Source organism: Streptomyces sp. NPDC055243 (genome assembly GCF_044544025.1).
Lineage (GTDB): Bacteria > Actinomycetota > Actinomycetes > Streptomycetales > Streptomycetaceae > Streptomyces.
On record NZ_JBITWR010000024.1, the window covers coordinates 55796 to 111486 of the forward strand.

Genomic DNA, 55691 nt, shown 5'->3' on the forward strand with positions numbered 1-55691 from the left:
AGCGCGAGGTTGTGCTCCAGGCGCTCGGCGGAGAGAGCGAGGACGGGGGTGGTGAAACCGTCCGTGAAGAGGTTGCGGCGCTGGGCCGCCAGCTCGCCGACCGTCAGTCCCTCCGCGTCCGGCGGGAGGCCCTTGAAGCGGTGGTCGATCCGCTCTTCCGCGAGCCGGTCGAGCTCCTGGGCCCTGCGTCGGGCGGAGCGGTCGACTGCGTTGTCGGCGGCCATGGCGCCTCCTCGAAAAGGTGCGTTGCATGATATGCAACGGTCATTGCGTATGTCGCTTACTGCTGTCTAACATCCGAGCCAACGCCGGGTCAACGGATCCGGACAGTCGGTTGAGGGGCAGGAAGATCGTGACCGCAGAGGCCGCAAACGCCGCGGAGCCCGCGCAGGCAGCAGAGGCCGCGCAGGCAGCAGTGGACGTCGTGGCGCTCGGCGAGTCCATGGTCACGTTCCTGCCCTCCCGCGCGGGCCGCCTCGCCGACGTGCCCTCCTTCGATCGCGGGATCGGCGGCGCCGAGTCGAACGTCGCCTGCGCGCTCGCCGCGGCCGGGCACCGCACCCGCTGGGTCAGCCGCGTCGGCGCCGACGGCTTCGGGGACCACCTCGTCGAGGCGATCGCCCGCTACGGCGTGGACACCCGCTGCGTCGGCCGCGACCCGCACCGCCCCACCGGCATCTACTTCCGCACCGCCGACGACCGCGACACCGACGCCCACGAGGTCCTCTACTACCGCGCGGGCTCCGCCGCGTCGGCGATGGCACCCCGCAGCGTGGACCGCGATGCCCTGGACGCCGGCCGCATCCTGCACCTCTCCGGCATCACGGCCGCCCTCTCCGCGGACTGCCTCGCCCTCCTGCGCGAGCTGACCGCCCCCCGGCCAGGACGCCCCCTGGTGTCGTTCGACGTCAACTACCGCCCCGGCCTGTGGAGCGGGGCTGCGGGCGAAGGCCCCCGCGTCCTGCTCGACCTGGCCCGAGGCGCCGACCTCGTCTTCGTCGGCGAGGACGAGGCCGCCGACGCGTGGGGCGTCACCGGCGGCCCCGACGCCATCCGCGCCGCGCTCCCCGAGCCCGCGACCCTGGTCGTCAAGCAGGGCAGCCGCGGCGCCACCATCCATACCCACGGGGAGCCCGCCGTCTTCCAGGCCGCGCTCAAGGTCGACGTCGTCGCCCCCGTCGGCGCCGGCGACGCCTTCGCCGCCGGATTCCTCTCCGCCACCCTGCGCGGCCTGACCGCCGAGCAGCGCCTGCGCCACGGGCACCTCATGGCCGCCGCCGCGCTCACCGTCCCCGGCGACCTCGCCACGCCGCCCGCCCGGGCGCACACCGATCGTCTTGCCGCACTGGACGCCGACGCCTGGGGGACACTTCGTCTCGGCCCCGGCTGGACGGACGGCGTCCCCAGGAACACTGAGGCCAAGGAGGAGGCACGTACATGAGCCAGACCGTCGACCGCGCCCTGTCCATCCTGCCGCTGCTCGCCGAAGGCCCCGCCGACCTCGGCCAGGTCGCCGAGCGCCTCGAAGTGCACAAGTCCACCGCCCTGCGGCTCCTGCGCACGCTCCACGAACACGGCCTGGTCTACCGCCAGTCCGACCAGCGCTACCGCCTGGGCGCCCGCCTCTTCGCGCTCGCCCAGGAAGCCGTCGAGAACCTCGACGTGCGCGAGATCGCGCACCCCCACCTCCTCGCGCTCAACGAGAAGTGCGGCCACACGGTCCACCTCGCGGTCTACGAGGAGCAGGAAGTCCTCTACATCGACAAGGTCGAGAGCCGCTACCCGGTGCGGATGTACTCGCGCATCGGCAAGCCGGTGGCGATCACGGTCGCCGCCGTCGCCAAGCTGCTGCTCTCCGACCTTCCCGAGGCCGAGCGCCGCGCCATCGCGGAGAAGCTCGACTACCCCACGTACACGTCCCGTTCGACGCCCAACGCCGCCGCGTTCCTCAAGGAGCTCGGCGCCGTGCGCGAACAGGGATGGGCCACCGACCTCGGTGGCCACGAGGAGTCCATCAACTGCATCGGGGCCCCCATCCGCGGTGCGGACGGCCGGGTCGTCGCCGCCATGTCGGTCTCAGCGCCGAATGTCGTCGTCACCGCCGACGAACTCCTCACGCTGCTCCCGCTGGTGCGCCGTACGGCGGACGCCATCAGCCGGGAGTACTCCGGCAAGTCACCCCTCAAGGAAGCCTGAACGACCGATGACCGAGAACACCGTAAAAACAGCGCTCACCCCGGCCACCCACACCACCCCGCCCGCGAAGTTCTCCCACGGCGTCAAGAAGGGCAACATCCTTCAGGTCGCCGGTCAGGTCGGCTTCCTGCCCGCCGAGGAGGGCAAGGCCCCCACCCCCGCGGGCCCCACCCTGCGCGAGCAGACCCTCCAGACCTTCGCCAACGTCAAGGCGATCCTCGAAGAGGGCGGCGCGACCTGGGACGACGTGATGATGATGCGCGTCTACCTCACGGACGTGGACCACTTCGCCGAGATGAACGAGATCTACAACGCCTACTTCGAGGAGCAGGGTCTCAAGGCCCCCGCCTCGGCCCGCACCACGGTCTACGTGGGCCTGCCCAAGGGGCTGCTCATCGAGATCGACGCGCTCGCCGTCCTGAGCTGACGCAGCCCGTCCCCTGAACCACCCCCCGCAAGCCGCAAGTCGTCACGGCGCGGTGCCCAACTCCCCCCTTCGGGCGCCGCGCCGTGATCCCCCCTGCCCCGAAAGCCCCATGCACTTACGAGGTCAAAGATGTCCCCGTCCCCCTTCGCCGCGCTCGCGGCCGCCGCCCCCGCCGAGGCACCACCTCACACGGGCGGAATCCTCACCCTGATCGACGGCACCGCCGGTCTGCTGACCGTCGCCGCGCTCGGCATCGTGCTTCTCCTCTTCCTGATCATCAAGATCAGGCTGCAGCCCTTCGTGGCGCTGCTCGCGGTCTCCATAGTCGTCGGCCTCTCGGCCGGCCTCTCCGTCACCGAACTCTTCGGCACGGTGCAGAAGTCCGACGCGGTCTCCGTCATCGAGTCCGGCATGGGCGGCATCCTCGGCCATGTGGCGATCATCATCGGCCTCGGCACGATGCTCGGCGCGATCCTCGAGGTCTCGGGCGGCGCGGAGGTGCTGGCATCGCGCCTCCTCGGTCTCTTCGGTGAGAAGCGGGCGCCCCTCGCGATGGGCCTCACGGGCCTGATCTTCGGCATCCCGGTCTTCTTCGACGTCGGCATCTTCGTGCTCGCGCCGATCGTGTACGCCGCCGCCAAGCGCAGCGGCAAGTCGATCCTCCTCTACTGCCTGCCCCTGCTCGCGGGCCTGTCGATGACCCATGCGTTCCTGCCCCCGCACCCGGGCCCGGTGGCCGCGGCCGGTCTGCTGAAGGTGGACCTCGGCTGGGTCATCCTGATGGGCATCGTCTGCGGCATCCCGGCCGTCATCGCCGCCTGGGTCTACTCGGCCTGGATCGGCAAGCGCATCTTCGTGCCCGTCCCGCAGGACATGGTCGAGGCCGCCGAAGAGGCGAAGGCGGCGGTCGTCGCCGAGCAGCGCGCGGCAGGCGTCGAGCCGCGCGAGAAGCCGGTGCCGCTTGGCATGGTGTTCGCGATCATCGGAACGCCGCTGTTCCTGATCCTCCTCGCGACCTTCTCGTCGATCGCCTTCGACCCCTCGACCCTCCGCTCGGTGATCGAGTTCTTCGGCAGCCCCTTCGTCGCCCTGACGATCGCCCTGCTGATGGCGTACTACCTGCTCGGCATCCGCCGCGGCTGGTCGCGCAAGTCCCTCGAAACGGTGTCGACCTCCTCCCTGAAGCCGGTCGGCAACATCCTCCTGGTGGTCGGCGCCGGCGGCATCTTCGGCGCGGTCCTCAAGGCGAGCGGCGTGGCCAAGGCCCTCTCGGACACCTTCCAGGACGTCGGCCTGCCGATCATCGTCCTCGCCTACCTGCTCTCCCTGGTCCTGCGCGTCGCCCAGGGCTCGGCGACGGTGGCGATCGTGACGACGGCGGGCATCGTGGCCCCCCTCCTCGCCGAGGGCGACCACTCGCAGGCGTTCGTCGCCCTGGTCATCATGGCGATCTCGGCTGGCTCGATCTTCGCCTCGCACGTCAACGACGGCGGCTTCTGGATGGTGGCGAAGTACTTCGGCATCTCGGAGCGGGACACGCTCAAGACGTGGACGGTCCTGGAGTCGGTGCTCTCCCTGGCCGGCTTCGCGGTCGCGGCCGTGGTGAGCCTGTTCGTCTAGCGGGCTTGTACGTTCATGGGGGCGCCCGGCGGATCGCCGGGCGCCCCTTGTCCGTCGTGCGGGCTCAACCCGTGCAGTACTGCTGCTCCTTGCCGATGGACCGGTACATGCAGTCCGAGTTCTCCATGAGCTGGAGCACCGCGTCCCTGTTGCGGTTCGTCTCCCGCTCGATCACCTCGTCGGGCGGGTAGAAGCCGCCGCCGCCCGCGGACGACGGGTACATCTCGAAGGTGTAGCTGAAGATCTTCTGGTTGCCCCACAGCCAGTCGTTGATCGACCCGTCCGTGATGTAGAGGTCACTGGACTGCTGCGGCGTGTAGCCGTTGCTCGCGGCCATCTTCCGGCCGATGGCGGCGTGCGCGTCGCGGTCGTCCTGGGTGAGGCCGGGGCCCGTGTCGCTGTACGTGTAGCCGTAGGGCCACAGGACCAGTTCGCTGTACGTGTGGAAGTCGATGGAGGCCTTGATCTGCTGCTTGCCGCCGACGATGCGGCTGCGCACGAAGTTGGAGACGACCTTCACCTCGGGCGCCGACTCGGCGCTCGGACCGCGGTAGGTCTCGGAGCCCGTGGAGCCGGACGAGCCGCCGCAGCAGCCCCACCGGTAGGCCCAGTTGCGGTTCATGTCGGTGCCGACGTTCGACGAACCGCTGTTGGGCTGGCGGTTCTTGCGCCAGCTGCGGTAGGAGCCGGTCGCGATGTCGTACTCGCCGCCGTCCGGGTTCAGGTCCGGCACGATCCAGATCTCGCGCTCGTCGACCATCTTCTTGATGCGCGCGTCCGTGCCGTAGTCGTCGCCGAGTTCGCGCAGCAGGTAGAGCGCCATCTCGACGGTCAAGTGCTCGCGGGCGTGCTGGTGGTGGGTGAAGAGGACCTCGGGCTCGGCCTCGTCGGTGCCCACGTTGTCGCTGATCTTGATGGCGACGATGTCCCGGCCCGAGTAGGACTTGCCGATGACCCTCTTGCTCATCAGGGTCGGATGGGCCGCGATGCGCTGGTCGATCTCCGCGTTCATCTCCGCGTAGTTGTGGTACCTCGCGTCGGCGGGCGGGAAGTCCTTGGCCTCCACCGGTTCGCCGTTCGTACGCTTCGGGGGTCCGGCCAGGGCCTTGAGCTCGTAGCCCGCCGCCCGGAGCTTCGCCGCCTCGCGGCCGTCGGCCGAGACGACCACCGCGCGGGCGTCGACCTCGTCGATGGCGACGCCGGTGCGGGCGAGCGCGGTGCGCGCCCCCTTGTCGTCGCCGAGGGGGATCTCGTACTGGCGCGTTTCCTCGTCGGCCGCGGCCGCGGCTGCGGCGCGCGCGGTCCGGTCGGTGCTGTCCGGTGAGGCATTGGCGGTGATGGGCGCCGCCACGGCGAGGGCGAGAAGGACCGCGAGGGCAGCGGATCTTCTGCCGCGTATGCGAAGTCGCATGAAGTCTCCTGGGGGTGGGGGGGTGGTTCAGTGCGACGCGTGCGGTGCGGGTTGCGCGGCCCCATCGTCGGGGCATGGCATGCTCCGGTCAACGCTGTCTTCGGCCAACCCCTTGTGCCACGAGCCGCCATGCGGTTTCTTGATCGGCATGGCTGAAACGACAGGCAGCGACGCTGCCACGGGAGATGCGGCTCCCCAGCCCCGCAAGTCCAGCTGGAAATACATCGGCCCCGGCATCGTCGTCGCCGCGACCGGCGTCGGCGCGGGTGACCTCGTCGCGACGCTCATCGCGGGCAGCAACTTCGGCTACACCCTGCTCTGGGCCGCCGTGATCGGCTGCGTCGTCAAGATCTCGCTCGCCGAGGCGGCCGGGCGCTGGCACCTGGCGACCGGACGCACCCTCTTCGACGGCTGGGCCAGCCTCGGCCGCTGGACGACGTGGTTCTTCGTCGTCTACGTGGTGATCTGGGGGTACGTCTACGGGGCCGCGGCCATGTCGTCGTCGGGACTCCCGCTCCAGGCCCTCTTCCCGGACGTCATGGAGCTCAAGTGGTGGGGGATGCTCACCGGCATCGTCGGCCTGGTCTTCGTCTGGTTCAACAAGTACGCCGTCTTCGAGAAGGTCATGACGGTGCTCGTCGGCATCATGTTCGTCGTCACCGTCTATCTCGCCATCCGCGTCACCCCGCACCTCGGCGACGCCTTCGCGGGCCTGCTGCCGGTGCTGCCCGACGAGAAGGACTCCATCCTCAACACGCTCGGCCTGATCGGCGGTGTCGGCGGCACCATCACCCTGGCCGCCTACGGCTACTGGGTCAACGCGAAGGGCTGGACGAACACGAGCTGGATGAAGGTGATGCGGCTCGACAACCGCGTCGCGTACATCACCACCGGCATCTTCGTCGTCTCCATGCTCTTCGTCGGCGCCGAGCTGCTGCACTCCGCGAACGTCGCGATCGCCAGCGGTGACCAGGGCCTGGTGCAGCTCTCCGGCATCCTGGAGAAGGAGTACGGCGACGCCACCGCCAAGCTGTTCCTGATCGGCTTCTTCGCCACGTCCTTCACCTCGCTGATCGGCGTCTGGCACGGCGTGAGCCTGATGTTCGCCGACTTCGTGGAGCGCTATCGCAAGCAGCGGGCGGGCGCCGACTCGAAGGCACTGACCGGCGAGGAGGTGGCCTCGGGGGCGCGCGAGAAGTCGGTGCCCTTCCGCGCGTACCTGCTGTGGCTGACCTTCCCGCCGATGATCCTGCTCTTCCAGGGGCAGCCGTTCCGCCTCATCATCCTCTACGGCGTGCTCGGCGCCGCCTTCATGCCGTTCCTGGCGCTGACCCTGGTCTGGCTGCTCAACTCCGCCCGTACGCCCAGTGAATGGCGCAACGGCTGGCTCAGCAACGGCATGCTGGCGATCGCCGGCCTGCTGTTCCTGGTCCTGTGCGTCAAGCAGATCACGGACCAGGACTGGAGCAGCTTCTTCTAGCGGACCGGACACGCAGGCCGCAGCGCCGCCGGGGGAGCGGCGGCGCTGCAGGTGTGAGGGGTGGCTACCCGGCCGGTGTGAGCCGGGTGCCGCCGGTTACGGCAGGCCGTGCACGTGCGCGCCCACCGCCTTGGACCAGGAACTGCCGTCCGCAGCGTCCCAGTTCGTCGACCAGGTCATCGCGCCCCGGATGTCGGGGTACGTCTTGGCCGGCTTGAAGGAGCCGCAGCCGGTGCCCTTCGCCAGGCAGTCCAGGGCCTGGTTCACGACGGACGGCGAGACGTAGCCGCCGCCCGCGGCCTTCGCCGACGCCGGGACGCCTATGCCGACCTGCGACGGGGCGAGGCCGCCCTCCAGCTGGATGCAGGCGAGCGCGGTGAGGAAGTCGACCGAGCCCTGGCTGTAGACCTTGCCGTCACAGCCCAGCATCGAACCGCTGTTGTAGTACTGCATGTTGACGACCGTGAGGATGTCCTTCACGGCGAGCGCCGTCTTGAAGTACTCGTTCGACGTTGACTGCATGTCGATCGTCTGCGGCGCCATGGTCAGCACGAACCCCGAACCGGCCTTCCCGGCAAGGGACTTCAACGCCTGGGACATATACGTCGAGTCGAGCCCGTTCTCCAGGTCGATGTCGACGCCGTCGAAGCCGTACTCCTGCATGAGCTTGTACGCCGAGTCCGCGAAGGCGGTCGCGGACGCGGAGTCGTTCACCGACACCGCGCCCTTCTCGCCGCCGACCGAGAGGATCACGGACTTCCCCGCCGTCTGCTTCGCCTTGATGTCGGCCTTGAACTGGTCGACGGTGTACCCGCCGAGCCCGGCCGAGTCGAGGTTGAACGCCAGCTCGCCCGGCGTGCCGGTCGCGTCCGCGAACGAGACCGCGATGATGTCGTACTCGTCCTGTACGTCGCCCAGCTTCTGGACCGTGGCGCCGTTGTCGAAGTTCTGCCAGTAGCCGGTGACCGCGTGCTCGGGCACCGCGCGGGTGTCGGCGTCGGCGCTGTCGGCGCCGCCGGTGAGCAGGCCGGTGAGCGCCAGGGCGAGTGCCGTTGTCAGACCGATGACGGGCCCTGCCTTCCTGCGTGTCCTGCCACGTGCGTGATCCACTTCTGCCTCCGGTGGGGGGAGTTGGGGCATGCGGAGAGCTCTCGCTTGGGGGGTGCGACCTGGTCCAGTGGTCGTACAAGTTGGTCCAGACCAATTCAGTTGTCAAGACCTCTGACATCCCCCGGACCCCGGCAGTCCGGCCAACCTCAATGTGAACAGTGGGAAGTTGGGTGTTGAGGTGGCGCTGACCTGGATATGGTGCTGAGGCAGAAGTGCACGAAGACCGGGGGGTGTACGCATGCCGACCGCCATAGCCGTCACCGGACCCGACCTGGTGCTGCCGTCGCCCGACCGGCACACCCCGTCGGCGGCCGTCCTCCAGAGCGCCGTCCAGTCACCGCGGACGTACTCCCTGGACCAGGCGCTCACCGAGATGCACACCCTCATCGAGCACCACGGCTATGTGATCGTCCTCTGCCCGGCGTCGGCGCCGCCCGCCGTCGTCCAGCGCATGTACGCGATCCGCTCCATCCTGGAGAGCGACCGCATCGCGATCCTCCGCCCCGACCTGCCGCCGCTCGGCCTCGCCGTCCTGGCGCTCCAGCTCCGCCAGCTGTCGATCTGCGACTTCAGCCCCGGCGTGCTCGCGTCGGCGGCCCGCCTCCTCTCCCACTACATCTACGCGGGCGCGCTGCTCGGCTCGGTGGCCAAGCTCGATCGGGTCCCTGTCACCCTCCAGTCGCACGCCAAGTCATGGGTGCCGGGCGCGCAGTTCGCCGTCCTCGCGACGCCGCGACCCGAGCTGATCAAGGTGACGGGGGAGGCGACGCTCCCCGGCCCTGGATTCGGCACGAAGCTGCTGTACGCCACCGGGCAGCTGACGTCCGACTGGGTCACCGAGACGCTCGCTCCCGCGTGGCGCACCCAGGGGGTGGCTCAGGCGCGCCTGCCGGGGGAGTCCGCGCGGTGGTGGGCGACGGGCAAGCTGGTCGAGTTCGCCGCGGCGATCCCCGACATCTCCGTGCTCTACCAACTGGTGGCGTCCGTCCGGCGGGACGACTGCCACTGGTGCGGCCTCGAACTCATCGGCGACCGCTGCGGCTTCTGCGCCGCGCCGCTGCCGCCGCCCCCCGATCGCCCGGCGCCGGCCTCCACCGGCCGTGCTCCCGCCGGTCGCGCCTCCGCCGTACGCGCGCTGCCGCGAGGCGCGACGTAGGACCGGGCCCCACCGCGTACGACCCGTATGACCCCGAACCGAACGCGCACGACACCGCTCACTGTCCGTAGCCATCCGCACTCGATCGAGGTACTCCGGTCCATGAACTCACGCCAGCGCCGCGGCGTCATCCTGCTGGTCCTGTCGGTCCTGGCCGCGTTCGGCGCGTTCGCGGGAGTGCTCTCGGTGATCCGGGACGTGAACTCGAAGGTGGGGCCCGAGGTGGCCGCGTACAAGCTCAAGGGGGACATCGCCCCCTACAAGGAGCTGAGCGCCGACCAGTTCGAGAAGGTGGAGATGCCGGAGCGGTGGCTCTCGAAGAACGCGGTCACCGATCTGCGCCAGGTCCGCGGGAAGATCGCGGTGACGGAGCTGCGGAAGGGCTCGCTGCTCCAGACGGACATGATCGTGAACCGGCCCGAACTGGAGCCGGGGCAGCAGGAGATCGCCATCATGATCGACGCGGCGACGGGCGTCGCGGGCAAGATCACGCCGGGCTCGACGGTGAACATCTACGCCACCTTCAAGGGCGAGACCGACAACGCCAAGGACCAGTCGAAGGTCATCGTCGAGTCCGCGAAGGTGATCGACGTCGGCAAGCTGACCGCCCTCGACCCGGACCAGGACGACCGCGCGGGCAGCAGCCGGCGTACGGCGACGGAGGCGGTGCCGATCACGTTCGCCCTGGACACGGCGGACGCGCAGCGCGTGGCGTACGCGGAGTCGTTCGCCACGCACGTCCGCCTGGCCCTGGTGGGCCAGGGCGGGGAGAGCGCCATCCCGCGGGGCGACCGGACGTACACACTCGACGAGGACAAGTAGGGGGCCTGCGGATGTGCTGCACGTCTGAACCGCCGCTTCTCGCTCCCGCTGCGGGCAGCTGTAGTAGGCCGCCGCTGCGCGGCGGATCGCTCGATCCGGTGGGTGCATGTTCTGAGCCGCCGCTGCGGGGCGGATCTCTCCCGCCCACCCACCCGTTCGCCCCGCGGTGCGGGGTGGGGCGGGAGGTGCTCTTGGGCTGGTCGCCGACGCGGGGCAATCGGGCGGGTGGGCGGGAATTGCCTGTTCGCCGACGCCCGCTGCGGGCTGCCGACGCACGGAACGCCCACTCCGCCGCAGGCGCGCCGCGCCCGCTGCGGGCTGCCGACGCATGGAACGTCCACTCCGCCGCAGGCGCGCCGCGCCCGCTGCGGGACGCCGACGCACGGAACGTCCACTCCGCCGCAGGCGCGCCGCGCCCCCTGCGGGCTGCCGATGCACGGAGCGCCCACTCCGCCGCAGGCGCGCCGCGCCCCCTGCGGGCTGCCGATGCACGGAACGCCCACCCCGCCGCCCGCGGCACCGCCCCCCTGCCGGGAGGCGATCGCGCATGACGACCCGCATCCTGCCCGCCGTAGGGGACATGGACGCAGCCCGCGCGCTCTCGACGCTCGTCGGGCAGTTGCCGGACGCCGAACCCGCCCTTCCCGTCGCCGACTCCACCGCGCTGCTCGACACCCTGGCGCGCCTCGCCGCCGAGTCCATCGACGAGCTGCCCGAAGTCGTCCTCATCCATGAGCGCATCGGGCCCGTCCCCGCCCTCGACCTGATCCGCGACCTCGTCCTGCGCTTCCCGGCGGTCGGCGTCGTCCTCATCACCGCCGACACCAGCCCCGCCCTCCTCACCGCCGCGATGGACTCCGGCGCGCGCGGCATCGTCGGCTTCCCGCTCGCCTACGACGCCCTCGCCGAGCGCGTGCACGCGGCGGCGGCATGGTCCGCCGGGATGCGCAGGCACCTGGGCAGCGCGGGCATCGAGCTCTACGCCGGGACGGGGGAGACCCCCGGCGGCGGGCACGTCGTCGCGGTGAGCGGGGCCAAGGGAGGCGTGGGGACCACCCTCGCCACCGTCCAACTCGCCCTCGCCGCCCGCGCCTCCGGCCGCAGCGTCGCCCTCCTCGACCTGGACCTGCAGTCCGGGGACGTCTCCTCCTACCTGGACGTCCAGTTCCGCCGCTCCATCGCCGACCTCGCGGCGATCACCGACATCACGCCCCGCGTACTCCAGGACGCCGTCTACACCCACGAGACCGGCATCGGCCTCCTCCTCGCCCCCGGCGAGGGCGAGCGCGGCGAGGAGATCACCGACCGGGTGGCCCGCCAGACGCTCGGCGCCCTGCGCAGCCGCTACGACATCGTGCTCGTCGACTGCGGGACGTACGTCACAGGGGCGAGCGCCGCAGCCATCGAACTCGCCGACCAGGCGCTCCTCCTCGTCACCCCGGACGTCGTCTCCGTACGCGCCGCCAAGCGCATGGTGCGCCTGTGGGACCGCCTCCAGATCCGCAAGGCCGAGGAGACGCTGACGGTCGTCAACCGCAACGGCAAGGGCGCGGAGATCCAGCCCTCCCTGGTGGAGAGGGTGACGGGGACCCGGGTGGCCCGCACCACCGTGCCCGCCAACTTCAAGGAGCTTCAGGGCGCCGTCGACGCGGGCCGCATGCAGGACCTGGACAGCAAGTCGACGGTGAAGCAGGCCCTGTGGGCGCTCGCGGGCGAGCTGGGCCTGGTCGACCCGGAGGCGGCCGGGGCGAGCAAGCGGGGCGGCGCGCTGACGCTCCGGAAGCGGGTCGGCGGCGACCGGGGCGCGGTCACCCTGGAGTTCGCCGGGATGTTCCCGCTGCTGCTCGCCGTGATGGGCCTCCTGTGGCAGTGCGCGCTGTACGGCTACACGTTCTCCCTCGCGGGAAACGCCGCCGACGAGGCGGCGCGGGCCGCGACGGCCGCGTACGCGGTGGGCGAGGGCGGCGCGGCGGCGTGCGAGGCCGCGGCCAAAGAGCATCTGCCATCGGCGTGGCAGGGCGCGGAGGTGTCCTGCACGGACGACGGGGCGGTGTGGAAGGCCCACGTGGACGCGGACGTCCCGCTCTTCTTCCCCGGGATCGACGCGGGGTGGAGCGTGAGCGGGGAGGCGGGCGCGGCGAAGGAGGGTGAGGACCAGTGACAGGGCTGACGGTCCAGCCCGCGACGGACGGCGCGCGTCGGTTCCGGCGAAGGAACCCTCGCCGGAGCGACCGCCGGAGCGACCGCTGGAGCGACCGCTGGAGCGTCCGCTGGAACCGCCGCCGGGACGACCGCGGCGTATCCATGCTCGAATTCGCCGGCTTCCTCCCCGTCCTGCTCCTCATCGGTCTCGCCGCCATCCAGCTCGGCCTCGTCGGCTACGCCGTCAACCAAGCCGGTTCCGGCGCCCGCGCGGCAGCGCGCGTCGCATCCCAGGGGGAGGGCGGCGAAGCCGCGGGCCTGGCGGCGATGGACGGCAGCCTCGACGCCCAGGTCGCCCTCAGCGGGGGCGGCGACACGACGACGGCGGAGGTCACCGTCCAAGTCCCCACGCTCCTGCCGTTCGTGGACGCCGGCTGGTCCGTCACGAAGTCGGCCACCATGCCCAACGACGAAGACGAAGACGGGAGCTGAGAGAGAAAAGATGAGCCTCCGCGACCGCATAGCGACCCCGCACGACCACGGCGAGGGCAGCGGACCCAGCCGCGACGACAGCCTCGTGGCCGTCTACCGCGCCAAGCTCCTGGAAGAGATCGACCTCGCCGAGATGTCGTCCCTCACGACGGCGGACCGCCGCGTGCGCCTCGAACGCGTCATGGGCCACATCATCAGCCGCGAGGGCCCCGTCCTGTCGACCTCGGAGCGCTCCCAGCTCATCCGCCGCGTGGTGGACGAGGCCCTGGGACTCGGCGTACTCGAACCGCTCCTCGCCGACGCCTCCATCACGGAGATCATGGTCAACGGCCCCGACTCGATCTTCGTCGAGCGCGCGGGCCGCGTCGAACAGCTCCCCCTGCGCTTCGCGTCGAACGACCAGCTCATGCAGACGATCGAGCGCATCGTCTCCACGGTCAACCGCCGCGTGGACGAGTCGAACCCGATGGTCGACGCGCGCCTGCCCACCGGCGAGCGCGTGAACGTGATCATTCCACCCCTGGCCCTCACCGGCGCGACCCTCACGATCCGCCGCTTCCCCCGCGCGTACACGCTGCACGAGCTCATCGGCCTGGGCTCGCTCGACGAGCACATGCTGCTCCTGCTCTCCGCCTTCGTGCGCGCCCGCTTCAACATCATCGTCTCCGGCGGCACGGGCTCCGGAAAGACGACCCTGCTCAACGCCCTCTCCGGCCTGCTCCCCTCCCACGAACGCATCATCACCATCGAGGACTCGGCCGAGCTCCAGCTCCAGCAGGACCACGTGATCCGCCTCGAATCCCGCCCCGCGAACGTCGAGGGCAAGGGACAGATCACCATCCGCGACCTGGTCCGCAACAGCCTCCGCATGCGCCCGGACCGCATCATCGTCGGTGAGGTCCGAGGCGGCGAGACGCTCGACATGCTCCAGGCGATGTCGACGGGCCACGACGGCTCCCTCGCCACGGTCCACGCGAACACGGCGGAGGACGCCCTGATGCGCCTGCAGACCCTGGGCTCGATGTCCGAGGTCCAGATCCCCTTCGAGGCGCTGAAGGACCAGATCAACTCGGCGGTGGACGTGGTCGTCCAGCTGGCCCGGCACGCGGACGGCTCCCGAAAGATCGCCGAGATCGTCCTGCTCGTCTCGCACGGCCGCGAACAGTTCCGCATCGCCCCGGTGACCCGCTTCGTCCCGCGCCAGCCGGGCGGCAACGGCCTGGACCGCCGCGTGCACGGCTACTTCGAGCACCTGCCGCTGCCGCGCTCCGTCGCCGAACGGCTGTACGTCGCGGGCGAGCCGGTGCCGCCCGGCTTCGGCGTGGCCCAGGCCATAGACGTACTGAACACACGAGAGGCGATCGGATGAGCACGAGGGCGCGTACGAGAGAGGCCACGGGCTGATGGAGAACCAGGCCGCGCTGCTGGCCCTCGGCGCCACCATCCTGACCGGCACGCTCGCCGTCGCCGGAGTCCACGCGTACGCGTCGGGGCGCGCCCAGCGCCAGGCACTGGTCGACCGCCTGTCGATCGGCCCCGGCACGGCCGACACCGGCGGCAGGGGCCGCCGCTTCTCGGCCGTGGACCGCCGCCTGCGCCGCACGCGCCTGGGCCGCTCCATCCACCTGCGCCTCTCGGCGACGGGCCTGGACCTGACGGCGGGCGAGTTCTTCGTCTACGTCGTGGCGGTCGTCGCCGCGCTCTGGCTGATGGCGGCGGCGACGCTGGCCCCGTTCTTCGGCCCGATCGCGGGCATCGTGGCGGTCTGGAGCGCGGTCGTCTTCCTCAACTGGCAACGCCAGAAGCGCATCGAGGCCTTCATCAACCAACTCCCGGACGTGGCACGCATCCTGGCGAACGCGACGGCAGCAGGCCTGGCCCTACGAACATCACTGGCAATGGCGGCGGAAGAACTGGAAGCCCCAGCTGGCGAGGAACTCTCCATGGTGGCGGACCAGTTGTCCCTGGGCCGCTCGATCGACGACACCCTGGGCGAGCTCGCGGAGCGCCTCCCGTCCCGAGAGCTGATAGTGCTGGTCACCACCCTGATCCTCTCCAACAAGGCGGGCGGCTCGGTGGTGAATTCGCTCCGGAACCTCACCCAGACCCTGGAGGACCGCAAGGAGACCCGCCGCGAGGTCCGCACGATGCTGTCGGAGGTCCACGCGACGGCGTTCACGGTCCCGCTCCTGGGCCTTGGCTCCCTGCTCCTCATCAACTCTTCCAATGAGGGAGCACTGGCGAGGGTGACGGGTTCACCGGTGGGCCAGACGCTGATCCTGATCGCCCTTGGCCTGTACGCGGTGGGCTTCTTCGTGATCAGACGTCTCGGCAAGATCGAAGTGTGAGGGGGGAGTTACGTTGCTGGCACTGGCTCTGGCAGTGGTGATGGGACTCGCCGTGGCGGGCGCCTGCCAAGGCGTGCGCATGTACCGCGCGGAGGCGAAGCTCCCCACGGACCTGGCGATCGCCCTGGAGATCGGCGCCACCCGCGTCTCGACGGCGGGCTCGGCGGTGGACCGCCTCGGCATGCGCTTCGCCCCCCTCGTCCTGCGCCTGATGGGCCCGAAGCGGGTGGACGCCAAGCGCCGCAAGATCGACATGGCGGGCAACCCCGGCGGCCTGACGATCGACCGCTACGCGGCCCGCCGGGCGGTCTACGGCGCATTCGGCCTGGTGATGGGCCTGGTCTTCCTCACCAACGGCTCATCGCTCTTCGGCCTCCTCACCTTCGCCTTCGGCGTGACGGCGGCGGACGCACTGATCTGGCAGGCGATACGGGAACGCCGCGAGGTCATCGACCGCACACTGCCGGACTTCCTGGACGTACTGGCGGTGGTGGTCTCGGCGGGCCTCGGCTTCCGCCAGGCGCTCGACCGCGTGGCGGAACGCTACGAGGGCCCCTGGGCGGACGAACTGCGCATAACGCTCCGCCAGATGGACATGGGCGTGAGCCGCCGCCAGGCGTTCGACGAACTGCGCCGCAGGAACGCCTCGGAGCAGGTCTCGCAGTTCGTCTCGGCGCTCCAGCAGGGCGAGGAACTGGGCTCGCCCATCGCGGACACGCTCATCCAGCTGGCCACGGACATGCGGCGCACGGACGCGCAGAACTCCCGCCGCAGGGCGGCCAAGACGATCCCCAAGGCAACGATGGTGACGCTGGTCTTCATGCTTCCGGCCACGATGATCCTGATCGCGGCGGGCATGTTCCTGGGCTCGGGTTCGGACTTCGGCTCGATTCTGGGGAAGTGAGGGTGACGATGAACGGTGCGGTGGGCTCCGCCCCGGAAGCCGGTATCAAGCCAGTAATCGAAACCTCTTCGCGGCTGCAACCAAATATGGGACAGTCGCCCCGAGAGCAGGAAGGGCACACAGCCCCCGGAGGCGCCCCCCGCCGGGGCCTGCCACCCCAACTGGCCTTTGCAAAAGACGTGTTCACGGTATTCGCGGGAGGGGAAGTCGTGGAACGCATCGAGTCGCCCACGGTCCGGTCACGAACCTCCGACGCACGCCCCCGGGGTGCGTGATGACCTCACCGCCGGGGAAGGGAACTCGCCAACTTGCGAGTCTCAAACGGCATTGGTTGCGGAGAGTGGCTGATGGGTCACATGATCTCGCGTACGTTGCCTATGACGACAGCGACGTCGGAATTGGCTGCGCCAGCGGTACGTGTACTGGGTGGGAGAGAAGGGGCCGTCGTGCTGAAAGATCACGTACTCAGAGTCTGGGTCGACTGGACCGTAACCGTGACTTCCCGGGTTCGGGGGAGGGAGCGGGATGCGGGGGCTGGGTTTGTGGAGTATGCGGGGCTGATGATTTTGATCGCGGGGATCTTCGTTCTCATCGACGGCTTGGGGCTCGACGGTCAGATCTCCGGTGCGATTCAAGACGCGGTGTCGGACGTAATCGGCGGCTGAGGCGCGGCCGCCTCCTCGATGACACAGGGCAGACTCTCCCCATCTACATCTGGATGACGGGGATTCTGCTCTTTGTTGCGTTCGCGTTCTTCGCGTTCGCTCAAGCTGCGTCCGCACGGAATGGCGCCCAGTCCGCTGCTGATGCTGCGGCGCTGGCGGCTGCCCAGGACGCCAGAGACGAACTCGTCGATGGGCTGGGGGCGTCCATCGGTGAGGGTGACGACTGGCTCGACTGGCTGGCCGGCGACAAATTCGAGGGTGTCGGCGCCGAAGCTGCGGCGGACGCGCTGGCTGCGGAAAATGACTCGGCCGTCGAGCAGGTCGGGACGACTGAAGTAAATGGCTACCCGGGCTTCAGGGTGAAGATCGAGACCAACTACACCGTCGGAGACTCGATCATTCCGGGCACGGAGAACCAGCACGCCACGGCTGAGGCCACCGCGATCATTAAGCCGCGCTGCGATGTTGCTCCCTCGGCCGACCCAGAGAAGGCCGTGGAATTCAATTGCGACGGCGGCGACTCTTTCGAGATCGATCCGGACGACTTCGAGCTGGATGATCTTCCGGATGCATCCGTTCTCTTCTCTGTCCACCTGGCTGACTGATGAGTGGCCGACGAAAGAAGGAAGCTGTACCGATGAACATTCGGCGCACCACAAAGACCCGCAGGGCAATGACCGCTGTGGCGATCACTACTGGGCTGGTCCTCACGGTCGCCGGCTGCGGTGGCGGGGGCGGCGACAGTGATGACAAGTCAGAGAAGGACGCTTCGACACCTGCGGCGACCAAGAACGATGGGGGTGACGAGAAGAAGGACGAAGAGCCCCAGGCCCCGGCAACAGACAAGGTGTTGGCGGAGGTGAAGGGGGAGGAGAACATCACGTTGACGGTCTCGTCCGCCGTCCGCGACGGGGGTGGCTTCGTTACGGTCTCGGGCAAGGTGACGAACAGCGGGGGCAAGTTCTGGGCTGCTGCCAACTGGCGTGGCGAGGAGCGGGAGCTGAACAAGAACGGTTCATCGGTGGCGGGGGCGAACCTGATCGACAACGCAGGGAAGAAGAAGTACCTCGTTCTGCGCGACACCGAGGGACGGTGCTTGTGCACCAAGTTCACGGGCGGTGTGAAGCCCGGCCAAACCGCCGACTGGTACGCCCAGTTCCCGGCGCCGCCGGAAGGCACCGCCAAGGTCGACTTCCAGGTGGGTGCCATGCCCCCCGCCTCCATCGAGATCTCCGAGGGTGAGTGACGCCATGTCCCACCCCCGACCACGCCCCCGAACCCTCGCCACGGCAACGGCCGCCACCCTCACGGCCCTGGTCCTCCTGACAGGCACCCCCGCCTTCGCGGACGACGAAGACCCCAGCGCACCCCCCGGCAGCACGACCACCACCCCGCCCCAGGAGGTCGACTCCAACAGCCCCGGACTGAAGCTGGCCGACGGAGCGACCCTGGCCCCGGCGAAGGTCCTGGACATCAAGTCCGTGGTCGAAGACCTCGGTGGCGAGGAGCGCCGTGAGGACACGAACACGGACGTGAAGTTCGCGCTGCAGGCGGAGGTGCTGTTCCCCAAGGACAGCCCCAAGCTGAACCCGGAGGCGAACGCGCGGATCAAGGCGATCGCCGAAGAGGCCAAGGCTCAAAAGGCCACGAACGTCCGGGTGTTCGGCTTCACGGACGACCTCGGCTCGTACAGCCACGGCAAGAAGCTGTCCCGCGAACGCGCCGAGGCCGTACACGACAAGATGGCCGCCTATCTGGGCCCCGAGGTCACCTACTCCGTACGCGGATACAGCGAGGACTACCCGATCGCGGACAACGGCTCCGAGGAGGGCCGCAAGAAGAACCGCCGAGTCGAGGTCTCCTTCCCCCGGGGCTCGGGCGGGGCGGACACGGGAACAGCGCCCTCCGGGAGCCAGGACTGACCGGTGTCTCCCAGACAGCCCACCCGACCCGAAGACTCAGCCTCTCCCTCAGCAGCATCGGCGCCACGGCACTGCTGATGACCGCATGCGGCAGCAGCACGCATGAGCCCTCCGCCGCGCCCACCGAGTTCCGGGGCGGGCAAGCGGGAACGATGTGCTTCTGGCCAGGCACCGCACCGCCGCCGAGCCGGACGTCCGCAGGCTGCCCGGAGCAGCCTTCGCCCAGCCCCCTGCCCACGGTGACCATGGCCCCGGAGAAGGACGCGAAGTGGGGTTGGCTCAACCCCAGTTGCTCGCCGGACAAGCGGGGCAGGACGGGCGTGACCCGCCACGGGCCGCGGCTGTGGTGCGAGGAGACCAAGGACCGGTGGCGCTGGACCTGGCACAGCCCTCCCGAGGCGAAGGAGCCCTGCGTGGACGAGGGCGCCTGGCGCCTCCAGGACACCATCCGCTCCTATCGTCTGCCGAGACGGAACCTGGCGAGCGGAGAGGCCGAAGGACTGGCGCACCCCGTCCCCGACAGACTGGCCCAGCCAGGGCCCCGGCAAGATCCCCAACCCAAGGGGACTCGCACCCGACGCGGTTCCCGGCCACTGACCGGACGCTGCCAGAGTCCCGGCACCTTCCTTCTCCCGAGAGGGCGCATGGCACAACACGCGCGCCCCCTCCCTGCCAGAACACAACTTTGCAGAGTAGGTGCGCCACCCGCCGGTCCGGTGGTCAGCCGCTTGACGAGACCGGCACCGATCCCCGGGGCGACCGCGCACCACACACCCTTGCGGCCACCCCAGAAGATCCGGTCCGCACCCGGCAGTGAGACCCCACGGCCCTGCGGGAGTGGTCGAGAGTCCCGCCCCTCGGGCCGTCCGGTCGTCTTCCCTCGCGCGGTGGAGGGACGGGTGTCAAGGGTGGAGCGCAGCGCAATCGGCGCAGCCGACGCGACGCAGGAGCGCCCTTGACTCCCGTCCCGTAACCGCCAACCTCGGGACAACCGGGCGGCCCCGGCACCCAGCAAGGCCGCAGGCCCCCCGAAGCTCCGCCGGCCGGGGGGGGGAGAGAGAGGGCCCAGCCCCCAGCCCCCGGCCGACAAGCTGCTACTTCCCGCACTCCCCCAAGTACCGATCGAAGACCCCATCCTTGGCCTTCCGCGCAACGGCATCCGTATACCCATCCGCCCGCAGCACACCGGCCGCCAGATGGGTGTCGTCCTCAAGGTTCTTCGTATCGGCGCACGCCACCACCACGATCCAATCGGCGTGCGTCCCCTTGTCCTTGGCGGTGCCGTACGTCGCCTCGGCGCCGGTGACCGGCTTGGACAGGTCGTACGACACCATCGACGAGGCGGCCGGCAGCCCTCCCTCAACCTGGGCCACGGTCTGCCCGACGAACGAGGAGACCGGCACATGACCGGTCTCGCCCGAGCCACCGCCGACACCGCCACCGCCGGCACCGCCGGCACCGCACCCGCTCAGCAGTACGGCGACGACCCCGGCGAAAAGCACGGCGACGCCCCGCGCGGCACGCGCATCAGCATCAGAAGAGCCACTCACTTGACCTTGCAACTCACCTTCGCGGGCGCCGGGTTGAAGGCATGCTTCCACCCGCTCGTGCCGGCCTTGTAGTCGAGAGGCGTCGTGATGTGCTTCTCGATCTTGTACTTGTACCGGGTGCCGATCGGGTAGGCGACGAGCGAGTGGCCCTTCTTCACCGGCGAGCTGCACGTCACGGCGACGGACTGGGTCTTGGCCTGGCTGATGTTCAGGCTGCCCGCGACGGCGCCGCGGCTGAGACCGAACCCCGCGTCGATGGTGCGCGTCGCCGACGCCGTCTTGTTGATCATGCAGGTCATGCCCTGGGTCTGGGCCGTGCAGCGGGCGATCTCGTCCTTGCTGTTCGTGTAGTTGCTCTGCTTCGACTTGTTGATGAGCTTGCTGTACTTGCCGACCGCACCCCTGGTCGAAACGCCGGACTTCGCGGTGGGCGAGGCCTCTTCGTTTGCGGGTGCGGCGTTCGCGTGGGCGGCGGTGGCCACCAGCGTGGCGGACAGGGCGAGTACGGCTCCGGCGATGCGAGTCGTCGAGCTAAGGCGCATGCGTTCCCCCATGTTCAATCTTGGTCGCCAAAGATCGTACTCGACGACTCAGCGACTCTGACCTGCGCATTCATGAGGGCGGCAACAGAGAGGGAACGGCTGCGGGAGCCCGCGCCGGCGCACCGCCGACGCGGGCGCGCGCGTCAGGGGAACGTGACGATGGTGTCGTACAGCCCCGGGTTCGCCGTCACCGGAGTCTCCTTCGAGTCCCGCGCGGCGTTCGCCCGGTTCGCGAACGCGGGGTCGGCCCCGGCCGCCTCCCACGCCTCCCGGCTCTCCCAGTGGGACACGTTCACGAGCTGGAAGCGCCCGTCGGCGGCCTGGGCCCGATGCAGCCGGGTGTCGATGAAGCCCGGCTTCTCGCTCATGATCGCGGCCCGCTGCTCCCACTTCTCGGCGAAGGCGTCGACGTCCTCGGGGGCGATCTCGAAGATGTTGATGAAGGTGACGTTCTCGGTAGCCATGATCGGACCCTAGGGGTGCCCTAATTAAGCCGAGATAAGCGGGAGTTGCCCAGATGCAAGGAGCCAGACGCAAGGAGTCAGACGCAAGGAGTCAGACGCAAGGAGACAGACGCAAGGAGTCAGACGCAAGGAAGCAGAGAGACCCCTCGCCGTGAAGCCCGCCTCTCCGCAGAAATGGGCGTGAGCCCCGGCCCACGCGATGCGAAGATCACTGCATGAGCAGTTTCGACGCACTTGTGGCGGAAGCGGAGTCGGCCCCGACCGAGGGCTGGGACTTCTCCTGGTTCGAGGGGAGGGCCACCGAGGAGCGGCCCTCCTGGCGGTACGCCCACGCCATGGGGGAGAGGTTGGGGCACGCCACCGCCTCCCTCGACATCCAGACCGGCGGCGGCGAAGTCCTCGCATCCGCGCCCGCGCTGCCCCCGCTCGCCGTCGCCACGGAGGGGTGGCCGCCGAACGTCGCCAAGGCCACCGCTCTGCTGCATCCGCGCGGCGCGGTGGTCGTGGCCTCGCCGGAGGACGCGCCGCTGCCGTTCGCGGCGGAGGCGTTCGACCTGGTCACCAGCCGGCATCCGGTGAAGGCACACTTCGACGAGATCGCCCGCGTGCTGCGCCCCGGCGGGACCTACTTCGCCCAGCATGTGGGCCCCGCCAGCGTCTTCGAGGTCGTCGAGTACTTCCTCGGGCGCCAGCCCGACGCGGTACGGAACGGCCGCCACCCCGACGGCGAGCGGGCCGAGGCGGAGGCGGCGGGCCTGGAGATCGTCGGCCTGCGGTCCGAACGGCTCCGGATCGAGTTCCACGACATCGGGGCAGTCGTCCACTTCCTGCGCAAGGTGGTGTGGATGGTGCCGGACTTCTCGGTGGAGAGGTATCGCCCACAGCTGCGGGAGCTGCACGAGCAGATCGAAGCGGAGGGCCCGTTCGTGGCGCACAGCACGCGGCATCTCTTCGACGCCCGTAAGCGCTGAGGCTGGCCTCGCCCCCTGACTCCCCCTGACTCCCCTCCTGACTCGCCCCCCTGACGAGACATCCCGGGGCCGGGCGGACCCAGTTCCCCCCTACGCGTGTCGCCCTACGTGTGTCCCCCTACGCGTGGGCGCCCACACTCACCGGCCCCACCACCAACTCCGCCTGCCCCTCCAACACTTCCCCCACCCGCTCGACCTGCCCCTCCAACTCCCGCCGCTGGCCCGCGGTCAAACGCCCCAGCGGTTCCACCGTGACCGTCACCCGGCGCCCCGAGCGCCGCTGGTGCCAGACCCCGGCCACGACCCCGTCGATCAGGAGCACGGGGAAGTTGCCGGCCTGGCCCCCGGCCAGCGCCCGCTCGTAGGCCCGACCGGGGAAGAGCCGCTCGCGCGGGTGCGAGGCAATCACGTACGCGTCGAAGTACGGCAGCAACCGCACACCGCGCAGGCCCTGCACATCCCCCACACCCTGCACATCCCGCACGCCCTGCAAGTCCCGTCCACCCCGCACGCCCCGCACATCCCGCCCACCCTGCGCGCCCCGCACACCCCCCGCCGCCTCCCGCGGAAACTCCGTGTCGCCCGCGACCACCCACACCGGAGACACCCCGTCCATCTCCACCGCCTCGATCTCCCCCTCGGAAGCCATCGACGCGAAGACATTCCCCGCCCAACCACCCGGCGCCGCCGCCCACTTGGCGAACTCGCGCGGCGTCGCGGGCCCGTACGCGTACAAGAAGCGCCGCACCAGAGCCGCCGTAGCCTCCTCCGCGGCCACCGGCGCCCCGAAGTCCGGCGGGCGCGTGTACGTCACCTTGCGTCCCCGGTTCGGTCCGAAGCACAGCACCCCCCGGTGGCCCGCCACATGCATGACCGCGCGCCAGCGCGGCCACATCCCCTGGAAGGCCGGCATCACCAGCTCGCCCGCCCAGGGCCCCGTACGCGCCACCACCTCCTCGCCGAGCTCGTCGACGGTCAGCCGGGCCCCGTCAAGGGCGTCGCCGATCGCGGCCACGATCTCGTCCGTCTGGGACGGAGTCAGGCGATCGCCCGCCTTGAAGGGGCTCGGGACACCCGGGATCGCGGATAACGCACCCGTCCAGAGGGGGAGTCGCGCCGTCGGCAGGAAGTGGATCGTGCCGCGCGGTCCGTACGTCTTGACCAGGCTCGGCTCATCGCCCCACAGCGCGTCGCGTACGTCCTGCCGGGTCGCCCCGTCCATCCGCAGCCCCACCGACAGCTCGGCGGCGGACAGCACCTGCGCCTGCGCGGCGAGCATCGCGTCGACCACCTCGCCGGGGCCAGCCTCGCCCGGCTTGGCCGGACTCAGCAGGAACTGCCGCTCCATGCGCCGGGCGTTGGCGGCGCTCCACGAAATAGCGGCGAGGGTCATCAGTGTTCCCCTTCAGTACTGTCGATCCAGTAAGTGGCTCTGCGAGTTCAGCGGATCAAGAGGAGTGGACCATGCCGAAGAGCGGCACGGAGGGCAATTCGGAGAGCGGCAAGGAGACCAAGACGCTGTACGCGTGCGGCCTCGACGCCGCCGTGGACGTCGTCGGCGGCAAGTGGAAGCCGATGATCCTCTGGGCGCTGTACGCGGGCACGACGCTGCGCTTCGGCGAGCTCCGGCGGCACATCACCGGCATCAGCGAGAAGGTGCTGATCCAGCAGCTGCGCGAGCTGGAGTCCGACGGCATCGTGCACCGCGAGGTGTACCGCGAGGTCCCGCCGAAGGTCGAGTACTCGCTGACCCCCCTCGGCCAGTCCCTGAACGAGGCGCTGATCCCGCTCGGCGTGTGGGGCGACGAGCACATGCAGCAGCTGGTGGCCAACCGGGACTGCGACAAGGTCGGCACGCGGGGCGGCGGCCGCCAGGATCGCCTGGACGAGAGCAAGGGCGAGGGCAAGGGCGACGGCAAGGACGAGAGCAAGGGCGACGGCAAAGCCGCCTGACGCGGAAACGGCACGGAAGGTTGCCTCGCACGCCGATCGTTAACCAAGTGATCCCGAAACAGGTGGCGTTGATTCCGCATCGTTATCGGGACCGGCTCGATCTGAGCCCCGGAATCACGTAAGTTCAGACCAAGGCGAATTCGCGTGAGCAAAGCCACGTGTGCGGTGCCGCGCGGCGGAGGGGGCTGCGCGGCTCCGCGCGCCCTCATCTCCCGGCGAACATCTCGCGGCGGACGTTCCCCGACGAACCTCCCGGCGGACGTTCCCCGACGAACCTTCCGGCGGACATTCCCCGGCGGACATCTCCCGGCGATCAGTCGCCGCCGGACCGCACCTCGACCCGCGTACCCCGGCGCACGCCCCACCGGGCCATCGCCCCGGCCTCCGCCTCCAGGACGTGCCGGGCCCGCAGCCGGGGCCGCCCGATCCGCCAGGGCCGCATCGTCCGCACGGACAGCACCCGCAGCTCCCGGTCCAGATACGCCACGTCCACGGCGAACCGCATCCGCACCGTGTGCACACTGCTCGCCGGGGTCAGCAGCAGCGCCCCGCTCACCCCGTCCCGCCCGAGCAGCCCGCGCCGCCGCGCACCGGCGGAGTCCGCGATCTCCAGGGGGAGTGGCTGTCCGGTCGGGAGCAGAAGCGTCGCCATGCGAGCCGAAGCTAGCGGCCCGCACGCCCGCCGCGTCAAGCGCGTGCCCCACCCCTGTCCCTCCTATGGGCTATCGCCAGGAGGGGCCTGAATCTGCCGACGGGGCCGAAATCCGGTGGGAGAACGGGGTCACGGAGTTGTCGGCCGATTTCGGAGAGTAGTTGTGGCACGCCGATGCGCGCGACTTCCCTCACGAAGGGTTATGGTGGAAACCCCCCCTCGGGCCGGTCCGTCTCCCCCCCACGGACCGGCCCGATTTTTTGTGCCCGGACGCCGGAGCCCGTACCGCCCGCGCCGCAGGCCGCCCGATCACGGAGTCAGAGCCTCCGACTATGGTCAGGGACATGTCGAACCAGTTCCCCCCGCCGTACGAGAACCCGCAGGCAGGCCTGCCCACTTACACGGGTCCCGCGCATGACCCTGCGTACGGGTACGGACCGGTCCCGCCGCAGACGATGCCGGGCGGCGTCCGCGCCGCACAGGTGATCATCTGGGTGCTCTCCGGGATGTGCCTGCTCGGCTCCGTCATCGCCGGCGCGATGTACGGGCCCCAGGCCGCGGGCGCGGTCCTCGGGGCCAACTTCCTCCTGATACCGCTGTGCGTCCTGGCCTTCCGCTTCGACCTGCCCGGTCACGGAAAGCGTGTGGCCTCGATCGTGCTCAGCAGCGTGCAGATCCTGGTCGGGCTCGGCGCCCTCGGCCGGAACGCGGGGCCGGGAGCCCTCCTCCTGGTCGGCTGCTCGATCGCGCTCGTGATCCTGCTCAGCCAGGGTGCCGCGGGCGCCTGGTTCAAGCGCCCGCGGACCTTCTAGACGTACCTCGACCGGACGTACCTCGACTGGACGTACCTCGACCAGGCGTACCCCGACTGGGTGTACCCGACTGGACGTACCCCGAGAAAGGGGAGCCGTCAGCCGCGACCGGCCCAGATGTTGGTGCCGGGCGTGGAGACCGCGTACGTGTCGATCTCGGTCAGCTCCGCGTCCGTGAGCTTCGGACCGGCCAGCGCCGCCACGTTCTCCTCCAGCTGCTTCACGCTGGAGGCGCCGATGAGCGCGGAGGTCATCCGCTCGTCGCGCAGGACCCAGTTGAGCGCCAGTTGCGCGAGCGACTGGTCGCGGCGGGCCGCGATGTCGTTCAGGCCGTTGAGCCGGCGCACGACCTCGTCGCTCAGGAGGTCGGGGTCGAGCGACTTGCCCTGCGTGGCACGCGAACCCTCCGGGATGCCCTTGAGGTACTTGTTCGTGAGCAGGCCCTGCGCCAGCGGCACGAAGGAGATGCAGCCCATCCCCGCGTCCTCGAGGGTGTCGAGCAGGCCGTCGTCCTCGGTCCAGCGGTTGATCATCGAGTACGAGGGCTGGTGGATGAGGGCGGGAACGCCCATCTCCCGCAGCAGCCGCGCCGCTTCGGCGGTCTGCTCGCTGTTGTAGGAGGAGACACCCACGTACAGCGCCTTGCCCTGCCGCACGGCGGACGCGAGCGCGCCCATCGTCTCCTCGAGCGGGGTCTCCGGGTCGAAGCGGTGCGAGTAGAAGATGTCGACGTAGTCGACGCCCATCCGCTTCAGCGACGCGTCCAGGGACGACATCAGGTACTTGCGCGAACCCCACTCGCCGTACGGGCCGGGGTGCATGAGGTAGCCCGCCTTGGTCGAAATAACCAATTCATCGCGGTACGGGGCGAAGTCCTGGGCGAAGAGCTTGCCGAAGTTGAGCTCGGCCGAACCGGCGGGCGGTCCGTAGTTGTTCGCCAGGTCGAAGTGCGTGACGCCCAGGTCGAAGGCGCGGCGCAGGATCGCGCGCTGGCTCTCGAGGGACTTGTCGTCACCGAAGTTGTGCCACAGGCCCAGCGAGACGGCGGGCAGCTTCAGGCCGCTGCGGCCCGTGCGCCGGTACTCCATGGTGCTGTAACGGTCCGTTGCCGCTCGGTACAGAGACGTGTCGTTCATGGGTACGAAGCTACTTCAGCCGGGGATCTTCCGGGGCCCGGCGCCGGATCACCCGAGGGCGGAGGCACGCCCTCACAGCGGTAGGCTTTCGCCTTCGGGGACTGCCGTCTGCACGGAGGGGCTGAAAGACCGTGAACCTGCGGGACAGGCTGCGCGGCCTGCTGGTCGGGCTGTACGCACGCCGGGTGGAAGGTCATCTGGACCATGACCAGGTGCCCAAGCACATCGGGGTCATCATGGATGGCAACCGCCGCTGGGCCAAGGCCGCCGGGTCCACCACCGTCCAGGGCCATCAGGCGGGGGCGGACAACATCGGGGAGTTCCTCGGCTGGTGCAGCGAGACGGACGTCAGGGTCGTCACGCTGTGGCTGCTCTCGACGGACAACTTCGACCGGCCCCAGGACGAACTGGGTCCGCTCCTCAGCATCATCGAGGACACCGTCCGCTCGCTGGGCCGCGACGGCCGCTGGCGCGTCCATCACGTCGGCGCCACCGACATCCTGCCCTCGGGCATGCGCAATGTCCTCAAGGAGGCGGAAGAGGCCACGGCCCACGTCGACGGGATAGTGGTCAACGTCGCCATCGGCTACGGCGGCCGCCAGGAGATCGCCGACGCCGTCCGCTCGATGCTGCTCGACGCCGCCGACAAGGGGCAGTCGCTCGAGGAGGTGGCCGACAAGGTCGACGTCGATCTCATCGGCAAGCACCTCTACACCAGGGCCCAGCCCGACCCGGACCTGGTGATCCGAACGAGTGGGGAGCAGCGCCTGTCCGGCTTCATGCTCTGGCAGACGGCCCACTCCGAGTACTACTTCTGTGAAGTCTTCTGGCCCGCGTTCCGCAAGGTGGACTTCCTGCGAGCGCTGCGCGATTACGCGGCCCGGCACCGGCGTTACGGGGGCTGACCCCGCGAGGTGCTCATGTCGGTGAGGTGTGAGTAACCCAGAGTTCACGGATGCGCCGTCATATGCCCTGGCATGGCGGCGCTTGTTCGAGGGAATAAGCCTTCCAGGTCGACATCCGATTCACGGATGTCGTATCTCAGCGGGCGGCATGGGGCCGTCCGCCCGGGAGGCCCTTTGCACCAGGACGACCGTGCGGTGAGTACGGGCGAAGTGGAGGGCCGGAGCTCGGCCCGCGCACTGCGGTCCCGAGACCGGTCCGGATTCTCCCGGCATCCTTCCCGTCGCTCCCCGACCTCATCCGAGGGGGTACGTCCTTCCGTGGTGACCAGCACAAAGCGCCGCATGCCCGACAGGCGCACCTATGTTCTCGACACCAGCGTTCTGCTCGCAGACCCGAACTCCATGTACCGCTTCGACGAGCACGAAGTCGTGCTGCCCGTCGTCGTGGTCACGGAGCTGGAGGCGAAGCGGCACCATCCCGAGCTCGGCTACTTCGCCCGGCAGGCCCTGCGCCTGCTGGACGACTGCCGGGTCCGGCACGGTCGCCTGGACGCGCCGATCCCGATCGGCGATCTGGGCGGCACGCTGCGCGTCGAGCTCAACCACTCCGATCCCGGCGTGCTTCCGGCCGGCTACCGGTTGGGGGACAACGACTCACGGATTCTCGCCGTAGCGCGCAACCTCCAGGCAGAGGGGTACGACGTCACCGTCGTCTCCAAGGATCTGCCTCTGAGGATCAAGGCGTCCTCGGTCGGCCTCCTCGCGGAGGAGTACCGCGCCGAGCTCGCCATCACGGACTCCGGCTGGACCGGAATGTCCGAACTGACCCTCTCCGGCGAACAGGTGGACCTCCTCTTTGAGGAAGACACCCTGTACGTACCCGAGGCGGCCGACCTGCCCGTCCACACGGGCCTCACCATCCAGTCCGAGAAGGGCAAGGCCCTGGGCCGCGTCACGGCCGAGGGCAACGTCCGTCTCGTACGCGGCGATCGTGAGGCCTTCGGCATCAAGGGGAGGAGTGCGGAGCAGCGCATCGCGCTGGACCTGCTGCTCGATCCGGACATCGGCATCGTGTCGATGGGCGGCCGGGCGGGCACCGGCAAGTCGGCTCTCGCGCTCTGCGCGGGTCTTGAGGCCGTCCTGGAGCGCCGCCAGCACCAGAAGGTGATGGTCTTCCGGCCGCTGTACGCGGTGGGCGGGCAGGAGCTCGGCTACCTGCCCGGCACCGAGGCCGAGAAGATGGGCCCCTGGGCCCAGGCGGTCTTCGACACGCTCGGCTCGGTGGCGGGCAAGGCGGTCATCGAGGAGGTGACGGCGCGCGGCATGCTCGAAGTGCTCCCGCTCACCCATATCCGCGGGCGCTCGCTGCACGACGCGTTCGTGATCGTCGACGAGGCCCAATCCCTGGAGAGGAACGTTCTTCTGACCGTTCTGTCCAGGATCGGGGCGAACTCCCGAGTCGTCCTCACGCACGACGTCGCCCAGCGCGACAACCTCCGAGTGGGGCGGTACGACGGTGTAGTTGCCGTGGTCGAGAAGCTGAAGGGCCATCCGCTCTTCGCCCACGTCACCCTCACCCGATCGGAGCGTTCGCAGATCGCGGCGCTGGTGACCGAAATGCTGGAGGACGGTCAGATCTGAACCAGTTCACCCTGGTTACGCAGCAGTTGGCGCCGCCCGGCGAAGCGAAGGAGCTTAGCCGGGCGGCGTCGTGGCGTTCGCCCTTTTCCGAAAAACTCCTGGGGCAAACGAGGTGTGAGCTTTCACACGGCACGGAGAATTGCCTTGCGGCGTCCGGCTGGGGCAGAGTCTGGGTCCTGTCAGGCCCCGCATGCGACACACCTGTACCCCCAGCGGTACCGCAACCCGGAAACACCAGAACTTCATAGTGGCCGTCGCATGCCGCCCGAAGCACCACGCGACGCTCCCGTCACGGGAGTTGTCCACCGGGTCCGTGCCTCCCGTGACCGAGAACCAAGCGGAGGCCAGTGCCAGGGGCACGATTGCGTCCGCGAGGTCACCTATGCGGGCGATGCTGGAAGGAAACCGTGTGAGCCGGATTTCGGTCCGGGGATTCGCCGTGGCATCCGCCACCGCGGTCACCACTGTTGGCGCTGTCGTCGGTGTCGCCTCGGGCAGCACCCCGGGCGCCTCGAATGACAACGACTTCGAGGCGGCGGCAAGCGACGCGACTCTCCTCGCAGACATTCCCGCGGGCCAGCAGGCCCAGGTGCAGACCGCGTCCCTGACGCAGCAGGCCGACGCACAGGCCATGGCTGCCGACACGGCCGCGAAGAAGTCGGCGGCGGAAGCAGCGCGCAAGCAGGCCGCCGAGTCGGCGATCGCGAAGCAGAAGGCCGCCGAGAAGGAGGCCGCAGCCGAGAAGGCCGAGAAGGCCGCGGCCAAGAAGGAGCGTGAGGCGGAGGCGGAGACCAAGGCCAGCCGTTCCTCCGCACGCGACGCCTCGGACTTCGCCCCGCAGTCCTCGTACTCCGTCTCGCAGGTCCAGGCGATGGCACGGCAGATGGTCCCCGGTGACCAGTTCCAGTGCTTCAGCAACATCGTCAACCACGAGTCCACCTGGAACTACAAGGCCAGCAACCCCTCTTCGGGTGCGTACGGCCTCGTCCAGGCGCTCCCTGGCTCCAAGATGTCCTCGGCCGGAGCCGACTGGCAGACGAACCCCGCCACGCAGATCAAGTGGGGCCTCGGCTACATGAACGACCGCTATGGAAGCCCCTGCGGAGCGTGGGACTTCTGGCAGGCGAACAACTGGTACTGAGCCGCGGTTCGCTCAACCTTTTGCAGACCCCTCACCGTCCTTCGGTGGGGGGTCTTGCCGTGTACGGTCAGTCCGACAACTTCCAGGGGGGAGTGGTGCGGAGAGACGGGGGAAGAGGACGGATCATGGCGCGAGTACCGGAGTGGATCGGCCGGCTGGGAGCCGGACTGTCTGAGATGGGCGAGCGGAGGAGCAGGCGGGCGGAGTCGGACGACGACTTCGGGGACGACGTCCGGTCTTCGCGGCAGTCGGCGGCGGATGAAGCCGACGGTTCGGACACCGTGGTGCCCGCGCCGCCCGCCTACGCGCCGGACATAGCGGCACGGCCCGACCCCGTCGACGCGGTGCCGTGGGGCATGCGCGTCGCGGCCGAGGCCGGCTGGCGTCTTCTCGTACTCGCGGGCACGCTCTGGGTGTTGATGAAGGTCATCAGCGCCGTGCAGCTGGTCATCTTCGCCTTCGTCGCGGCGCTGCTCATCACCGCGATGCTCCAGCCGACGGTGGCCCGGCTCCGGCGGCTCGGCCTGCCGAGGGGCCTTGCGACCGTCCTCACCGCCGTACTCGGCTTCGTCGTCATCGGGCTCGTCGGCTGGTTCGTCGTCTGGCAGGTCATGGAGAACGCGGACACGCTCTCCAGCCAGCTCCAGGACGGCATCGACGACTTGCGCAACTGGCTGCTCAACAGCCCGTTCCATGTGACCGAGGACCAGATCAACGACATCGCCAAGAGCCTGCGGGACGCGGTCGGGGCGAACACGGAGGAGCTGACGTCGGCGGGGCTCGAAGGGGTCACCGTGATCGTGGAGACCATGACCGGCATGCTGCTGGCGATGTTCTCGACGCTGTTCCTGCTGTACGACGGCAAGCGCATCTGGCAGTGGGTCCTCAAGCTCGTCCCGGCGCCCGCGCGGCCCGGCATCGCGGGCGCGGGGCCGCGTGCCTGGCGCACGCTGACGGCCTATGTGCGCGGCACGGTGATAGTGGCTCTGATCGACGCGATCTTCATCGGGCTCGGGATCTACTTCCTCGGGGTGCCGATGGCGGTGCCGCTGGCCGTCTTCATCTTCCTCTTCGCCTTCATCCCGCTGGTGGGCGCGGTGATCTCGGGCGCGCTCGCCGTGGTGGTGGGTCTGGTGACCCAGGGCGTCTTCACCGGTGTGATGACCCTGGTCGTGGTCCTGGCCGTGCAGCAGATCGAGGGGCACATCCTCCAGCCGTTCATCCTGGGACGGGCCGTGCGGGTGCATCCGCTGGCCGTCGTGCTGTCCGTGGCCGCGGGTGGGCTCGTCGCCGGGATCGGCGGCGCCGTGGTGGCCGTGCCGCTGGTCGCCGTGACGAACACGGTGGTGGGCTACCTGCGGGCGCACTCCCGGGAGGCCGCCCTGAAGCAGTCGCCGCAGCCGCGGGGCGCGACTGCGGCCGACATCGCTCCGGTGGATCCACCGCCTTCGGCCTGAATCGCGGAAAGGCCCCCGCTCAGCAGCTGCTGAGCGGGGGCCTTTCCGTTGTGCCGGGAGGCGTTACGCCAGGGACTCCTCGGAGTCCAGCGTGACGCCGACCGCCTGGATCACGGCGGCGATCTTGAAGGCTTCCTGGATCGTCTCGCGATCCACGCCGGCCTTCCGCAGCACCTGCTCGTGCGAGTCGAGGCACTGGCCACAGCCGTTGATCGCGGAAACCGCGAGCGACCACAGCTCGAAGTCGACCTTCTCCACGCCCGGGTTGCCGATGACGTTCATCCGCAGGCCGGCCCGCATCGTCCCGTACTCCGGGTCCGAGAGCAGGTGGCGCGTGCGGTAGAAGACGTTGTTCATCGCCATGACGGCCGCGGCCGACTTGGCGGCGGTGTACGCCTCGGGGGAGAGGTTCGCCTTCGCCTCGGGCTCCAGCTCGCGCAGCACCTTGGGGGAGCGGGAGGCGATCGCGCAGGCGAGCACCGTGCCCCACAGCTGCTGCTTCGGCAGGTCCGAGTTGCCGATGACCGAGCCGAGGTTCAGCTTCAGGTCCTTGGCGTAGTCCGGTACGGCGGACTTCAGTTCGTCGAGTGCCATGTCAGTAGGCTCCGTTCACTCGCCCGAGAGGAGCGCGACCGGGTCCAGGGTCTCGTCGCCCTTGCTCCAGTTGCACGGGCAGAGCTCGTCCGTCTGGAGCGCGTCGAGGACCCGGAGGACCTCCTTGGGGTTACGGCCGACGGAACCGGCGGTCACCATCGTGAACTGGATCTCGTTGTTCTGGTCGACGATGAAGACGGCGCGCTGGGCGAAGCCGTCCTCGCCCTCGATGCCGAGGTCACGCATGAGCTCGTGCTTCGAGTCGGCCAGCATCGGGAAGGGCAGGTCCGTCAGGTCCGGGTGGTCCTTGCGCCAGGCGTGGTGCACGAACTCGGAGTCACCGGAGAAGCCGAGGACCTGGGCGTCACGGTCGGCGAACTCGTCGTTCAGCTTGCCGAAAGCGGCGATCTCGGTCGGGCACACGAAGGTGAAGTCCTTGGGCCACGCGAAGACGATCTTCCACTTGCCCTCGTAGGTCTTGTGGTCGATCTGCTGGAACTCGGAACCCTGCTCCAGCGAGACACAGGCAGTCAGATCGAACTGGGGGAACTTGTCACCGACAGTGAGCACGCGCTCTCCTTGCTGCAAAGAAAATCCCTTTTGGGGAGTTTCCTGGGGGGTTGGACTGATGTTGATGGTGGCACAGGGTGCATTGATTAGGGAAATAGCTAGAGTGGGTCGTGTTGATCGGACCTGGCTATCAGTGCCTGTAGTAGAGGACACCGGAATCGACACCGGAATCAAGGAGGAGTGCCGTGGCCACCAGCGCCAAGCCCGCGGCCAAACGCGGCGCCCGCCAGCCCAGCCTCGCCCAGCTGCGTGCCTTCGCCGCCGTCGCCGAGCATCTGCACTTCCGGGATGCCGCCGCCGCGATCGGCATGAGCCAGCCCGCGCTCTCCGGCGCCGTCTCGGCCCTGGAGGAGACACTCGGTGTCACCCTGCTCGAGCGTACGACCCGCAAGGTGCTGCTCTCGTCGGCGGGCGAGCGCCTCGCGGTGCGGGCCAGGGCCGTCCTCGAGGAGGTCGGGGCGCTGATGGAGGAGGCCGACGCGGTGCGCGCGCCGTTCACCGGGGCGCTGCGGCTCGGCGTGATCCCGACGGTGGCGCCCTATCTGCTGCCCACGCTCATCGGGCTCGTCCACGAGAAGTACCCGGACCTCGATCTCCAGGTGCACGAGGAGCAGACCTCGTCGCTGATCGAGGGCCTGGGCGCGGGACGCCTCGACCTGCTGCTGCTCGCCGTGCCGCTCGGCGTGCCCGGCGTCACCGAACTACCCCTGTTCGACGAGGACTTCGTGCTCGTCACCCCGCTGGACCACTGGCTCGGCGGGCGCGAGGGCATCCCGCGCGACGCCCTGCGCGAGCTGAACCTGCTGCTGCTCGACGAGGGGCACTGCCTGCGCGACCAGGCCCTGGACATCTGCCGGGAGGCCGGGCGCGCGGACGCCCCGGTGACCACGACGGCCGCCGGGCTCTCCACCCTCGTACAGCTGGTGGCCGGCGGGCTCGGTGTGACGCTGCTTCCGCGCACCGCCGTCCGCGTCGAGACCAGCCGCAGCAACCAGCTGCTCACGGGGTACTTCGCGGACCCGGCGCCGACCCGGCGCATCGCCCTCGCGATGCGTACGGGGGCCGCGCGGGCCGCCGAGTACGAGGTGCTCGCCGCCGCCCTGAGGGGGGCCGTAAAGCCGTTGCCGGTGCGGGTGTTGTGACCCCGCACCGGCAACGATCCGCCCCCGCTGGGGCAGTTACTCCGTACGCAGGCCGTCCGGGCGCATCATGCGCCACAGCGGCGGCAGGCTGAGCAGCGTCACGACCGCGACGAGGGCGGCGCCGGCCGCCGTCAGGGGGACGAAGAGCCACCAGTCGGTGACCGACTTCTGGATCATGCGGACCATGACCCAGCCGAGGCCGAGGCCGCCCGCGACGGCGAGCACCAGGCCGATCACGACCGGAATCGCGGTCTGCCACAGGATCGACCACGCCATCGACGCGCGGCGCGTGCCGAACGCGGTGAGGGCCGCGAGCAGGCGCTTGCGCTCCCGCAGTTGCTCGGTCATCGAGACCAGCATGGACGCCGCGATCAGGCCCATCGTCGCCATAGCGCCGATCCGCAGGCCGTTCTGGATGGTGGCGTACTGCTTGTCGCGCTCGACCGCGCGCAGCGTCGTCACGTCGAGGAACGGGTCGACGTGGGCCGCGGTGTTGCGGATGTACTCCTCGGAGTCCCGGACGTCCGGGTCGACCTGGATCATCGCCGTCGTCGTGGCGTCGGCCATCTTGGACATGTCGATCGCGCCGGGTGTGGCGTAGATGCCGTCGTGCAGGTCGCCGCCCGGGTCGGGGCGCGCCGTGACCGTGCGCGAGTCGGCGGGCAGCGTCCACGGGACGTGCCGGTGGCCGGCCTCGTCCCAGCTGATGGCGTTCAGGTCGATGGGCTTGCCCGGCCTTGCCGACTGGTCGACCCAGTCGTTCATCTCGGTGTCGCCGGTGTGCACGACGAAGGTGTCGCCGTCCGTGCAGCTGCCGATGCGGGCGAGCTCGCGCAGGTTCGCGCAGGTGCCGACCGTCAGCTCCGTGGTGGGTCGCAGGGCGTCGGGGTCCTTCAGCTTGCCCGGCTTCACGACATACGTGGAGACCGTGCCGATGACGTTCTTGACGCCCTTGGTCGTGCGGAACTTGTCGATCATCCGGTCGGCGAGGCCGCCGTCGCCGACGTCCGCCCTGACCACCAGCTTGGCGCGGCCCGGGTCGCTGCCGGTCATCCGGTTGAAGTCGTCGTTCATCGCGACGAACAGCATCTGCAGGGCGATCGCGCCCGCCACCGCGACGGTGATGCCGCTGACCGCGCGGGCCGCCGTACCGCTGCTCAACTGGAGCCTGCGGGTGGCCAGCTGCCAGGGCACGGGGCCGCCGCCGCGCAGCCGGGCCACGCTCGCCTCGACGAGCCAGGGCAGCAGCGCGGCCAGGCCCACCAGGGTGAGCGTCGCGCCCACACCGATGGAGACGACCGGCGCCCCCACATCGCCCCCGACGTAGCCGTTGACCACGTCGCCCCCGACCTGGCCCGAGGCGAAGAGGATTCCGAGGCCCAGGAGCGGCATCACGACGCGCCACCAGACGCGGCGCTTGCGGGGCCTGGTGCTGCGCACGACGCCCAGCGGTTCGATGGAGACGGCCCGCAGCGAGATCAGCGTGACCACGACGGCGGTGACGGGCACGGCGAGCAGGATCAGCGCGGCGAGGCCGGGCACCGGCACCACGTCGGAGGGGAACGCGCTGATCTTCCACCCGTCGAGGGTGCCGATCACCTCGCGCACGCCCAGGAAGAACAGCCCGCCCAGGGCGAGGCCGAGCAGCGCGCCGCACAGGGCCTCGCCCGCCGCGATCCGCCGCACGCTGTGCGCGTCCGCGCCGACCAGGCGCAGCGCGGCGAGCCGCCGGTCGCGCCGGTCGCCGCCGAAGCGGACCGCCGTGCCGATGAAGATGATCACCGGGGTCAGCAGCACCACGCAGATCAGGACCACCAGGACGATCAGCAGCGGGTCCATGGGTTCCGCGGGCTCTTCGTACCCGAAGGCCGCCACGCGGTGGCCGCCCTTGGCCTGGGTCAGGGCGTCGGAACCGGCGTAGTAGTAGAGCTCCTTGGGGTTGGTCAGGCCCGCGTCGCCGATGGTGTCCGTGATCCGGTACTCGCCGAACCGCTCCTTCAGGAGGGCGCCGTCGGAGCTGTCCAGGAGCTCGCGCAGTGCGGGCGACACGGCCATCTCGCCGTCCGCCGGGAGCTTTTTCAGGCCCGGCGGCAGGGTCGGGTTGCTGCCCTCGGCGCGCAGCACGCGGCCGCTGACCGTCGCGTCGCGGAAGTCGGTGGGGACGTCGCGCTGGAGGACCGTGGAGTCGGAGCGCTCGACCTTCTCGGCGGTGAACTGGTCGTTGGCCGAGCGGGCCACCGAGCGGTCCTCGCGCTCCTTGAGCAGATTGGGCACGGACGAGGCGCCGAGCAGCAGCGCCACACCGAGGCCCACGCCGACCGCCGTGAGCAGGGTGCGGGTCCAGCCCTCACGGCCGCCGCCGACGGCGAAACGTATGCCCATCACGAGGTCGCGGGCGAAGGCGCGGGGTCCCCCCGTGGACACGGTCGCGGTGCCGTCGGCGAGCGGCGGCCGGGAGGCCGCACGGGCCCTGGAACGCGTGTCGAGACTCATATCGCCCGCTCCATGTCCCGTGACCTGCCGTCGCGCACGACGATCTCGCGGTCGGAGTAGGCCGCGACCCGCGTCTCGTGCGTGACCAGGACCACGGCGGCGTTCGTCGAGCGCGCGGCGTCGGTGAGCAGCTCCATCACGCGCTCGCCGTTGAGCGAGTCGAGCGCGCCGGTCGGTTCGTCGGCGAAGACCACACGCGGGCTCGAGGCGAGCGCGCGGGCCACGGCGACGCGCTGCCCCTGGCCGCCGGAGACCTCGCCGGGCCGCTTGGCGGCGACGTCCTCGACCTCCAGGCGCTCCATCCAGGTACGGGCGGTCGCCTCGGCCTCCTGGCGCTTCGCGCCGTTGAGCCGCAGCGGAAGCGCCACGTTCTCCACGCAGGTCAGCTCCGGGACCAGCTGGCCGAACTGGAAGACGAACCCGAACTCGCTGCGGCGCAGGGCGCTCAGCGCGGCGTCCGGCAGGCCCACGAGCTCGCGGCCGTTGTACGTGATGGAGCCCGAGTCGGGCTTGACGATCCCCGCGAGGCAGTGCAGGAGCGTGGACTTGCCGGAGCCGGACGGGCCCATGACGGCGACGACCTCTCCGGGGTGGATGGAGAAGCCCGCGTCGTCGAGCGCGGTCGTCGGACCGTACGTCTTGCGAAGACCGGAGGCGGTGAGAAGGGAACCGGCGGGGGTCATGCGGAGCGCACCTCCTGGGCGAGCCTGCCGAGGCGTGCGGCGGCCAGTTCGAGCCAGCGCAGATCGGCTTCGAGGTGGAAGAGCGCGTGGTCGCAGATCAGCTGGTCGGCGAGGTCACCCTTGCGCTTGCGGTCGGTGAGTATGCGCATCAGGCGCAGGTGCTCGGCCCGCTGGGCGTCGAGCATCTCCGAGGCGTCGCGCTCGGTGAGGAGCGCGAGGACGACCTTCGTGTAGAGGGTCGACTGGAGGTAGGGCTCGGGCTTCTCCGGGGTGGCGAGCCACCGCTCGACATCGGTGATGCCGGCTTCGGTGATCGCGTACCGCTTGCGCTCGGGTCCGCCGCCCGCCTCTATGCCGTCGACCTCCACGAGGCCGTTCTTCAGGAGGCGGGACATGGTCGAGTAGACCTGCCCGTAGTGCAGTGGCTTGTCGTGACCGAACTTCTCGTCGAAGGTGCGCTTGAGGTCGTAGCCGTGGCGCGGGCCCGACTCAAGAAGGCCGAGGAGGGTGTGACCGATGGACATGCGGAGCACTCTACACGGTGTGTATACGTGCCGTGTATACCCCTGGTGCAGAGCCGGCCGAGGGCTGATCGGGGGCTGATCGAGGTCTGACCAAGGGCTCACAGGTTCGAAATCCGGGCAACCTTCTGGGCCCCGAAACCGTCGATTTACTCGGGGCAATCACCGGTTCCGGTGGGGCGGGTGCTGATTGTCACGTCCGGAAAAGGCCGGATCGGCAGTCCTTTGTCCCTAGGTGCGGTGTTAGCTTCTTGAGCTGACTTGACGGTCATCTGTACGGACGACACCGCACGACGACGTACGGACAAGCGAACGAGACGGAAGCGGAGCACTCAGACTCATGGGCCGAGCGGAAGAGCGACAAGCGCGGCAGCGCGGCGCGCGCCGGGCGTCGCGCGGGCGCACCGCCGGTGGCGGCAAACCCAAGCGCACGGGCATACGCCGCTTCTTCACGCTGAAGAAGATCCTGGGTACGTTCTTCGGGCTCTGCCTGCTCGGCATGCTCTCCTTCGTCGTCCTCTACATGGTGGTCGACGTGCCCGAGGGCAACGCGGCGGCCAAGCTCCAGAGCAACGTCTACAAGTACAAGAACGGCGACGTCATCGCCAGGACCGGCGAGCTGAACCGCGAGGTCGTCGACCTGGACAAGGTGCCCAAGAAGGTGCAGCGCACCTTCGTGGCCGCCGAGAACAAGTCCTTCTACAAGGACAAGGGCGTCGACTTCAAGGGCACGGCCCGCGGCGTGATCAACACCGTCTCCGGCAAGGGCAAGCAGGGTGGCTCGACGATCACCCAGCAGTACGTCAAGAACTACTACTTGACGTCGGACCAGACGGTGACCCGCAAGCTCAAGGAACTGGTCATCTCGCTGAAGGTGGACCAGAACAAGAGCAAGGACTACATCCTCGCCGGGTACATCAACACCAGCTACTACGGCCGCGGCGCCTACGGCATCCAGGCCGCGGCCCAGGCCTACTACGGCGTCGACGCCGAGGAGCTGAACGTCTCGCAGGGCGCCTATCTCGCCGCCCTCCTCCAGGCCCCGAGCCAGTACGACTGGACCTCCGCCACGGACGCCAGCAGGAAGCTGGTCGAGGCGCGCTGGAACTACGTGCTCGACAACATGGTCGAGGAGAACTGGCTGCCCGCGAGCGAGCGCGAGCAACTGAAGTTCGACAAGCCGGACCCGCCCAAGGCCGCGCCCGGCCTGGAGGGCCAGGCCGGTTACCTCGTGAGGGAGGCCAAGGCCGAGGTCATGAAGGCCGGTCACCTCAGCGAGGAGCAGTTCGACGCGGGCGGCTACACGATCACGCTCAACATCGACAAGAAGAAGCAGAAGCAGCTCGAGAAGGCCGTCGACAAGAAGCTGAACGACCAGCTCGACCCCGACAAGCGCAAGGCCGACGCCCGGGTGCAGGCCGGTGCCGCGTCCGTCGACCCCAAGACCGGCAAGGTCCTGGCGATGTACGGCGGCGAGGACTACGTCAAGCACTACACGAACAACGCCACCCGGCGTGACTACCAGCCGGCGTCGACCTTCAAGCCGCTGATCCTGGCGGCCGCCCTGGAGAACGGCGCCAGGACGCAGTCCGGCCAGCCGATCACGGCGAACACCGTCTACGACGGCACCAGCAAGCGCCCGGTCAAGGGCAGCGACGTCGCCTTCGCGCCGCCGAACGAGGACGACAAGAGCTACGGCCCGGTCACCGTCCAGAAGGCGATGAACAAGTCCATCAACTCCGTCTTCGCGCAGATGGGCGTGGACGTCGGCATGGACGACGTCCTGGAGACCGCGGGCAAGCTCGGCATGGACGTCGACGACCTGCCCGCCGTGCCCGCGCAGACCCTGGGCACCATGGGCGCGAGCCCGCTGGAGATGGCGGGTGTCTACGCGACGCTCGACAACCACGGCAAGAAGGTCACCCCCACGATCGTGGCCTCCGTCGAGCACAAGGACCGCACGATCGAGCTGCCGGACGCGATCGGCGAGCGGGTGGTCGAGCGCGGCACCGCGGACTCGCTCACCTCGGTCCTGACCGGTGTGGTCGACGACGGCACGGGCCGCGCGGTGCGCAGCCCCGTCCAGGACGTGGCGGGCAAGACCGGTACGTCCGACGACAACAAGTCGGCCTGGTTCGTCGGCTACACGCCCAAGCTGGTCACCTCCGTGGGCCTGTTCGGCGAGGGCGCGGCCGGCACGGCCGAGCAGAGCAAGCAGGTCTCCATGAAGGGCGCCGGCGGTCTGCCGCGCGTGGACGGCGGCAGCTTCCCGGCGCAGATCTGGGCGGCGTACACCTTCGACGCGATGGGCTCGCCCAGCAAGTTCGACCTGGACACGTCCATGGGCGCGGCCATCGCGCCGCCCCCGGACCCGACGACGCAGGCTCCCGAGGAGCCGACGGAGGAGCCGTCGGAGACGGAGAAGCCGACGACGAAGCCGCCGACGGACGACCCGACGACGGAGAAGCCGACGGAGACCCCGACGACCGAGCCGCCGACGGACGACCCGACCACGGAGCCGCCGACGGGCGACCCGGAGGAGCCGGACCCGACGGACTCCATCGAGATCCCGGAGAACCCGAACGGGCGGCCGGGCAGGGACTGACGGCCACACGGCACATCGCACGGTACGGCGAAGGCGCCCGGAAGCAACTGCTTCCGGGCGCCTTCGCCGTACCGTGCCCCGCGATCAGGCCCGGTTCAGCTGTGGTTCAGCTCGAACCACACCACCTTGCCGGTGCTCAGGCGCGTCGCGCCCCACCGCCGGGCCAGCTTGTTGACCAGATAGAGGCCGCGCCCGCCCTCGTCCATGGCCCGCGCCTGCCGCAGCCGCGGCAGCTGCGGCACGTCGTCGCCGACCTCGCAGCGCAGCACGTCCGTACGCAGCAGACGCAGGGTCACCGGGCGCGACGCGTACCGCACGGCGTTCGTCACGACCTCGCTGACCAGGAGCTCCAGGGAGTCGGTCAGCTCCTGGAGGCCCCAGCGCTCCAGGGCGCTGCGGGCCAGGCGCCGGGCGCGGGCGGGCGTGGCGTCCTCCGGCTCCAGGTACCAGTACGCGACGTCGCTCGGCGCGATCCCGTCGAAGCGGGCGGCGAGCAGCGCGATGTCGTCGTCCCGGTCGCCGGGGCCGAGCATGTCGAGCACGTCGTCGCAGAGGGCTTCCAGGGGCGGCGGATGGTCGGGGCCCGTCAACTGCGCGGTGGCGGCGAGACGTTCGCGCAGCTGCTCTATCCCGGTCCACACGTCCCGCAGCCGGGACTCCACCAGGCCGTCCGTGTACAGGAGCAGCGTGGCGCCCGCGGGTGCGTCCAGCTCCACGGCCTCGAAGTCCACGCCGCCCACGCCGATGGGCGCGCCCGGCGGGACCCGCAGGACCTCGGCGCGGCCGCCCAGGTGCAGCAGGACGGGCGGCGGGTGACCGGCGTTGGCGATCGTGATGCGGTGCGCGACCGGGTCGTAGACCGCGTAGAGGCAGGTCGCCATGCGGTCCGAGCCGAGCCGCTGGGCCTGCTCGTCCAGGTGGTGCAGGACCTCCTGGGGCGGCAGGTCGAGCCCGGCCAGGGTCTGGGCCGTCGTACGCAGCTGGCCCATGATCGCGGCCGAGGTCATGGAGTGCCCCATGACGTCGCCCACCACGAGCGCGACCCGGCTGCCGGGCAGCGGGATCGCGTCGTACCAGTCACCGCCCACGCGGGCCGTCTCGGCGGCCGGGAGATACCGGGACGCCAGGCGGACGCCGGTGGGGCGCGGCAGGGTCTCGGGCAGCATCGTGCGCTGGAGCTCGTCGGCGATGTACGCCTCGCGGCCGTACAGCACGGCCTTGTCGATGCCGAGCGCGCTGTGCGTGGCCAGCTGGGCGGCGACCAGGAGGTCGTCGGCCTCGAACGCGGGCCGGTCGGGGCGGCGCAGGAACACCGCGGCGCCGATCACCCGGCGCCTGCCCCGCAGCGGGGCGAGGATCGTGCGCTGCCCCGAGGGCGCCGTGCGGCCGTCGCCGAGCAGTTCGGGCAGCGCGGCGCGGGCCGCCGGGGCGTCGGCGAAGACCGGGCGCACGCCGCGCAGGACCTCGGCGAGGGCGCCGCCGGGCTGCACCTCGCACAGCTCGGCGGTCGCCACGAGGTCGGTCTGCACCTGCAGGGCGGGCATGGCGCCGCCTTCGGTGTCGGGCTCCTCCGCCCCTTCCTCGATGGAGCGCAGCCGGTCGGTGCGGCGCAGGCGCAGTACGAGGGCGCCGCTGGGCCGCTCCTCGCCGACCGGCAGCGGGTCGCGCAGGTAGACGAGGATCGCGTCCGAGAAGGTCGGCACCGTGGCCCGGCACAGGCCCATCACGATCTCGTCCAGGTCGATGCCGCGGGCGATGCGCCGGGTGGCCGCGCCCACGAAGCGCAGCCGGTCGCCGTCGCGCCGCATCGCCGCCGGGCCGGAGCCCGGCGGCCGCGGCTGTCCCGTGCGCCGCTCCTCACCGTCCGGGGAGCCCGTGGGGGCGCCGTCGGGGAAGTCGGGGCCGCCGCCCTGCCCGGACCCCTGGGCGGGGTCGGGCCGCGGCGGCACGCCTTCGGGGGCGGGGCGCGGTCGGTGCGGGTCGGGCTGCTGGCCCGAGTGCCCCGACGACTGGGAGTGCTCGTCGCTGGGGCTCGCGGTGCAGTCGCCCGCCCTGGCCTGGGGCTGTGCGGGTAAAGCTGCCGCGCCCGGGTTGTTCCGTGCCTTCGGGGCACGCGCCTGCGCCCCGCGGGGATCCGCGGGGGCGGCGGGCCGGGCAGCTCGGGGCTGTCGGCCCTCGTCGGGGATGGAGTGCTCCGTCACGCGTTTCGAATCCGTCCGTCCGGGGCTGCGCCTTGGTGTCCGGTGGTGGCTACTTTGGTCAGCCGCGTCGGCAGTGCAGGAAGAGCTGGTGCTCGGGTGGTACGTCGGTACTCGCCGGGGCGTAGGAGTACGTGTCCTCGTCGACGATGTCGAAGCCCGCGTCCCGTACGACCTGGCGCAGTTCGTCTCGCAGGTAACCGGATACCCGGATTGTGTGCCCCAGGAACGGAATTCCCGCGTCATCCAGGTCGGCCTCGACCATGGCGAGCGCGAGCAGGCCGCCGGGGCGCAGCAGTCCGTGCAGCAGCCGCAGAGCGTACGGGATCTCGTCGCGCGGCAACATCAAGAGCGCGAAGAACGCCGCGATCCCGTCGAATTGCCCGACGCCGCCCGGCCCTTCGGCCCGCAGCGCCGCCAGGTCGAGCTGCCGGAACTCGGCGTTCTGCGCAGGCACGTTCTTCCTGGCGAGGTCGAGCATGCCGGCGGAGAGATCGACGCCGAGGACGAAGTGCCCGGCGTCCGCGAGCTGGCGGGCGGTCGGCAGGCCCGTGCCGCACCCCACGTCGAGCACCCTCGACCCGGGCGGCAGCGCGTCGGCGAGCCTGCGTCCGGCGGCCAGCTGGCCGTCCTTGTGCGGGAAGGCGTCGTCGTAGTGCTGTCCGATCGCGTCGAAGGCCTCGGCCTGTCCCGTCCGGTCGGGGAGCATGCCGGATGGCCCCCCGTACCTGTCGAACCCGCTCGCCTCGCTCACGTTCTGCCGCCCTTCGATGACACCCTGTCAGGCAACGCGCAAGCTCAGGGAGTTGCTGCTGAGTTGCTGCTGTGCGCCCTTGCGGAGGACGATCCTACGTTTGAACCATGGGGGCGCATCAAGGGTCTCATGACGTCACATGCGTGGGCGTGCGGTCCCAGTCATCCGGAAGGGGCGGAATCGTCCAGTCCGGATCGGGGCGCCAGTGCTGCCAGTTGTCCGAAAAGGGCAGTCCCCACGCGTGGATCACATCGATGACGGCATGCCCGGCGGCCCGCACCTCCCGCGCTTTTCCCGCCTCCATGAGGCCGGCGCGCTGAGCCTGGACGAATTCGTCCTCGTCGTGCCACTGCCACGTCCGGTCCGGCCGCACGGAGATGTCCAGAAAGTGATCCTCGGAATCGATGCCTCCGGCCCAACGGGCGCGCGGCTCCTCGAGATTCACGTACCAGTTCTTGAACTGCCATCCCGGGTCCCAGAACAGCCACACCGACCACGGCTCCCGGGGCCGGGCCAACTTCAGCACGCCGGTGCCGAACCAGTGGTCCTTGAGGAGGGCGCGCGGCTTGGTGTAGCGGGTGGCGAGTGGCTCGTGGTGCACCGGTGTCCCGTCCGCGAGCACGGGCTTCACGCATTCGGTCCCGGGGGCCATCCACACGGCGAGCAGCTCTTCGGTGTCCTGCACGACCGTGACGGGCCGGCAGATGTGGATCCGGTTCCCGGCGTTCTCCTTGTACCGCCACAGCACATGGGAGCCGGGGGCCCAGCGTGCTGTCTCGCTGCTCGTCGTTGGCGGCGTGGTGAGGTCTGTCATGCAGAGATATTAGTCGGCGCCCGGGCAAGCTCTTCGGAACGTGCCCGGGCGTCAAGGTGAACAGCCCTACGGGTGCGTCATCCGCAGGACGTCCAGCGCCTCGTCCAACTGCGTCAAGGAGAGCTCGCCCCGCTCGACGTATCCGCCTTCGAGCACGACCTCACGGATGGTCTTCCGTTCGGCCAGCGACTTCTTGGCGACCTTCGCCGCCTCCTCGTACCCGATGTACTTGTTCAGCGGAGTGACGACGGAGGGCGACGACTCGGCGTACTCACGGGCCCGTTCGGCGTTCGCGGTGATTCCGTCCACCGTCCGGTCGGCGAGCAGCCGCGACACATTGGCGAGGAGCCGCACGGACTCCAGGACGTTCTTCCCGATGACCGGCAGCATCACGTTCAGCTCGAAGTTCCCCGCGGCCCCCGCGGCGGCAACTGTCGCGTCATTGCCGGTGACTTGTGCGGCGACCATCAGGACCGCCTCCGGAATGACCGGGTTCACCTTTCCCGGCATGATCGACGAACCGGGCTGGAGGTCGGGCAGGTTGATCTCGGCGAGACCGGTCCGCGGGCCGGACGCCATCCAGCGCAGATCGTTGGCGATCTTCGTGAGGCCGACGCCGATCGTCCGCAGCTGGCCGCTGGTCTCGACGATCCCGTCCCGCGCGCCCTGGGCCTCGAAGTGGTTGCGGGCCTCGGTCAGCGGAAGCCCCGTGGACCGCGCCACCTCGTCGATGACGGCCGCCGAGAAGCCGGGCGGGGTGTTGATGCCGGTGCCCACCGCCGTGCCGCCCAGCGGCAGTTCGGCCAGGCGCGGCAGAGAGGCCGTGAGGCGCTCCACGCCGTGGCGCACCTGCGCCGCGTACCCGCCGAACTCCTGGCCCAGGGTCACCGGCGTCGCGTCCATCAGGTGCGTGCGGCCGGACTTCACCACGTCGGCGAACTCCGCCGACTTCCGCTCCAGGGCGGTCGCCAGGTGTTCGAGCGCCGGGATCAGGTCCTGCGTCACGGCGCCCGTGGCCGCGATGTGGATCGAGGACGGGAAGACGTCGTTCGAGGACTGGGAGGCGTTCACGTGGTCGTTCGGGTGGACGTCCTTGCCCAGGCGCTCCGTCGCGAGCGTCGCGATCACTTCGTTCGTGTTCATGTTGGACGACGTGCCGGAGCCGGTCTGGAAGACGTCCACGGGGAAGTGCTCGTCCCAGCGGCCCTCGGCCACCTCGCCCGCGGCGTCCGCGATCGCCTCCGCGATGTCCTTGTCGAGCACCCCGAGGTCCGCGTTCACCTTCGCCGCGGCCGCCTTGATCCGGGCAAGCGCGGCGATGTGCGCGCGCTCCAGGCGCTGTCCGGAGACGGGGAAGTTCTCCACCGCCCGCTGCGTCTGCGCCCGCCACTTGGCGTGCGCGGGGACTCGCACCTCGCCCATGGAGTCGTGTTCGATCCGGTACTCACCGCTGTCGCTCGCGCTGGCGTCGCTGGTCATGCCTCGAACCTACCTCTCCGTCAAACCTCGCTGAAAAGTTGAGCACTTGTCTTGTTCTAGGTATTCCCAAGGCTCTTACTCACCAGTAAAAACCGTGGGTAACACCAAACCGGGGAGGCGCAATGAAGCGCATCAGACGCGACCGCCAGAGCAGGCTGCGATGTACGTTCGCGGCGGCCGTGGCGATGGCCGCGGTGCTCGGCACGGCAGCCGCCGTGCCGGCCCAGGCCGCCGAGGGCGGGAACAGGGCGGCGTCGTCCACGCCCCTGCCGCCCGAGCTCGAGAAGATCCGGGCGGCCGAGGCCACCAAGCTCTACGGCGACCCGGCCGAGCGCCCGCTCGCCGACCGCAGGACCGGGCTCATCTCGCTCGGCGACAGCGAGATCTCGGGGGAGGGCGTCGGAACGTACGAACCCGGCACGGACGGCCCCGACAACTGGTGCCACCGCTCCCCGGACGCCGCGATCCACCGCACCGGCATCCCCGCCGACGTGACGTACAACGTCGCCTGCTCGGGGGCGCAGACCGTCAACATCAAGATCGGCGGGCAGAAGCAGTACCCCGACGAGCTGGTGCAGAGCGACAATCTCGCCGTCAAGGCGCGCAACACCAAGATCAAGGCCGTCATGCTCGTCATCGGGGCCAACGACGACCTCGAGTTCGCGCCGGTGATGACCGACTGCGTCACGCGCTTCCTGCTCAGCCAGGGCGCCTGCGCGGGCAAGTACACGGCGGGCTGGCAGGCGCGGGTCGACGCGCTGGTGCCCAAGGTCGAGCAGTCCATCCGCGACCTGAAGACCGTCATGAAGGACGCCGGTTACGCGGGCGGCGACTACAAGCTGGTCGTCATGGGCTACCCGAGCCCGATCGGCCCGGACTTCCGGGACAACCCCCAGTTCCCGGGCAAACTGGTCTGCGGCGGTCTCGGCTACGACTCCGACACCGAGTGGGGCCGCAACTACGCCGTCCCCACCTTCGAGACCGGCATGCGCAAGGCGGTCAGGGCCGCGGGCGCGACCTACCTCGACAACTCACGCCTCTTCCACGGCCATGAGGTCTGCATGGAGGACACCTGGGCGCGCGGTCTCTACGTGGACCTCTCCAACCCGTTCCCGCCGGACTCCAACTCGGTCCGCCAGTCCTTCCACCCCAACGCCCGCGGCCACGCGGCCTTCGCCTCCTGCCTGACGCAGCTCTACGACTCCGGCTGGAGCGAGGGCGGCTGCGCGGACCCGGCGAGCACCGGCAGCCCGAAGCTCTACCAGGGCGCCTGGGGCGACGCGTACAAGCCGCTCAAGAACGAGGGCACGGGTACGTGCGTGGACGTGGACGCATCGAAGAGCCGCAACGGCACCAAGGTCCAGGGCTGGGACTGCACCGGCAACCGCAACCAGACCTGGTGGTACGACGGTGGCCCCGACGGCCGGCGGTCCGTGCACACCGGCCTGACCCAGGACCGCTGCCTGGACGTCCCGGGCGCCGCGAAGGAAGGCACCGCCGTCACGCTGTGGAACTGCCACGGCGGCGCCAACCAGAAGTTCGCCCGCGAGGCCGGGACCCTGCGCCCGAGCGCCGACACCGGGCTCTGCCTGACCCTGGCGGGCGCCAAGGAGCCGCTGCGGCTCCAGAAGTGCACGGGGGCGGCGAACCAGCGGTTCGCCTGACCTGACCCCCGGGACACAGAAGGGCCCTCTCCGCATCCCGCGCGGAGAGGGCCCTCCTTCCTGTGCGTCGTTACGCCAGGCCGGGTCCGCGGACCGGGATGGACGTGAACGTCGGCTCCGGAGCCGGGTTCTGGAAGAAGTCGTTGCCCTTGTCGTCGACCACGACGAAGGCCGGGAAGTCCTCGACCTCGATCTTCCACACCGCTTCCATGCCGAGCTCCTCGTACTCGACGACCTCGACCTTCTTGATGCAGTCCTGGGCCAGCCGCGCGGCGGGGCCGCCGATCGAGCCCAGGTAGAAGCCGCCGTGCGCGTCGCAGGCGTCGGTGACCTGCTTGGAGCGGTTGCCCTTGGCGAGCATGACCTTGGAGCCGCCAGCCGCCTGGAACTGCTCCACGTAGGAGTCCATGCGGCCGGCCGTCGTCGGGCCGAAGGAGCCGGAGGCGTAGCCCTCGGGGGTCTTGGCGGGACCGGCGTAGTAGACCGGGTGGTCCTTCAGGTACTGCGGCATCTCCTCGCCCGCGTCGAGCCGCTCCTTGATCTTGGCGTGCGCGATGTCGCGGGCCACGACGAGGGGGCCGGTCAGCGAGAGGCGGGTCTTCACCGGGTGCTTGGTGAGCTCGGCGAGGATCTCGTCCATGGGCTGGTTCAGGTCGATCTTGACGACGTCCGCGGAGTCGTCGAGGTGCTCGTCCGTGGTGTCCGGCAGGAACCGCGCCGGGTCCGTCTCCAGCTGCTCCAGGAAGACGCCATCGGCGGTGATCTTCGCGGTGGCCTGGCGGTCGGCCGAGCAGGAGACGGCGATCGCGACGGGCAGCGAGGCGCCGTGGCGCGGCAGGCGCACCACACGGACGTCGTGGCAGAAGTACTTGCCGCCGAACTGCGCGCCGATGCCGATCTTCTGCGTCAGCTCGAAGACCTTCTCCTCCAGCTCCTTGTCCCGGAAGCCGTGGCCGGTCGGCGAACCTGAGGCGGGCAGCTCGTCCAGGTAGTGCGCGGAGGCGTACTTCGCGGTCTTCAGGGCGAACTCGGCGCTGGTGCCGCCGACGACGATCGCCAGGTGGTACGGCGGGCAGGCGGCCGTACCCAGCGAGCGGATCTTCTCCTCCAGGAACTTCATCATGGAGGCCTCGTTCAGGACGGCCTTCGTCTCCTGGTAGAGGAACGACTTGTTGGCCGAGCCGCCGCCCTTGGCCATGAAGAGGAACTTGTAGGCGCCGCCGTCGGTCGCGTACAGCTCGATCTGGGCCGGGAGGTTGGAGCCGGTGTTCTTCTCCTCCCACATGTTCAGCGGGGCCATCTGCGAGTAGCGCAGGTTCAGCTTCGTGTACGCGTCGTAGATGCCGTGCGAGAGCGCCTTCTCGTCCTCACCTTCGGTGAGGACGTTCTGACCGCGCTTGCCCATCACGATGGCCGTGCCGGTGTCCTGGCACATGGGGAGCACGCCCGCCGCCGCGATGTTCGCGTTCTTCAGCAGGTCGAGCGCCACGAACTTGTCGTTGCCCGACGCCTCCGGGTCGTCGACGATGCGCCGCAGCTGGGCCAGGTGCGCGGGCCGCAGGTAGTGCTGGATGTCGTGGATCGCCTCGGCGGCGAGCGTGCGCAGCGCCTCGGGATCGACCTTGAGGAACGTCCGCCCGTCGGCCTCGAAAGTGGAGACGCCCTCGGAGGTCACCAGCCGGTACGGCGTGGTGTCCTCTCCCAGGGGGAGCAGATCGGAGTACTCGAACTCTGGCATTACGGCCATTCCTCACTCGGCAGACAGCGGCGCGGCCTCCATTGGCGACGCGCCAACCAGCGTAGAGCGCGCGCGATGGGCCGAGCCTGTGAGGTAAGGCTCAGTAAGGCGGCTTCAGGCCCAGTAAGGCGGTTTCAGGGGTAGTCGCGATCTATCGCGTCTGGGTACGCTGAGTGGTGTGGACCTAGAGAAGCGCCCTCAGCAGACCCACCCGGAACCGCAGCCCGCAGCGCTGCGCGCGTCGGACGCCGACCGGGATCGCACGGCGGACATCCTCCGCGAGGCCCTCGCCGAGGGCAGGCTGACCGCCGAGGAGCACGGCGAGCGGATCGACGGGGTCTATCGCGCCAAGACCATGGGTGAACTGGAGCCGCTGGTCAGCGACTTGCCCGCGGCGGGCGGCGCGGCGTATCCGGCGGGGGCGCCCGAGCCCGCGCCCTCCCGCCCATCGGACGGCGTGGTGCCCCCGGTCGCCGACGAGAACCTGGTCGCGGTCTTCAGCAGCTCCGTCCGCAAGGGCCGCTGGCGCGTGGGCCGCCGCACGCACGCGTACGCGATCTTCGGCAACGTGGAGATCGACCTCAGCGAGGCGATCTTCGAGCAGCGGCAGGTCGTCATCAAGGCGGTCGCCATCTTCGGGAACGTGGAGATCCGCGTCCCGGAGAACGTCTCGCTGCGCGGCAGCGGCGCCGGCGTCCTCGGCAACTTCGAGGTGGACACGCTCGATTCGGTCGAGCAGGACGCCCCGGTCGTCTTCGTCGACGGGTACGCGGTCCTGGGCAACATCGAGGCGAAGCCCAAGCGGGGCAAGCTCGTCCGGGACCTGCACAAGCAGCTGCGCAAGCACCTCGGCCACTGATCGGCCACGGGGGCGCGGATCCGGCCACTGGCGGCGCGAACTTCCGTACATCGGAACTCAGTGCATAGGAGCATGCACAGCGGGTAGAGCTTGCTGCATCGTCTCTCGCTCGCGAAGCCGTCGTCAGGAGTAGACCCGTGCTGCAGCCGTCGCATCAGTCCCTGCAGGTCGCCGCTGTTCCGGCCCAGCGGGTGCCAGTGCGCGATCATCAAGACGCCCCATGGCACACCGAGGCGGTGTGCCGACGAGACGAGGCCGGGCTGTTCTTCGCCCCGTCCAAGGAGCCGACCGCCTCACGCCTGTCCCGGGAGGAGGCCGCCAAGCGCGTCTGCGGCCGCTGTCCCGTGATGGTCGAGTGCAGGGAACACGCCCTGCTCCAGCCCGAGCCGTACGGCGTCTGGGGCGGCCTCACGGCCGCGGAGCGCCGCGTGGTGCTCGCCAGGCGGCGCCGGCGCGAGGTGGAGCTCAAGAAGGCCGTGCACACGACCGCGGGCCCGATCGCCGCCGCCGGCTAGACCGGACGGCTCTTCCGTACGCCGAAGGGGGCGTCCCCCGCACGGGGCGCCCCCTCCGGTGTGCGCAACTCGCGCCCCGTAAAGCCTACTTGGCTCTGCCTGACGCTACTTGGCGCGGTCGAAGTCGATGGCGCTGTACGCGCGCAGCTTCGCGAGCCGGTGGTCCGAGTCGATCTTGCGGATCGTGCCCGACTTGGAGCGCATCACCAGGGACGAGGTCGAGGCCGTCTCCGCGGCGTACCGCACGCCCTGGAGCAGCTCGCCGTCCGTGATGCCGGTCGCGACGAAGAAGACGTTGTCCCCGCGGACCAGGTCGGTCGTCGACAGGGTGCGGTCCAGGTCGTGGCCCGCGTCCAGCGCGCGCTGGCGCTCCGCGTCGTCCTTCGGCCACAGCTTGCCCTGGATCACGCCGCCCAGGCACTTGATCGCGCAGGCCGAGATGATGCCTTCCGGGGTGCCGCCGATGCCCATGAGCATGTCGACGCCGGTGCCCTCGCGCACGGCCATGATCGAACCGGCGACGTCGCCGTCCGAGATGAACTTGATGCGCGCGCCGGTCTCGCGGATCTCCTTGACGATGCCCTGGTGGCGGGGGCGGTCGAGGATCATGACCGTGACGTCCTCGGGCGAACGGCCCTTGGCCTTGGCCACGCGGCGGATGTTCACGGAGGCGGGGGCGTTGATGTCGACGTAGTCCGCGGCCTCCGGGCCCGTGACCAGCTTGTCCATGTAGAAGACCGCGGACGGGTCGAACATGGCGCCGCGGTCGGCGGCGGCCAGCACGGCGATGGCGTTCGGCATCCCCTTCGCGCAGAGGGTCGTGCCGTCGATCGGGTCGACGGCGATGTCGACCTCGGCGCCGGTGCTGTCACCGATGCGCTCGCCGTTGAAGAGCATCGGGGCCTCGTCCTTCTCGCCCTCACCGATGACGACGACGCCGTTCATCGAGACGGTGGAGACGAGGGTCCGCATGGCCCTGACGGCGGCGCCGTCGGCGCCGATCTTGTCGCCGCGGCCGACCCAGCGGCCCGCGGCCATGGCGGCGGCCTCGGTGACCCGGACGAGCTCCAGGGCGAGGTTGCGGTCGGGAGCCTCGGGAGAGACTTCGAGCTCGGAGGGGAGATGATGCTCGGTCATCGGAGCGCACCTTTCTGCTGATACGACGACGGCCGGATGAGGGTGTGGCACGACTCTATCCGTAGGTCGACAAAATGAGCAGAGGGCCCCACGCATGAGCGGATCGGGCGCTTTGGGTGCACCGGGGGAAGAGCCTCGTCCGGGGCCTGAGAACATGGGCACGTGGCAGGCAGACAAGGCAAGCAGACCGTACGGAACATGCTGTGGTCGATGGCGGTGATCGCCCTCGTCGCCGGCTCGATCTACATCTTCATCCCGCACGACGACTCCAAGAGCCCCGTCAAGCGCGTCGACTACCGGGTGGAGCTGCTGACCGCGCGGCGGGCGGCGGCGTATCCGGTGGTGGCCCCCGAGGGCCTGGCCAAGACGTGGAAGCCGACGTCGGTGCGGTTCGACGCCTCCAAGGGCGACAGCTGGCACCTGGGCTACCTCGACCCGTCGGGTGAGTACGTCGCGGTGAAGCAGTCCACGGCGAAGCCGGTGAAGTTCATCGAGGAGGCCACGCAGCGGGCCGTGCGCACGAAGGCGACCGAGAAGATCGGCGGCCAGACGTGGCACCGCTACGAGGGGCAGACGTACGACGCCCTGGTGCGCGAGGACAAGGGCGCGACGACGGTGGTCGCGGGGACGGCGTCGTTCGGGCAGCTGACGGAGATGGCGCAGGCGCTGAAGGCGTCCTGACGCTCCTGGTGACGAAACGAGTCACCTGGTGACGAACGAGTGAGGGCCCCGGCGCTGCCGCCGGGGCCCTCACTCGTGCTTGTACTGCTTGGCTCGTGCCGCTTGGCTCGTGCCGCTTGGCTCAGGCTGTGTGGCTCAGCCTCAGACGGTCTCGATGACCTGGTCGAACTCAAGGCGCGGGGAGCGCGGGAACCAGGCGTTCTCGGCCGGCTTGCCGATGTTGACGACCATCAGCGGGGTGTGGTCGCCGTCCAGGAACTCCTTCTGGACGGCGGCGGCGTCGAAGCCGGTCATCGGGCCCGCGGCCAGGCCGGCGGCGCGCACGCCGATGATGAAGTAGGCGGCCTGCAGCGCGGCGTTGAGGTGCGCGGCACCTTCGCGGACCGGGCGCTCCGAGAAGAACACGTCCTTGGCCTGCGGGAAGTGCGGGAACAGCGCCGGCAGCTCCTGGTGGAACTCGTTGTCCGCGGAGAGGATCGCGACGAGCGGGGCGGACGAGGTCTTCGGCTGGTTGCCCTCGGCCATGTGCTGGACCAGGCGCTCGCGGGCCTCGGGGGAGCGGACCAGCGTGATGCGCAGCGACGACAGGTTGAAGGCGGTCGGGCCGAACTTGACCAGGTCGTAGATCGCCTGCACCTGCTCGTCGGTGACCGGCTCATCGGTGAAGGAGTTCGCGGTGCGGGCCTCGCGGAAGAGCAGGTCCTGTGCGGCGGGGTCAAGGACGAGAGACATGGATCAACCTTCTCGGTGCGTGCGTGGTGCGTACATGGTTCAGCTTGCGAGTCCGACCGTACGGCGTTGCGGTTTAAGTTTCAACCAAATCGGCCGCTTGGTGATCCGCTTCACAACGCACCAGGTCAGGGGCGCCTTCACCCGATCAGGGGTGGGCCCAGGCCGCGGGCCCCGTCTCGCCCCGCCTCAGGCGTCGTCGCCCGCCGCCGCATCGCCGTCCCCGTCGGGCCCCGCCAGGGCCGCGTCCAGGCGGGCGCGGGCGCCGTCCAGCCAGCGGCGGCACACCTTGGCCAGCTCCTCGCCGCGCTCCCACAGGGCGAGCGACTCCTCGAGTGTGGTGCCGCCCGTCTCCAGGCGGCGTACGACCTCGATGAGCTCGTCCCGTGCCTGCTCGTAGCCGAGTGCGTCCGCCGGGCCCGTGGCCTCGTCCGTCTTGCTGGTCATGTGCCCCACCCTAAATGTCGGTTCGTACAGTGAACTCGCCCTCGGCGACCCGGGCCCGCAGCTGCTCGCCCGCGGTGACCTCGTCGGGGGCCCGCACCACGGCGCCGTCCTCCTTCTGCAGCACCGCGTACCCCCGCTGGAGCGTCGCGGCGGGGGAGAGGCCCACCACGCGCGCGTGGGTGTGCGTGAGCTCCGACTCGGCGCGGTCCAGGAGGTGCCCGAGCGTGCGGCGGCTGCGGTCGACGAGTGCCGAGACCTGCTCCTCGCGCTCCTCGATCATGCGGTGCGGATTCTCCATGGAGGGACGGCCCAGGGCGTGCGCGAGGCCGCGGTCCTCTCGGTCGAGGAAGGCGTCCATGCAGCGCCGGGCCCGGTCGCGCAGCCAGCGCACGCGCTCGTACTCCTCGCCGACGTCCGGCACGACCTTCTTGGCGGCGTCGGTGGGGGTGGAGGCGCGCAGGTCCGCCACGTAGTCGAGGAGGGGGTTGTCCGGCTCGTGCCCGATCGCGGAGACCACCGGCGTACGGCAGGAGGCGACGGCGCGCACGAGCTGCTCGTCCGAGAACGGCAGCAGGTCCTCCACGCTGCCGCCGCCGCGCGCCACGATGATCACGTCCACGGCGTCGAGCGCGTCGAGCTCCTTCACGGCCTGTACGACCTGCGGCACGGCGTGCACGCCCTGGACGGGGACGTTGCGCACCTCGAAGCGGACGGCGGGCCAGCGGTGCCGGGCGTTCTCCAGGACGTCCCGCTCGGCGGCGGACGCGCGGCCGGTGACGAGCCCGATGAGCTGCGGCAGGAAGGGCAGCGCCTTCTTCCGGTCGGCCGCGAAGAGCCCCTCCCCGGCGAGGCTCTTCTTCAACTGTTCGATGCGCGCGAGCAGTTCTCCCACGCCGACGGGCCTTATCTCGACGGCCCGCAGGGACAGCTGGCCCCGCGGCGCGTACCACTCGGGCTTGGCGTGGACGACGACTCGGGCGCCCTCGGAGACGACGTCCGCGACGGCGTCGAACACCTGGCGGTAGCAGGTGACGCTGACGGAGATGTCGTGCGAGGGGTCGCGCAGCGTCATGAAGACCACGCCGGCACCGGGCCTGCGGGACAGCTGGGTGATCTGCCCCTCGACCCACACGGCACCGAGCCGGTCGATCCACCCACCGATGAGCCGCGACACCTCGCCGACGGGCAGCGGGGCATCAGCGGACGTGTTCAAAGCCATACCCCGAGCGTATCGGCAGGGTCCGACAGGACGGGGTTTCCCGTTTCGGGGCGGTGGGGTCGCCCACCGCATCACGGCCGAGTTTCCGTTTCGGGGTGTGGGTGTTGTCCTTCCCGCCTCGGCCGGGTTTCCGTTTCGGGGTGTGGGTGTTGTCCTTCCCGCCTCGGCCGGGTTTCCGTTTCGGGGTGTGGGTGTTGTCCTTCCCGCCTCGATCGGGTTTCCGTTTCGGGGTGTGGGTGTTGTCCTTCCCGCCTCGGCCGGGTTTCCGTTTCGGGGCGCGGGTGTCGCCCATCCCGCCTCGGCCGCGCTCCCGCTTCAGGGCGCGGGAGCCGCCCACCCCGCTCTGCTCCCGCGCTCCGGGCTTGCTGCCCGCGCCTGCGCTCCCTGCTCCCGCACCCCTCCGCCCCCGCCCGCCCCCACCCCGCTCCTACGTTCAGGATCGGACGCGGAGTTTCGGGTGGGCGGGCGGGAGACATCCGCCGCGAAGCGGCGGCCTAGGAGGCCCCCCGACGAGCCCGCTGGGCAAAGAGCACAACAAGCCCCACGGCCAACCAGACCGCACCCACCACCTGCGCGGACCCCGCGGCCTCGACAATCACGGCAACAGTGATCGCAGCCCCCAGCACGGGCACCACCAGATGCCGCCACCAACTGACCGCACCCTCTCGCCGCTGAACCACGAACCACCCCACCACGCTCGCGTGGAGCAGAACGAACGCCGTCAGGGCCCCGACATTCACCACCGAAACCAGGTGATCCATCCCGTCGTCCCGCCGAGCCGCCCACACCGCCGCCACCATCGTCACGACGGCCGCACACAGCAGCGCCAGCCGAGGCGTACCGGAGTCGGTCTTCGACAGGGCCCCCGGCAGCCGCCGGTCACGCCCCATGGCGAAAAGGAGCCGCCCCGCAGCGGCCTGCCCCGCCAGC

53 protein-coding genes (2 of these 53 running past the window's edge) are annotated in these 55691 nt (G+C 70.0%); 29 read left to right on the forward strand and 24 right to left on the reverse strand.

Annotated features, from left to right (window positions below; all coding sequences use genetic code 11):
- Positions 1-224, reverse strand: partial view of an amino acid deaminase gene (locus tag ACIGXX_RS40805; protein ID WP_383826335.1) — the 5' end (the start) only. 1084 nt of this gene lie to the left of the window's left edge; 224 of the gene's 1308 nt are visible here — the first part of the coding sequence; its start codon is at positions 222-224; its stop codon lies beyond the left edge, outside the window.
- Between the two features lie 218 nt (positions 225-442).
- On the opposite strand from ACIGXX_RS40805, the gene ACIGXX_RS40810 reads away from it, so the two are divergent.
- The 4 genes from ACIGXX_RS40810 (at position 443) to ACIGXX_RS40825 (ending at position 4243) form a co-directional block, all read left to right on the forward strand.
- Positions 443-1441 carry a sugar kinase gene (locus ACIGXX_RS40810; RefSeq protein WP_399983820.1) on the forward strand — a complete coding sequence of 333 codons (999 nt, stop codon included), beginning with the start codon at positions 443-445 and terminating at the stop codon, positions 1439-1441.
- Positions 1438-2196, forward strand: coding sequence for an IclR family transcriptional regulator (locus ACIGXX_RS40815; RefSeq protein ID WP_351170511.1), 759 nt, complete (start codon positions 1438-1440; stop codon positions 2194-2196). The genes ACIGXX_RS40810 and ACIGXX_RS40815 overlap by 4 nt, the downstream gene beginning before the upstream one ends.
- Positions 2197-2203: 7 nt before the next feature.
- Entirely contained in the window at positions 2204-2623 is a 420-nt protein-coding gene (locus ACIGXX_RS40820) for a RidA family protein (protein WP_351170509.1), read from the forward strand.
- Between the two features lie 129 nt (positions 2624-2752).
- Positions 2753-4243 (forward strand): gluconate:H+ symporter, encoded by a 1491-nt coding sequence (locus ACIGXX_RS40825; RefSeq protein ID WP_351170506.1) that lies wholly within the window; start codon positions 2753-2755, stop codon positions 4241-4243.
- A gap of 64 nt (positions 4244-4307) precedes the next feature.
- Here ACIGXX_RS40825 and ACIGXX_RS40830 read toward each other — a convergent pair whose 3' ends face one another.
- Entirely contained in the window at positions 4308-5654 is a 1347-nt protein-coding gene (locus tag ACIGXX_RS40830; protein ID WP_351170503.1) for a M14 family metallopeptidase, read from the reverse strand.
- Positions 5655-5802: 148 nt separating this feature from the next.
- Here ACIGXX_RS40830 and ACIGXX_RS40835 point away from each other — a divergent pair, with 148 nt between their 5' ends.
- Positions 5803-7134 (forward strand): Nramp family divalent metal transporter, encoded by a 1332-nt coding sequence (locus ACIGXX_RS40835; protein ID WP_351170500.1) that lies wholly within the window; start codon positions 5803-5805, stop codon positions 7132-7134.
- Positions 7135-7230: 96 nt separating this feature from the next.
- Here ACIGXX_RS40835 and ACIGXX_RS40840 read toward each other — a convergent pair whose 3' ends face one another.
- Positions 7231-8274 (reverse strand): chitinase, encoded by a 1044-nt coding sequence (locus tag ACIGXX_RS40840; RefSeq protein WP_399983715.1) that lies wholly within the window; start codon positions 8272-8274, stop codon positions 7231-7233.
- A 208-nt stretch (positions 8275-8482) separates the two neighbouring features.
- On the opposite strand from ACIGXX_RS40840, the gene ACIGXX_RS40845 reads away from it, so the two are divergent.
- From ACIGXX_RS40845 to ACIGXX_RS40895, 11 genes are all read left to right on the forward strand, one after another.
- Positions 8483-9400 (forward strand): hypothetical protein, encoded by a 918-nt coding sequence (locus ACIGXX_RS40845; RefSeq protein WP_399983718.1) that lies wholly within the window; start codon positions 8483-8485, stop codon positions 9398-9400.
- 102 nt (positions 9401-9502) lie between these two features.
- A complete protein-coding gene (gene cpaB / locus ACIGXX_RS40850) occupies positions 9503-10222 on the forward strand; it encodes a Flp pilus assembly protein CpaB (protein WP_351170494.1) in 720 nt (239 codons plus the stop codon).
- Positions 10223-10769: 547 nt separating this feature from the next.
- The gene (locus ACIGXX_RS40855) at positions 10770-12383 is read left to right on the forward strand and encodes a CpaE family protein (RefSeq protein WP_399983722.1); all 1614 of its coding nucleotides are present in this window, start codon (positions 10770-10772) and stop codon (positions 12381-12383) included.
- 143 nt (positions 12384-12526) lie between these two features.
- Positions 12527-12856, forward strand: coding sequence for a TadE/TadG family type IV pilus assembly protein (locus ACIGXX_RS40860; protein WP_383826398.1), 330 nt, complete (start codon positions 12527-12529; stop codon positions 12854-12856).
- Positions 12857-12866: 10 nt separating this feature from the next.
- Positions 12867-14225: a CpaF family protein gene (locus ACIGXX_RS40865; RefSeq protein WP_361471515.1), complete on the forward strand. Its 1359-nt coding sequence runs from the start codon at positions 12867-12869 to the stop codon at positions 14223-14225.
- Positions 14226-14259: 34 nt separating this feature from the next.
- Complete coding sequence (locus ACIGXX_RS40870; protein ID WP_361471517.1) at positions 14260-15204, forward strand: type II secretion system F family protein; 945 nt, start codon at positions 14260-14262, stop codon at positions 15202-15204.
- 13 nt (positions 15205-15217) lie between these two features.
- A complete protein-coding gene (locus tag ACIGXX_RS40875; protein ID WP_351170482.1) occupies positions 15218-16108 on the forward strand; it encodes a DUF5936 domain-containing protein in 891 nt (296 codons plus the stop codon).
- A 446-nt stretch (positions 16109-16554) separates the two neighbouring features.
- Positions 16555-16773 (forward strand): hypothetical protein, encoded by a 219-nt coding sequence (locus ACIGXX_RS40880; protein WP_399983824.1) that lies wholly within the window; start codon positions 16555-16557, stop codon positions 16771-16773.
- Positions 16770-17378, forward strand: coding sequence for a pilus assembly protein TadG-related protein (locus tag ACIGXX_RS40885; protein WP_361471546.1), 609 nt, complete (start codon positions 16770-16772; stop codon positions 17376-17378). Before ACIGXX_RS40880 ends, ACIGXX_RS40885 begins: the two co-directional genes overlap by 4 nt.
- Positions 17379-17410: 32 nt before the next feature.
- Positions 17411-18019 (forward strand): hypothetical protein, encoded by a 609-nt coding sequence (locus ACIGXX_RS40890; protein WP_361471519.1) that lies wholly within the window; start codon positions 17411-17413, stop codon positions 18017-18019.
- A 4-nt stretch (positions 18020-18023) separates the two neighbouring features.
- Positions 18024-18695, forward strand: a complete 672-nt coding sequence (locus tag ACIGXX_RS40895; RefSeq protein ID WP_351170470.1) for an OmpA family protein — start codon at positions 18024-18026, stop codon at positions 18693-18695.
- A 1094-nt stretch (positions 18696-19789) separates the two neighbouring features.
- Here the strand turns inward: ACIGXX_RS40895 and ACIGXX_RS40900 are convergent.
- The 3 genes from ACIGXX_RS40900 to ACIGXX_RS40910 form a co-directional block, all read right to left on the reverse strand.
- Complete coding sequence (locus ACIGXX_RS40900; protein WP_399983729.1) at positions 19790-20245, reverse strand: hypothetical protein; 456 nt, start codon at positions 20243-20245, stop codon at positions 19790-19792.
- The gene (locus tag ACIGXX_RS40905; RefSeq protein ID WP_351173054.1) at positions 20242-20787 is read right to left on the reverse strand and encodes a hypothetical protein; all 546 of its coding nucleotides are present in this window, start codon (positions 20785-20787) and stop codon (positions 20242-20244) included. The genes ACIGXX_RS40900 and ACIGXX_RS40905 overlap by 4 nt, the downstream gene beginning before the upstream one ends.
- Before the next feature lie 143 nt (positions 20788-20930).
- The gene (locus ACIGXX_RS40910; RefSeq protein ID WP_399983733.1) at positions 20931-21251 is read right to left on the reverse strand and encodes an antibiotic biosynthesis monooxygenase family protein; all 321 of its coding nucleotides are present in this window, start codon (positions 21249-21251) and stop codon (positions 20931-20933) included.
- Positions 21252-21466: 215 nt separating this feature from the next.
- Between ACIGXX_RS40910 and ACIGXX_RS40915 the strand changes: the two genes are divergently transcribed.
- A complete protein-coding gene (locus tag ACIGXX_RS40915; RefSeq protein WP_399983736.1) occupies positions 21467-22222 on the forward strand; it encodes a class I SAM-dependent methyltransferase in 756 nt (251 codons plus the stop codon).
- A gap of 118 nt (positions 22223-22340) precedes the next feature.
- On the opposite strand, the gene ACIGXX_RS40920 is transcribed toward ACIGXX_RS40915, so the two are convergent.
- Entirely contained in the window at positions 22341-23615 is a 1275-nt protein-coding gene (locus ACIGXX_RS40920; RefSeq protein ID WP_399983740.1) for a winged helix DNA-binding domain-containing protein, read from the reverse strand.
- A gap of 71 nt (positions 23616-23686) precedes the next feature.
- Between ACIGXX_RS40920 and ACIGXX_RS40925 the strand changes: the two genes are divergently transcribed.
- Positions 23687-24175 (forward strand): winged helix-turn-helix transcriptional regulator, encoded by a 489-nt coding sequence (locus tag ACIGXX_RS40925; protein WP_399983743.1) that lies wholly within the window; start codon positions 23687-23689, stop codon positions 24173-24175.
- Between the two features lie 313 nt (positions 24176-24488).
- On the opposite strand, the gene ACIGXX_RS40930 is transcribed toward ACIGXX_RS40925, so the two are convergent.
- Positions 24489-24827, reverse strand: coding sequence for a DUF192 domain-containing protein (locus ACIGXX_RS40930; RefSeq protein WP_399983746.1), 339 nt, complete (start codon positions 24825-24827; stop codon positions 24489-24491).
- Positions 24828-25171: 344 nt separating this feature from the next.
- Here ACIGXX_RS40930 and ACIGXX_RS40935 point away from each other — a divergent pair, with 344 nt between their 5' ends.
- Complete coding sequence (locus tag ACIGXX_RS40935) at positions 25172-25639, forward strand: hypothetical protein (RefSeq protein WP_351173072.1); 468 nt, start codon at positions 25172-25174, stop codon at positions 25637-25639.
- A 98-nt stretch (positions 25640-25737) separates the two neighbouring features.
- Here the strand turns inward: ACIGXX_RS40935 and mgrA are convergent, their stop codons facing one another.
- Complete coding sequence (gene mgrA, locus ACIGXX_RS40940; protein WP_351173075.1) at positions 25738-26775, reverse strand: L-glyceraldehyde 3-phosphate reductase; 1038 nt, start codon at positions 26773-26775, stop codon at positions 25738-25740.
- 131 nt (positions 26776-26906) lie between these two features.
- Here mgrA and ACIGXX_RS40945 point away from each other — a divergent pair, with 131 nt between their 5' ends.
- The 4 genes from ACIGXX_RS40945 to ACIGXX_RS40960 all read left to right on the forward strand — a co-directional run bounded on the left by ACIGXX_RS40945 (position 26907) and on the right by ACIGXX_RS40960 (position 31919).
- On the forward strand, positions 26907-27680 hold the full coding sequence (locus ACIGXX_RS40945) for an isoprenyl transferase (protein WP_351173078.1): 774 nt from the start codon (positions 26907-26909) through the stop codon (positions 27678-27680).
- Positions 27681-27998: 318 nt separating this feature from the next.
- Complete coding sequence (locus tag ACIGXX_RS40950) at positions 27999-29321, forward strand: PhoH family protein (protein WP_351173081.1); 1323 nt, start codon at positions 27999-28001, stop codon at positions 29319-29321.
- A gap of 391 nt (positions 29322-29712) precedes the next feature.
- Positions 29713-30462: a lytic transglycosylase domain-containing protein gene (locus ACIGXX_RS40955; RefSeq protein ID WP_351173084.1), complete on the forward strand. Its 750-nt coding sequence runs from the start codon at positions 29713-29715 to the stop codon at positions 30460-30462.
- Between the two features lie 125 nt (positions 30463-30587).
- Positions 30588-31919: an AI-2E family transporter gene (locus ACIGXX_RS40960; protein ID WP_351173087.1), complete on the forward strand. Its 1332-nt coding sequence runs from the start codon at positions 30588-30590 to the stop codon at positions 31917-31919.
- A 63-nt stretch (positions 31920-31982) separates the two neighbouring features.
- On the opposite strand, the gene ACIGXX_RS40965 is transcribed toward ACIGXX_RS40960, so the two are convergent.
- Together ACIGXX_RS40965 and ACIGXX_RS40970 are read right to left on the reverse strand one after the other, a co-directional pair.
- Positions 31983-32513, reverse strand: a complete 531-nt coding sequence (locus ACIGXX_RS40965) for an alkyl hydroperoxide reductase (RefSeq protein WP_190086364.1) — start codon at positions 32511-32513, stop codon at positions 31983-31985.
- A 15-nt stretch (positions 32514-32528) separates the two neighbouring features.
- Positions 32529-33083, reverse strand: coding sequence for a peroxiredoxin (locus ACIGXX_RS40970; RefSeq protein WP_351173091.1), 555 nt, complete (start codon positions 33081-33083; stop codon positions 32529-32531).
- A 185-nt stretch (positions 33084-33268) separates the two neighbouring features.
- On the opposite strand from ACIGXX_RS40970, the gene ACIGXX_RS40975 reads away from it, so the two are divergent.
- Positions 33269-34225 (forward strand): LysR substrate-binding domain-containing protein, encoded by a 957-nt coding sequence (locus tag ACIGXX_RS40975; protein ID WP_351173094.1) that lies wholly within the window; start codon positions 33269-33271, stop codon positions 34223-34225.
- 36 nt (positions 34226-34261) lie between these two features.
- Here the strand turns inward: ACIGXX_RS40975 and ACIGXX_RS40980 are convergent, their stop codons facing one another.
- The 3 genes from ACIGXX_RS40980 to ACIGXX_RS40990 are packed head-to-tail and all read right to left on the reverse strand — an operon-like array spanning position 34262 to position 37925.
- Positions 34262-36718: an FtsX-like permease family protein gene (locus tag ACIGXX_RS40980; protein ID WP_383826296.1), complete on the reverse strand. Its 2457-nt coding sequence runs from the start codon at positions 36716-36718 to the stop codon at positions 34262-34264.
- Positions 36715-37401, reverse strand: a complete 687-nt coding sequence (locus ACIGXX_RS40985) for an ABC transporter ATP-binding protein (RefSeq protein ID WP_399983757.1) — start codon at positions 37399-37401, stop codon at positions 36715-36717. The genes ACIGXX_RS40980 and ACIGXX_RS40985 overlap by 4 nt, the downstream gene beginning before the upstream one ends.
- A complete protein-coding gene (locus ACIGXX_RS40990; protein WP_351173099.1) occupies positions 37398-37925 on the reverse strand; it encodes a PadR family transcriptional regulator in 528 nt (175 codons plus the stop codon). Before ACIGXX_RS40990 ends, ACIGXX_RS40985 begins: the two co-directional genes overlap by 4 nt.
- Positions 37926-38262: 337 nt before the next feature.
- On the opposite strand from ACIGXX_RS40990, the gene ACIGXX_RS40995 reads away from it, so the two are divergent.
- On the forward strand, positions 38263-40527 hold the full coding sequence (locus ACIGXX_RS40995; protein WP_351173102.1) for a transglycosylase domain-containing protein: 2265 nt from the start codon (positions 38263-38265) through the stop codon (positions 40525-40527).
- Positions 40528-40622: 95 nt separating this feature from the next.
- Here the strand turns inward: ACIGXX_RS40995 and ACIGXX_RS41000 are convergent, their stop codons facing one another.
- The 4 genes from ACIGXX_RS41000 to ACIGXX_RS41015 all read right to left on the reverse strand — a co-directional run bounded on the left by ACIGXX_RS41000 (position 40623) and on the right by ACIGXX_RS41015 (position 45772).
- A complete protein-coding gene (locus tag ACIGXX_RS41000; RefSeq protein ID WP_351173105.1) occupies positions 40623-42476 on the reverse strand; it encodes an ATP-binding SpoIIE family protein phosphatase in 1854 nt (617 codons plus the stop codon).
- Positions 42477-42786: 310 nt separating this feature from the next.
- A complete protein-coding gene (locus ACIGXX_RS41005) occupies positions 42787-43434 on the reverse strand; it encodes a class I SAM-dependent methyltransferase (RefSeq protein ID WP_351173108.1) in 648 nt (215 codons plus the stop codon).
- A gap of 172 nt (positions 43435-43606) precedes the next feature.
- Positions 43607-44293, reverse strand: a complete 687-nt coding sequence (locus tag ACIGXX_RS41010) for a DUF402 domain-containing protein (RefSeq protein WP_351173111.1) — start codon at positions 44291-44293, stop codon at positions 43607-43609.
- A 66-nt stretch (positions 44294-44359) separates the two neighbouring features.
- Positions 44360-45772: a class II fumarate hydratase gene (locus ACIGXX_RS41015; protein WP_366462948.1), complete on the reverse strand. Its 1413-nt coding sequence runs from the start codon at positions 45770-45772 to the stop codon at positions 44360-44362.
- Positions 45773-45894: 122 nt separating this feature from the next.
- On the opposite strand from ACIGXX_RS41015, the gene ACIGXX_RS41020 reads away from it, so the two are divergent.
- Positions 45895-47436, forward strand: coding sequence for a ricin-type beta-trefoil lectin domain protein (locus ACIGXX_RS41020; protein WP_361464520.1), 1542 nt, complete (start codon positions 45895-45897; stop codon positions 47434-47436).
- Between the two features lie 70 nt (positions 47437-47506).
- On the opposite strand, the gene ACIGXX_RS41025 is transcribed toward ACIGXX_RS41020, so the two are convergent.
- Positions 47507-49174: a fumarate hydratase gene (locus ACIGXX_RS41025; protein WP_351173120.1), complete on the reverse strand. Its 1668-nt coding sequence runs from the start codon at positions 49172-49174 to the stop codon at positions 47507-47509.
- 178 nt (positions 49175-49352) lie between these two features.
- Between ACIGXX_RS41025 and ACIGXX_RS41030 the strand changes: the two genes are divergently transcribed.
- The gene (locus ACIGXX_RS41030) at positions 49353-50033 is read left to right on the forward strand and encodes a DUF1707 domain-containing protein (protein WP_383820558.1); all 681 of its coding nucleotides are present in this window, start codon (positions 49353-49355) and stop codon (positions 50031-50033) included.
- Positions 50034-50170: 137 nt separating this feature from the next.
- On the forward strand, positions 50171-50548 hold the full coding sequence (locus ACIGXX_RS41035) for a WhiB family transcriptional regulator (protein WP_351173126.1): 378 nt from the start codon (positions 50171-50173) through the stop codon (positions 50546-50548).
- A gap of 105 nt (positions 50549-50653) precedes the next feature.
- Here ACIGXX_RS41035 and glpX read toward each other — a convergent pair whose 3' ends face one another.
- Positions 50654-51685, reverse strand: a complete 1032-nt coding sequence (glpX, locus tag ACIGXX_RS41040) for a class II fructose-bisphosphatase (RefSeq protein WP_351173129.1) — start codon at positions 51683-51685, stop codon at positions 50654-50656.
- Positions 51686-51847: 162 nt separating this feature from the next.
- Here glpX and ACIGXX_RS41045 point away from each other — a divergent pair, with 162 nt between their 5' ends.
- The gene (locus ACIGXX_RS41045) at positions 51848-52366 is read left to right on the forward strand and encodes a DUF4245 domain-containing protein (RefSeq protein ID WP_366462946.1); all 519 of its coding nucleotides are present in this window, start codon (positions 51848-51850) and stop codon (positions 52364-52366) included.
- Between the two features lie 141 nt (positions 52367-52507).
- Here the strand turns inward: ACIGXX_RS41045 and ACIGXX_RS41050 are convergent, their stop codons facing one another.
- The 4 genes from ACIGXX_RS41050 to ACIGXX_RS41065 form a co-directional block, all read right to left on the reverse strand.
- Positions 52508-53098 (reverse strand): malonic semialdehyde reductase, encoded by a 591-nt coding sequence (locus tag ACIGXX_RS41050; RefSeq protein WP_361464514.1) that lies wholly within the window; start codon positions 53096-53098, stop codon positions 52508-52510.
- A 186-nt stretch (positions 53099-53284) separates the two neighbouring features.
- Positions 53285-53542 carry an exodeoxyribonuclease VII small subunit gene (locus tag ACIGXX_RS41055; protein WP_361464512.1) on the reverse strand — a complete coding sequence of 86 codons (258 nt, stop codon included), beginning with the start codon at positions 53540-53542 and terminating at the stop codon, positions 53285-53287.
- 10 nt (positions 53543-53552) lie between these two features.
- The gene (gene xseA, locus ACIGXX_RS41060) at positions 53553-54761 is read right to left on the reverse strand and encodes an exodeoxyribonuclease VII large subunit (protein WP_351173141.1); all 1209 of its coding nucleotides are present in this window, start codon (positions 54759-54761) and stop codon (positions 53553-53555) included.
- A gap of 494 nt (positions 54762-55255) precedes the next feature.
- A protein-coding gene (locus ACIGXX_RS41065) for an APC family permease (RefSeq protein WP_351173144.1) crosses the window boundary here: on the reverse strand, positions 55256-55691 show its final stretch. Its footprint extends 956 nt past the window's final position; only the last 436 of its 1392 coding nucleotides appear in the window; the start codon falls outside the window, past its right edge — the gene reads right to left on this strand; the stop codon is at positions 55256-55258.

What these genes read in the sequence shown, in the direction of transcription:
- ACIGXX_RS41055 (WP_361464512.1), bottom strand. Translation starts at nt 53,542, where the DNA reads ATGACCAGCAAGACGGACGAGGCCACGGGCCCGGCGGACGCACTCGGC.
- ACIGXX_RS40920 (WP_399983740.1), bottom strand. Translation starts at nt 23,615, where the DNA reads ATGACCCTCGCCGCTATTTCGTGGAGCGCCGCCAACGCCCGGCGCATG.
- ACIGXX_RS40845 (WP_399983718.1), top strand. Translation starts at nt 8,483, where the DNA reads ATGCCGACCGCCATAGCCGTCACCGGACCCGACCTGGTGCTGCCGTCG.
- ACIGXX_RS40810 (WP_399983820.1), top strand. Translation starts at nt 443, where the DNA reads ATGGTCACGTTCCTGCCCTCCCGCGCGGGCCGCCTCGCCGACGTGCCC.
- ACIGXX_RS40820 (WP_351170509.1), top strand. Translation starts at nt 2,204, where the DNA reads ATGACCGAGAACACCGTAAAAACAGCGCTCACCCCGGCCACCCACACC.
- ACIGXX_RS40890 (WP_361471519.1), top strand. Translation starts at nt 17,411, where the DNA reads ATGAACATTCGGCGCACCACAAAGACCCGCAGGGCAATGACCGCTGTG.
- ACIGXX_RS40965 (WP_190086364.1), bottom strand. Translation starts at nt 32,513, where the DNA reads ATGGCACTCGACGAACTGAAGTCCGCCGTACCGGACTACGCCAAGGAC.
- ACIGXX_RS40830 (WP_351170503.1), bottom strand. Translation starts at nt 5,654, where the DNA reads ATGCGACTTCGCATACGCGGCAGAAGATCCGCTGCCCTCGCGGTCCTT.
- ACIGXX_RS40910 (WP_399983733.1), bottom strand. Translation starts at nt 21,251, where the DNA reads ATGGCTACCGAGAACGTCACCTTCATCAACATCTTCGAGATCGCCCCC.
- ACIGXX_RS40855 (WP_399983722.1), top strand. Translation starts at nt 10,770, where the DNA reads ATGACGACCCGCATCCTGCCCGCCGTAGGGGACATGGACGCAGCCCGC.
- ACIGXX_RS40865 (WP_361471515.1), top strand. Translation starts at nt 12,867, where the DNA reads ATGAGCCTCCGCGACCGCATAGCGACCCCGCACGACCACGGCGAGGGC.
- ACIGXX_RS40995 (WP_351173102.1), top strand. Translation starts at nt 38,263, where the DNA reads ATGGGCCGAGCGGAAGAGCGACAAGCGCGGCAGCGCGGCGCGCGCCGG.
- ACIGXX_RS40835 (WP_351170500.1), top strand. Translation starts at nt 5,803, where the DNA reads ATGGCTGAAACGACAGGCAGCGACGCTGCCACGGGAGATGCGGCTCCC.
- ACIGXX_RS40840 (WP_399983715.1), bottom strand. Translation starts at nt 8,274, where the DNA reads ATGCCCCAACTCCCCCCACCGGAGGCAGAAGTGGATCACGCACGTGGC.
- ACIGXX_RS40930 (WP_399983746.1), bottom strand. Translation starts at nt 24,827, where the DNA reads ATGGCGACGCTTCTGCTCCCGACCGGACAGCCACTCCCCCTGGAGATC.
- ACIGXX_RS41005 (WP_351173108.1), bottom strand. Translation starts at nt 43,434, where the DNA reads ATGCTCCCCGACCGGACGGGACAGGCCGAGGCCTTCGACGCGATCGGA.
- ACIGXX_RS40990 (WP_351173099.1), bottom strand. Translation starts at nt 37,925, where the DNA reads ATGTCCATCGGTCACACCCTCCTCGGCCTTCTTGAGTCGGGCCCGCGC.
- ACIGXX_RS41050 (WP_361464514.1), bottom strand. Translation starts at nt 53,098, where the DNA reads ATGTCTCTCGTCCTTGACCCCGCCGCACAGGACCTGCTCTTCCGCGAG.
- xseA (WP_351173141.1), bottom strand. Translation starts at nt 54,761, where the DNA reads ATGGCTTTGAACACGTCCGCTGATGCCCCGCTGCCCGTCGGCGAGGTG.
- ACIGXX_RS41015 (WP_366462948.1), bottom strand. Translation starts at nt 45,772, where the DNA reads ATGACCAGCGACGCCAGCGCGAGCGACAGCGGTGAGTACCGGATCGAA.
- ACIGXX_RS40870 (WP_361471517.1), top strand. Translation starts at nt 14,260, where the DNA reads ATGGAGAACCAGGCCGCGCTGCTGGCCCTCGGCGCCACCATCCTGACC.
- ACIGXX_RS40895 (WP_351170470.1), top strand. Translation starts at nt 18,024, where the DNA reads ATGTCCCACCCCCGACCACGCCCCCGAACCCTCGCCACGGCAACGGCC.
- ACIGXX_RS40925 (WP_399983743.1), top strand. Translation starts at nt 23,687, where the DNA reads ATGCCGAAGAGCGGCACGGAGGGCAATTCGGAGAGCGGCAAGGAGACC.
- ACIGXX_RS40955 (WP_351173084.1), top strand. Translation starts at nt 29,713, where the DNA reads ATGCTGGAAGGAAACCGTGTGAGCCGGATTTCGGTCCGGGGATTCGCC.
- ACIGXX_RS40815 (WP_351170511.1), top strand. Translation starts at nt 1,438, where the DNA reads ATGAGCCAGACCGTCGACCGCGCCCTGTCCATCCTGCCGCTGCTCGCC.
- glpX (WP_351173129.1), bottom strand. Translation starts at nt 51,685, where the DNA reads ATGACCGAGCATCATCTCCCCTCCGAGCTCGAAGTCTCTCCCGAGGCT.
- ACIGXX_RS40915 (WP_399983736.1), top strand. Translation starts at nt 21,467, where the DNA reads ATGAGCAGTTTCGACGCACTTGTGGCGGAAGCGGAGTCGGCCCCGACC.
- ACIGXX_RS40905 (WP_351173054.1), bottom strand. Translation starts at nt 20,787, where the DNA reads ATGCGCCTTAGCTCGACGACTCGCATCGCCGGAGCCGTACTCGCCCTG.
- ACIGXX_RS41020 (WP_361464520.1), top strand. Translation starts at nt 45,895, where the DNA reads ATGAAGCGCATCAGACGCGACCGCCAGAGCAGGCTGCGATGTACGTTC.
- ACIGXX_RS40860 (WP_383826398.1), top strand. Translation starts at nt 12,527, where the DNA reads ATGCTCGAATTCGCCGGCTTCCTCCCCGTCCTGCTCCTCATCGGTCTC.
- ACIGXX_RS41025 (WP_351173120.1), bottom strand. Translation starts at nt 49,174, where the DNA reads ATGCCAGAGTTCGAGTACTCCGATCTGCTCCCCCTGGGAGAGGACACC.
- ACIGXX_RS40980 (WP_383826296.1), bottom strand. Translation starts at nt 36,718, where the DNA reads ATGAGTCTCGACACGCGTTCCAGGGCCCGTGCGGCCTCCCGGCCGCCG.
- ACIGXX_RS40825 (WP_351170506.1), top strand. Translation starts at nt 2,753, where the DNA reads ATGTCCCCGTCCCCCTTCGCCGCGCTCGCGGCCGCCGCCCCCGCCGAG.
- ACIGXX_RS40935 (WP_351173072.1), top strand. Translation starts at nt 25,172, where the DNA reads ATGTCGAACCAGTTCCCCCCGCCGTACGAGAACCCGCAGGCAGGCCTG.
- mgrA (WP_351173075.1), bottom strand. Translation starts at nt 26,775, where the DNA reads ATGAACGACACGTCTCTGTACCGAGCGGCAACGGACCGTTACAGCACC.
- cpaB (WP_351170494.1), top strand. Translation starts at nt 9,503, where the DNA reads ATGAACTCACGCCAGCGCCGCGGCGTCATCCTGCTGGTCCTGTCGGTC.
- ACIGXX_RS40985 (WP_399983757.1), bottom strand. Translation starts at nt 37,401, where the DNA reads ATGACCCCCGCCGGTTCCCTTCTCACCGCCTCCGGTCTTCGCAAGACG.
- ACIGXX_RS41010 (WP_351173111.1), bottom strand. Translation starts at nt 44,293, where the DNA reads ATGACAGACCTCACCACGCCGCCAACGACGAGCAGCGAGACAGCACGC.
- ACIGXX_RS40960 (WP_351173087.1), top strand. Translation starts at nt 30,588, where the DNA reads ATGGCGCGAGTACCGGAGTGGATCGGCCGGCTGGGAGCCGGACTGTCT.